Genomic DNA, 54,951 nt, shown 5'->3' on the forward strand with positions numbered 1-54,951 from the left:
GCGCTGGGCCGCTCGCCTTCGAGGCGATCCTCGGCGTCGGACGCGCGCGCGTTCGTGATGTCCACGGCCGTCATCCCGATGCCGGCCTCCTCGATCCGGCCCTCGTCGTCGAAGCGGAGTCGGGCCCCGACGCCGGCCATCGCGTAGTCGCCGGTCTTGCGCTTCAGCTTGTGGTAGGCGCTGCCCTCCCGCTCGTTCGGGATCGGCACCCGCGCCTCGGTGATGAGTTCGTTCTCCCCCAGGGAGGTGTCGTAGGGGAGCAAGAACAGCTCGTCCGCCGGGATCGTCCGCTCGCCGTCGGGCCCGCGGGCGACCACTTCGCCGTCGTGGGCGATGAGGACCGATCCCCAGTCGCCCTTGGGATCGGCCTGGGCGATCGAGCCGACGATCGTCCCGCGGTTCCTGATCTGGGGGTCGGCCACGAGCGGCGCCGCGTCGGCGAAACTGCCGTACTTCTCGGCGATGAGGTCCGACTCCTCGATGTCGGCGTGCCGCGCCAGGGCCCCCATCTTGAGGTAGCCGTCCTCCTCGCGGAGGTAGTCCAGCGAGTCGATGCCGTTGATGTCGACGACGGTGTCCGGGCGCGCGAGCCGGAATCGGAGCATCGGGACGAGGCTCTGGCCGCCCGCCAGGATGGTCGGGCTATCGAGGCTCTCCAGGAGGCTCACGGCCTTGTCGACCGTCGTGGGTTCGTGGTGCTCGAACTGGGCTGCTTTCATAGCATATTCCGGAGCCGGTCTGTGACGCCGCCGCCGGTCTCCTCGTCGACGTCTGACATCTGCTTCTCGATGCTTCCGAAGAAGTTGTTCACGATCTTGTTGGCCACGGGGTTGATCACCCGCGAGCCGAGCTGGGCGATGCGGCCGGAGATGTCGGCCTCGGTCCACCACTCGATCCGGGAGCCCTCGCCCTCTTCGAGCTCGTGGATCCGCATCCCCGAGTTCATACTGAAACTGCTCCCCGAGGCGTCGCCGCCGCCGGAGGCGAGCATCTCGAAGTTCTCGTCGTCGCGCTCGTCGATGGTGACGGTCGTCTCGAAGCGCGGCTTCACGCTCCCGACGCCGATCTGCATCAGCGCCGCGTACTTCTGGCCCGCGACGAAGGCTCGCTCGGCGACGACTTCCGGGTCCGCGTCCGGCAGCGTCTGGATGTCCTCTTCGGGCTCGTACTCGTCGAAGTTGAAGTCGTCGTCCATCGGTGTGATGTACTTACACCCCTTCAGGGAATCGCGGACCGCGATCGGGTCCGACAGAACGATCCAGGCTTTCTCGGGCGGTACACCGTCTAACTCGAATTCTCCTTCAAATTCCATAGTCCTGCTGTGTCGTTGGATTCGCACGGCGGTGGTCGCACGGCGTCATCTTTTAAGTACTACCACTATGTGCATACTATTAGCACGTACAATGATAACAAATAGGACCCCAATAAATGTTTGTGTCAGACGCGCCGAACCAACGCGTTCCGCGCGGTTGCGCATCCTTCGGAGCGAAACGACGACCGATTACGCGCCGGATGGCCGGACGGCGTCCGCCCGCGTGACCGCCGACAGACGGAACTGGCCCCGGGATCTATGAGCGGCGAGATGGACCACGACCACGACGACCTCTTGGCGGTCGAGGCGGGCGCCGCGCGGGCCCGCGCGCTCCGGGAGCGATGGCTCCCCCGCCTCGGCACCGAGACCGTCGCCCTGGATCGGATCGCCGGCCGGACCCTGGCCGAACCCATCGACGCGCCGACGGCCGTGCCCGCACGGAGCCACGCGACGATGGACGGCTTCGCCTTCGACGCCACCGACGACTATCCCCTCGACGTCGTCGACAGCGAGATCTACCCCGAGGACGACCCGCCCGCCATCGAGTCGGGCCAGGCCGTTCGGATCGCCACCGGCGCGCCGGTTCCGGCCTCGGCCAACGCGGTCCTCAAGCGCGAGGAGGCCCGGGTCGAGGAGGGAGCGCTGACCGGGACGGACCTCGACCCCGGCACGTACGTCTACGAGCGCGGGAGCAACGTCGCCGAGGGCGAGCGCCTGTTCGCGGCCGGCGAGCGGCTCGGCCCGAAGGACGCCATCCTCCTCGGCGACCTCGGCATCGATTCGGTGACCGTCCGCGCGCCGCTCTCCGTGGGACTGCTCGCGACCGGCACCGAGATCCACGAGGGCCGCCACCGCGACCTCGACTCGCCGATGCTCGCGGGGCTCGTCCGCTCGTGGGGCCACGACGCCGCCTACGAGGGCAGCGTCCCCGACGACTACGATCGGGTCGAATCGCGGATCGAAGCGCTGGCCGACGAACACGACGTCGTGATGACCACCGGCGGGACGAGCGTCGGCGACAAGGACTACGTGATCCGCGCGCTCGATTCCCTCGGCGACGTCCTGTTCCACCGCGTGCGACTCCGCCCGGGCAAACCCATCGCCGTCGCGGAGCTCCCCGACCACGACGCCGTCGCGTTCGCGATTCCGGGCAAGCCCGTCGGCGCCCACGCCGTCACGTCGCTCGTCGCGCGCCCGTTCTTCACCGGCGAGACGGAGCTCCCGACGGTCGAGGCACGGATGGCCCGCGGCGTCGACATCGCCACGCCCGGCTTCGTGTACGCGATTCCGGTGACGCTCGACGACGCGGACGCGGATACGGGCGCGGACGCCGAAGCACGGACGGCGATGCCGCTCGGCCACGCGGACTCGCCGCTTGGGGTCTACGACCGGACCTTCGACCCGAGCGTCCTCTCGTCGAGCACGCGCGCGACCCGCGCGGACGGCTTCGTCCTCACCGAGTCCGACGTCGAGCGCGGCGACTCCGTCGGCGTCGTCCCCTACCCGGTCGTCGAGCGATGAGCGGGGGCGACGGCGGCCTCCCGGTCGTCGAGCCGCCGTTCGCGGACGCCCCCGCGGACCCGGCCCCGCGAGTCGCGGGCGTCGTCCTCGCGGCGGGCACGAGCAGCCGCTTCGGCGACCGGAACAAACTGCTCGCGACCCGCGGGGGCGAGCCGCTCGTCCGTCGGGCGGCCCGGACGCTGCTCGCGACCCGCCTCGATCCGGTGGTCGCGGTCGTCGGCCACGAGGCCGACCGCGTCGCGGGCGCGCTCGACGGCCTCGACGTCGAGATCGTCCGCAACGACGCCTACGCGGAGGGGCAGGCGACCTCCGTCCGGGCGGGGATCGAGGCGCTCTCCGACCGCGGCGTCGACGCCGCGCTGATCGCGCTCGGGGATATGCCGTTCCTGGACCCCGAGACGATCGAGACGCTGCTGGACGCCTACGCCGCGGGCGTTGGCTCCGCGCTCGCGGCCGCCCACGCGGGCGACCGCGGGAATCCGGTGCTCTTCGATCGAACCCATTTCGCGGCGCTGTGTGCCGTCGACGGCGACGTCGGCGGGCGGGAGATCCTCCTGGAGGGCGAAGACAGCGCCTGCGTCGCGGTCGACGATCCGGGCGTCCGGCGGGACATAGACGAGCCCGGGGATCTGGAGTAAGCGCGTCCATCTGCTGTCGCGGTGTTTGGGTACCGAGTACGGTAGTGTACACCTTGAGTCGTGACAGCACCGTACGAGACTCCGTCGCGACTGTTGAACTCCGTCGACAGCAAGAGTAGATTATTTAGATACAATCATTCACTATTTTTAATATTCATTGGACAATAGTTCACCTATATCTCCAAAATACTTAATAGACAACAGTAATTGGGTGCTCACGTGTCCGATACGACCAAACGCGTCTCACGTCGTACAGTACTTCAAGGAACGACTGCCGCAGGGGTTCTTGCGCTTGCTGGCTGTTCCGGTGGGAGCGACAGCGGGAGCGATAGCGGCGGTAGCACCGAGACGACCGGATCGACCGCCACGACGATGTCCGGTGGGGACTCGGAGAGCAGCGGTCGCACGATCAAACAGGGGTATCTGCTCCCGTTGACCGGCGATCTCGGCTCGCTCGGGACAGCGATGCGGAACGCCGGCGTGATGGCCGCCCAACAGGTGAACGATGCGGACATCAGTCTCTCTGTCGACACACAGATCGAGGACACACAAACGACGGTCCCCGACGCGATCGACGGCGCGAACGCGCTCGTCAATTCCGGCTATCCGATGATGGTCGGATCTGCGACCTCGAACATCGAGATCGGAAACCGCGTGTTCGTCCCGCAGGGGATGCTCGCGTGCTCACCGTCGAACACGCTCCCGACCCTGAGTACGTTCGAGGACAACGACCTCTTCTTCCGGACGACGCCGGGCGACCAGTATCAGGGGTTCGCGATGGCACAGGCGGCCGCCGAGCGCCTCGACGGGATCGAGACCGCCGCGACGACGTATATCAACGACGACTACGGGCAACTGCTCTCGCAGTGGTTCACCGACCACTTCGAGCAGACGTTCGGGGGGACCGTCCAGAACCAGGTGGTCCACGATCCGGTACAGTCGTCGTACTCGTCCCGCCTCCAGACCGCGCTGGCCGACGATCCCGATCTCTTCGTCGTGATCACCTATCCGCAGAGCGGGGTTCAGCTCTTCCGCGACTACTACTCGGAGTTCGGGACGGACCGCCCGATTATGCTCACCGACGGGGCGAAGGACCCGACCCTCCCGCGGAAGGTCGGCAATCCGATGGAGAGCGCCGTCGGGACGATGCCGGCGGCCGCCGGCCCGACCTACGACACGTTCACCTCGATGTTCGAAGAGCAGTACGGTAACGCCGCCGTCGCGTTCACCGCGCAGACGTACGACGCCTCGGCGGTGACGCTCCTCGCCAACGCGGCCGCCGGCGAAAACAGCGGTCAGGCCGTCTCCGATCAGATGGCCGCCGTCGCCAATCCCGGCGGGACCGAGGTCAGTATCGAGAACCTCGCCGAAGGGGTACAGATGGCCGCCGACGGCGAGGAGGTACAGTACCTCGGTGCCGCGAGCGCCGTCGACTTCGACGAGAACGGCGACTTACAGTCCGGGTCCTACGAGATCTGGGAGTTCACCGAGGACAGCGAGACCGGCATCAACCGCCTCGACGTCGTCGACATCAGCCAGAGTCAGGCGTTGAGTCCCGGAAGCTCGTAGCGCGGCGGTCGCCGTTTTTGCGGAGGATGCGGTTTTTGATTCAGATTGGCAGAGCGAACAGCTCCGGGATCACCCGCCGAGGAAGTCCTGCCGCACCTGTTCGTCGTTCAGCAACGCGTCGCCGCTGTCCATATATCGGTTTTCGCCGTTGACGAGGACGTACCCGCGGTCGCACCGCCGCAGCGCCTCCTTCGCGTTCTGTTCGACCATCAGCACCGCTGTCCCCGACTCCGTGATTCGGTCGATCCGATCGAACATCTCGTCGACGAGATCGGGGGCGAGCCCCGCGGAGGGCTCATCGAGGAGGAGGAGATCGGGATCCAGCACCAACGCCCGGCCCATCGCCAGCATCTGCTGTTCGCCTCCGGAGAGATCGCCGGCGCGCTGTTCCGACCGCTCTCTGAGAATCGGGAATCTGTCGTACACCCGATCGAATGCCTCCTGTGGACGCGAGTCCCGGATATACGCTCCCATTTCGAGGTTCTCCTCGACAGATAGAGGGGCGAAGACATTGTCGTTCTGTGGGACGTACCCCATTCCCTCCCGGATGATCTGTTCGGGATCGTATCCGGAGATTTCGGTGCCGCCGTACTCGATGCGCCCACCCATATAGGTCGTCAGGCCGAACACCGACTTCATCATCGTCGACTTGCCGGCCCCGTTCGGACCGACAATCGTGACGTACTCCGCCTCGTCGACGTGGAGATCGACGTCTGAGAGGATCTGTAACTCCCCGTATCCGGCGTCGAGCGACGCCACTTCGAGGAGACTCACGCCACGTCACCCCCCAGGTAGGCCTCGACGACCCGCTCTTCGGACTTGATCTCCTCGGGGGTGCCGGTGACCAACGTCTCGCCCTGATGCATCACGATCACGCGCTCGCAGTGCTCCATAATGAGGTCCATATCGTGTTCGACGAGAAGGAACGTGTGTCCCTGTTCCCGGAGCGTCCCGATCCGTTCGAGCAGCCGTTCCTCCAGCGAGGGGTTGACTCCGGCGAACGGCTCGTCGAGCAGGAGGAGTTCCGGATCGAGCATCAGCGCCCGAGCCAGCTCAAGCAGCTTGCGCTGGCCCCCCGAGAGCGACCCCGCGTTTTCGAGCGCGAGGTGGTCGATGTCGAAGAACTCGAGCATCTCCCACGCGCGCTCGAAGATCTCCTCTTCCTGATGGCGGACGTCGTCTCTGGTCCCGGGGAACACGGCACGCCACGCCGCCTCGCCGGCTTGCCCTTCGGGTGCGACCATCAGGTTCTCCAGGACGGTCATATTCTTGAACTCCCGAGCCAACTGAAACGTCCGGACGAGCCCCCGCTGGGCCGTCTGATGGGACGGGAGCCCCGTTATCTCCTCGTCGACGAACGTGACGGTCCCCGAATCCGGGGACAAGACGCCGCTGATGACGTTGAACGTCGTCGACTTTCCGGCGCCGTTCGGGCCGATCAACCCCGTGATCGTTCCCGACGAAACCTCGAACGAGACTCCGTTCAGCGCGTCGATCCCGCCGAACGACTTCCGCAGCGAATCGACCGTCAAGAGCGTGTCCGCGTCGGAGTCACGGGTCGCTTCCACTGCAGAGGCTCCGGCGGACCGTTCGGCGGTCATTCGGCGTCACCCCCAGGTTCGTTCGATCCGGCGCGTCGGCTCCGAACCCGCTCTTCGAGATCGATGCTCGAAGCGATCTCCCGTCTCTCGCCGAGGAGCCCCTCCGGACGGGTCTTGAGGAGCCAGACCAGAAACACCCCGGTGAGGACGACCCGGAGCGCGCTCGTCTGATCCAGCGTGTAGAGGAGGATGGCCTGCGGGTCACCGGCCAACAGAGAGCCGACGGCGTTCGGGAACGTCGAGACCGTGCCCGACAGCGAGAGGTACTGTTCTACGAGCCGCCGGAGATAGCCCGGACCCAGGTAGATGAACCCCACGAACAGGATCGTACCGATGATCGATCCGGTGTTGGAGCCGGGCCCGCCTACGATCACCGCGATCCAGATGAAGAACGTGAGCTGCGGGACGAACAGCCCGGGCGCGATATACCCCTGACTCCCCTGCCAGACGATTCCCAGGAGTCCGAGCACCGCACAGCCGATGATGAACGCGCGGATCTTGAACGACGCCGTGTCTTTCGCGAGCGCCGCCGTCGCCTCCTCGTCGTCACGGATCCCCTTGAGGACGCGACCGAAAGGCGACTCCGCCAGCCGGACGATCAGCCAGAACACGATGCCGAGAAGCGCCGCTACCACGAGAACGAACGCCCAGCCGGGGACGAGCGCGCCGTCGATGCCGAGCCCCGAAACCGCGGTCACGAGCGGCTGCCCCGGGCCGCTGAAGAACTGGTCTACGGGGTTCGGGTACGTCCGAATTCCGCGGCCGCCGCCGGTTCCGATCGTCACCCCGAAGATCGTGAACTCCTGAAGCGCAGAGGCCTTCGCGGTGATCCTGATAATCTCCGCGAAGGCGAGCGTGACGATCGCGAAGTAGTCGTCGCGGAGCCGGAGCGACGGGAGCGCAGCGACGTATCCGACCGCCGTGGCCGCGAGAACGCCACCGACGATGGCGATCGGGAGAGGGAGTCCCAGTCCGGGGAGCGTCCCCGTCGGGTTCTGTCCCTGGATCGGACGGGTGAGAATCGTCGTGGTGTAGGCCCCCACCGCCATAAACCCGACAACGCCGATGTTGAACAGGCCGCTGTAGCCCCAGTGGAGGTTCACGACGAGCGCTCCGATGCTGTAGAGGACGATCAGAAACGTGAGTCGGCGGAGGGAGTTGAGTTGTCCGGAGAGATCGTATCCGAGAAGGACGCCCGCAACGAGGTAGAGCCCGTAGACCAGACCGAGGGTCGCGGCGATCTTCACGGCGTCGTTCTCCCAGTAGTCGCTCGCCAGCGCTGAGAGCGACTCGCCGAGGGAATCTGTCACGGTCGGGTCGCTCACGTCGCCTCACCTCCGAACAGTCCCTGCGGGCGCGTCAGGAGGATGAGGATCATAATCGCAAACCCCATCGCTTGGGTGAAGCTCGCCGGGATCCAGACGAGCGAGAGACGCGTGATCAGGCCGATCAGGACCCCGCCGGCGATCGCGCCGTACACCGATCCGATCCCGCCCATAATCACCCCGGCGAACACGAGCAACAGCAAGGTCCATCCGATCTGGTAGGTGATCGTTCCCTGCAAGAGTGCGATCATGAAGCCCGCCAGTCCGGCCAGTGCGCCCCCGACGATCCAGGTCGACCGGATGACCCGTTCGGACGGGATGCCGGAGACACGTGCGAGGTCGCGATTCGCGCCCATCGCCCGCATCGCCTTCCCGAACTTCGTCCGCGTCAGCATCAGGTGGACGCCGAACATCGTTACGATCGAGACCCCGATCAACAGCAGTGACGGGGCGCTGATGCTGACGGTGCCGCCGGGGAGCGCCAGATCGTACGTCCAGGCACTCACGGTCAGCCCGAACGACTGCTGTGTAAACGTGTAGACGGTCAGGTATCTGAGGGTGAACGCGACGCCGACGGAAGCGATGAGCAACGTGATCGCACCCGTGCCGCGCATCGACTTGTAGACGACGCGGTCGAGCACCACCGCGACCGCCGCCCCGGCGACCGCCGCGGCCAACAGCCCGCCGACGATGGCGAGCGGCGTGTTCGTCACGCTGATCCCCACGTCACCCGGATAGACGGTCCCGCCGACCCCGAGGAAGAAGAGCGATCCCGGATCCAACTGGCCGAGTCCGGCGATCAGATACGCCGACCCCCACCCCACGAACGCCGAGACAGTTATGTAGTCGCCGTGCGCGAAGTTCGCGAACTCCAGGAGGTCATACGTGAGAGAGAGTCCGACCCCGGCAAGTCCGACGATCACGCCGAACGTGAGCCCGTTCCAGAGGTAGCCCGCCAGCAGCGAGACGGTCAGGTCACCGACGAACAGCCGCCGGAGCAAATCGAGACCCACGACCCCGACGATCGCAGCAATCATCAGTGTACGTCTGTTTCGATTCTCGAACGATCGTTGTTGAAGTAGTTCAACGACTGTCGATAACACGTAGTATCCGTTATCGAATTGGCGTTATATATGTAACTATGTGTATTTTATAATCAATATCGAATCAGCCCGATCGGTCCCTCGCTGCCCCTCGTCAGAACGGCACCGAGAGGTACTCCGCCGGACAGGCGTTCCTGACGGTCACCAGGGGGTCGACGACCTGGCTGATCTCCAGTCCGCCGACGAGGCTCGAGAACGTGTACGCCTCCGTCGGCGTCATCCCGTGCTCTGCGGCGAGGAGATCGATGAGATCCTCGTTCGCGAGGGCGACGGCATCTTCCAGTGTTTCGGCGCTGGCGATCGTTTTCCACGCGTCCGGGGTTCGGATGAGCGGCCGTTCGATGGAGGTCTCGGGGTCATCGATCACCGACACCGTGACGTCGATGTCGGTGCCGATCTCCGAGCCGGTCCCGCACATCTCCCCGTCGGCCATCGCCGCCTTCGAATCGCCCATCGCCAGCAGACCGCCCTCCTGGAACACCGGGAAGTATGCGGTCGTTCCGCCCGTCATATCGGTCGTGTCGAGATTGCCACCGTGGTCGTGGGGCGTGAGCGTCGAAATCGTCTCGGACTCCGTGGCGACGCCGATCGTTCCGATCACGGGCTCGATGGGCACGTCGATCCCGTCGTACTCTATCGTCTCTGTCGACTCGTCTACCGGCGTGATGCGAGTGAACGGGTGCTGAATCTCGTCGTTGTCCTGGAGAAGTCCGAATCCCGGGGCCGTGACGACCCGACCCTGCGCCTCGTTCACGCGGACGTCCTCTATCTCCACCTTCAGAACGTCGCCGGGCTCTGCCCCCTCGACGGCGACGGGTCCGGTCGCGGCGTTGACCTCTTCCGGAATCGAATCGAGGAGGTCGTCGTCGGACTGTATCTCCTTGTTCAGACTGTCTATAGTTTCGAATGTGAGCGATTCTCCGTCTTCTGCTGTGTATATTGGATCAATATCCGGTGAAAATTCGTAAATATGGCCGTCTTTATACGATATTGTTGTCCGAACCATCAGTTAGGGAGTTAGGGTCCAATTACAAAAATCCCTGGGTGGGGGCGAGCGAGCAGGTGAGCGGTTTCGGCCCGTCGCCGTGCCTGTTCGATCGGTTCTGGTGCTCTCTCAGCTCTCGTCCGGTTCGTACTCTGAGACGACGATCTTCCCGTCTTCGACGTGCCACTCGACGCGGTCGCCGGCGCCGACGCCGAGGAAGTTCCGGACGGGCTTCGGGACTGTCGTCAGATTCTTCGCGGAGATCTTCGTGTCGGTGAGACTGCCCATGTCCGGGATAGACGAGTAGTATTTACATAGCTTACGCTATGTGCAGAAGTAGCGCGCCGCCGACGATGGCCTCACACCGACGACTTCCAGCGGTGGGCGCCGCCGTCGGAGGCGTTCTCGAAGTCCAGGTCGAACCGGTCGGAGTGCAGGAGGACCGGTCCGGGGAGGTACGTGTCGTCGTCGACGGCCCGCAGGACGCCCCGTTCGTCCATCGTCGAGAGGACGTCCCGGACGGTCCGCTCGCGGCCGGGAATGAGATTCGCCTCCCGGATGACGGCCTCGGTGTCCACGCGGCCTTCGAGCATCGCCAGCCTGATGGCCGCCACCCAGGTCGGCTCCCGCTTCAGTTCCCGGCACATCGCTTCGCTGTGCCGTACCGCTGGGACTCTCATAACCCTTCCGGGGCGTCGAAGCCGACAGTCCGTGCTGGTGCGCCGTGGTCGCTTCCCCTTCGCGCGGCGCTCTGCGCGCCCGCTGCGGCGGGCGCTCCCGCCGAAGGCCGCTCTGGGAGGACGCCGTACCTCTCATCTCTCCCACACGTATGTCCGATCTGATATTCACCGCTGATACTCGGGCCGCAAGGAATACATTTCACCCACCCCGGGACAGCGTATGGACGGGCTCTCGGACGGCACCGTTGGGAATTTCTCCGCGTTCGACGGCGGCACGAGCCGCAGCGACGCGGCCGCCCACGCGCAACTGTACGATATCGTTCTCGATATCTCGACGAGTCTGATGAGTGCCGAACCCGACGAGTTCGAGACGAAGATCCGGTGGAGCCTCGAGAGCGTCGGCGCGCAGGTCGGCGCCGACCGCGGTCAGGTCTTCCAGGTGCGGGGCGACGACTTCGAGTCGCTGGCGCAGTGGACCGACGACGAGGTCGACCCCACCGGGCTCCGACGGATCGAGTTCGGGGAGTTCGACTGGCTCGGCGAGCGGATGCGGCAGTTCGACAACGTCGCCGTCTCGCGCCTCGGCGACCTGCCGTCGGACGCCCCCATCCGGGACCGCCTCCGCGACGCCGACGTCGGTGCGGTCGTCTTCCTGCCGGTCGTCGACGACTGGTCCCTCGAGGGGTTCGTCCGCTTCGACGTCGAGCACGGCGACCGCCGGTGGTCGGACACGGAGATCGATCTGCTGCGGACCGTCGCGGACATGATCGGCCACTCGCTGGCCCGCGTGCGGCGGGAGACGCAGCTCCGCGACCAGAACGAGCGGCTGGAGACGTTCGCGAGCGTGCTCTCGCACGACCTCCGCAATCCGCTCAACGTGATGACGGGCTCGCTCGCGATCGAACAGTCCGAGGGCGGCTCCGAACACGTCGACCGGGCGCTCCGCGCGGCGAACCGGATGGAGACGCTCGTCGATCAGGTGCTGAACCTCGCGCGGCAGGGCCGCGACGTCGACGATCCCCAGCGGCTGTGGCTCGACGCCGTCGTCAGGCGGGCGTGGGAGACCGTCGAGACGTCGGCGGCCGACCTCCGGTTCGACGGCGAACTCGGGACCGTCTCCGGGGACCCCGAACGGCTGCGCGCGGCGTTCGAGAACCTCTTCCGCAACGCGATCGAGCACGCCGGCGACGACGTGACGGTCCGGATCGGCCGACTCGACGACGGCTTCTACCTCGCCGACGACGGGCCGGGGATCCCCGAAGACGAGCGCGGGTCGGTGTTCGACCGCGGCTTCACCACCGAGGGCGGGACCGGCCTCGGCCTCGCGATCGTCCGGAGCGTCGTCGAGGCCCACGGGTGGTCGATCGAGGCCGTAGAGGGCAACGACGGCGCCCGCTTCGAGATCAGCGACGTCGCGTTCGTCGGCTGAACACCGATCCGGCCGTCGCCGGCGCGGTCGTTTCGATCAGACGTCGCCCGATTCGTGTCCGACCGCGACATCCTCCCGTTCGGGCAGCGAGAGGTAGATCACCCCGGCGATCCCGGTCAGCCCCGCCAGCAGGAAGAACGCCGTGGTGTAGCGGTCGTAGTCGGCCATCGCTCCCACCGCCGTCGAGCCCAGCGACCCGACGACGAAGAGGGTCGTCCGGACCGCGCCCCAGGCGGTCCCCCGGACGTCCGTGGGGAGGAGCGAGACGATGTATGCGTTCGAGATCGGCCCGACCGACAGGCGCATCCCCAGAAAGAGGACGACCGCGACGAGCACCGCCAGGCTGTCGGCGTACGGGAGCGCCACGAGCGGGGGCACGCCCGCGAAGGCGACGGCCGCGAGCACCCGGCCGTGCCCGTAGCGGTCCGCGAGCGCGCCGCCGGCGGACTGGAACACCGCGGCGCTGAGGAACAGGAGCCCGAAGAGCGTCCCCGCGACGGCCTCCGAGAGGCCTTTCGCGGTCACCAGATACGTCGTCAGAAACGCGGTCAGCCCCTGGAAGGCGAACAGCATCAGCATCGTTCCGACGAGTGCGAGCCCGACGGTCCGGGACGCGACGGCGTCGCGGACGGCGCCGGCGTACGCGCGGATCCGTGCGCGCTTGCCGGCCGCGTCCGGTCCCGGATCCGGAGCGTCGTCCGTCTGCTCCGCGTCCCGCCTCGGGACGAACCGCCGGAGCGCCGCGCCGGCCAGCAGGAACCCCGGGACGGTGAGCGCGAGCGCGCCGCGCCAGCCGACGAGGCCGGAGGCGTAGGTCGCAACGGGCGGGAGGAGGGCGGCGCCGATGCTCCCCGCCGCGAGGACGATCCCGAACGCGGCACCGTCGTTGCCGGCGTAGATCCGCGAGAGGGCGGTCCCCCGCGGCGGGCCGTAGAGGCCGGACGCCAGGCCGTAGGCGCCGGTCGCGACGAGAAACACCGCGAAGGTGGGCGAGAGCGCGTACACCGCCATCGTGAGGCCGCCCGCCACGGCGCCCGTGACGAGCAGCGCCCGCTCGCCGACGCGATCGATCAGCACGCCGGCGGGGAACTGCATCACGGCGTAGGTGACCCACAGGAGCGTGATCGCCGCGCCCGCGACGGTCTCGGAGACGGGGAAATCGGCCCTGATCGCCGGGAGCAGCGCCGGGATGACAAACCGGAGGCCGAGCGCGAAGAACCACCCGCCGGCGACGGCCACGAGCGTCCAGCCGCGGCCCCCGCCGCGCAGCGCCGCCACTGTGTCGGTGACGCGAGCGAACGAGGAATCCGTGCGCGATACCACTGACTGGGTGTCGACGCACAGACCTCAAGACGCTGACGAAACCGTTCCGACGCGCGTTCGGCTCACCGGAGTCGATTGGGTCGATCCGGGCGGGGAGGTCGCATATTCAGTGCGCCAGATTGAGTACGGTGCGGCCGATAGCTCTTGACGTACTTCTCCGATGGCCGTCCGCGACTCCATCTGGCGGGTGCTCTCGCTGTTTCCGGCGGCGCTGGCCCGCGCCGGGCTCGTGAACCGCGAACAGGCGGAGTCGGCGTTCGACCTCGCGGTGCCGGTGATGGTGACCGGCGGGCTCCGGGTGCTCCTCCGGATCGCGGACTTCCTGATGGTCGGGCTCGCGCTCGGCGACGCCGCCATCGCCGGGCTGGAGCTGGGGTTTCAGTACTACTTCATCGGCTTCGGCCTCTCGCTTGCGGTCTCCTCGGGGACGATAAGCGTCGTCTCCCGGCTCCAGGGCGCAGACCGCCCGGAGCGTGCGAACCTCGCGGTCAAACAGTCGCTCTGGCTCGCGCTCGTCGTGTCGGTGCCGCTGACGGTCGGCGCGTGGGTCTACGCCGAGCCGCTCGTCGGGATCCTGACCGCGGACCCGGCGGCGGTCGACTACGGGGCGACCTACCTCTCGATCGTGATGCTGTCGATGGCGCCGCGGTTCTTCTCGATGGTCGCCGCGCGGGCGCTCGCGGGCAGCGCCGACACGCGCACCCCGATGTACGCGCGGCTGCTCACGCTGCCGATGAACGTCGTCCTCAACGCCGTGCTCATCTTCGGGCTCGGCCCGATCCCGTCGTTCGGCATCGCCGGCGCGGCGATCGGGACCGTCGCCGCGAACGCGCTCGCCGGCGCGCTCTTCTTCTGGCTGCTCGTCTCCGGGGAGTACGCCGTCACGCTCGACCTCGGCGGCCGCCAGCTCGACCTCGGGCTCGTCGTCGAGATCCTCCGCGTCGGGCTCCCGCTCGCGGGGATGCGCCTGGTCCAGACGCTCGCGCGCTTTCCGTTCCTGTTCATCCTCGGCGTGCTCGGGACGCCCGCGCTGGCGGCGTACGCCATCGCCCGCCGGGTGATGCTGCTGGCGCTGATGCCCGCCTGGGGCTACTCGACGGCGGCGTCGACGCTCGTCGGACAACACATCGGCGCCGGCGACGACGACCTGGCCGCGGCCTACGGCTGGCAGACCCTCCGGATCGCGCTCGCGACCCAGCTCCTGATCGGAGCGGTCATCGTCGTCGCCGCGCGCCCCATCGCGGTCGCGTTCGGCACCGACCACGTCGGGCTGACGGTGTCGTTCATCCGCCTGTTCGGCGTCGTCGTCGCCGGCTTCTCAATCTCGCGGACGATGCGCGGCGGGCTGCGCGGCGCCGGCGACACCCGCTGGCCGCTGTACGCGATGATCGCCGGCTCGTTCCTCGTGCGGCTCCCGATCGCCGCGCTCGCGCTCCCGGCCGGCTTCGCCGTCACGCTACTGGGCGTTTCCCTCCCTGTCGGACTCGGCCTCGGCTTTCCCGCCATCTACGTCGCGATCGTCGCGGACTTCTACGTGAAGGCCGCGGTGAACACCGGACGGTTCCGATCGGGGCGGTGGCGAGGCGTCGCCCGGGCGTCGGGACTGGGCGGCGACTGATCCGGCGATCCGAGACCGCTCCCACGGGGGGCGCTCGCTGGGTTTTTATCCGCCGGTGCTGCGAGTCGGCGTATGGCCACGTTCGAGACGATGCTGATGGTGACGACGCTGTCCGGCCTCGTGACCGGCGTCGGCGCGGTGCCGGTCCTCTTCGGCGCTCGCGTCAGCCACCGCGTGTACGACGCCGCGCTGGGACTCGCGGGCGGGATTATGATCGCGGCGTCCGTCTTCGGACTCATCATCCCGGGGACCGAACAGGGGTCCCTGTGGTCGGTGATGGTCGGGGTCTTCGTCGGCGGCTTCGGCCTGCTCGTCGGCAACCGCGTGATCCCTCACGTCCACACGGAGTACAAGCGCTGGCGCGGCCACGGCGGCGCCACAGACGAGGAGCCGACGCTCGACGACCGCGTCCGGCGGGCCATTCTGATCGGGGGCGCCATCACGCTCCACAACGCGCCCGAAGGCCTGGCGATGGGGGTCGCGTTCGCGTCCGGCCTCGAGGAGATCGCGTTCGTCCTGGCGATCGTGATCGGCCTCCAGAACGTCCCGGACGGCTTCGCGTTCGCCGTCCCGGTCAGCCAGGCGGGGATGCCCACCTGGCGGGTCTTCGCGTACACGACGCTTTCGGGCACCGTCCCGCAGGTCGTCGCCTCGGTCTTCGGGTTCGGTCTCGTCGCGATCGCGCAGGGGGTCTTCCCCGTCGCGGCCGGCTTCGCCGCCGGGGCGATGCTCGCGGTCGTCCTCCGGGAGATGGTCCCGTCGAGCCACGGTCACGGCTACGCCGACGCCGCGACCGCGGCCTTTCTGGTGGGATTCGTCTTCTTCGTCGTCGTCGACGCCGTTATCGGGGCGTGAATCGGTTATTCGGGACTGAAGAGGGTTGCCGGTCTGCTTGTAACCGTCTCGGAGTTGGCACTCCCTGAGTATGGCCGCGGAGTAGGAATGGACTCGCCGGGATTTGAACCCGGGGCCTCTCCCATGCCAAGGGAGTGATCTACCACTGATCTACGAGCCCGCGAACGCACTCTGAGGTATTCCGCTTTCGTTCTTAAGGGCTTCGACTTGCGGGACGACGGCGACGGGTCGGAATCCTTTTGTCGCCGTCGCGTCTGGTCTCCGACGGGAACAGCACGGCCGCAAATCTGACTCGCCGCGCGGTGCGGCTTGGGATTGCGGAAGTGCGGTGCGCTACGCGCATCAAACGTAGCAGTCGCGTCCAGATCTGCGACTGTCTTCTGCGGTCTGTGCCGTTCCAACCCACAACAATGGCACGAATGCACACTCGCCGCCGCGGCTCGTCCGGTTCGGACAAGCCGGTGGCAGACGACCCCCCGGAGTGGAGTGACGTCGATCCCGACGACATCGAAGCGCGCGTCGTCGAACTCGCAGAGCAGGGCCACGATCCCAGTCAGATCGGGCTCAAGCTCCGCGACGAAGGCGTCAAAGGCGTGCCGGTCCCCGACGTGAAGGTCGCGACCGGCAAGAAGGTCACCACGATCCTCGAAGAGCACGACGCCGAGCCCGAGCTCCCCGAGGACCTGCGGAACCTGATGGAGCGCGCGGTGCGGCTCCGCCGCCACGTGCGCGAGAATCAGCAGGACATGCAGAACAAGCGCGCCCTGCAGAACACCGAGTCGAAGATCCGTCGCCTGGTCGACTACTACCGCGGCGACGAACTCGACGAGGACTTCACCTACACCTTCGACACCGCCGTCAAACTCCTCGAAGAGTAGCGTAGATGGCCTCCCGATCCGACTCCACCGCGACGACGGACGCCCCCGCCGCCACCGACAGCGTCGCGTCAGTTCTCGCCGACGCGGACTTCGTCCGGCTCGTCGCCCGGGCCGACGGCGACGCGCTGGCGGCCGCCGGGCTGCTGGCGCGGGCGCTCCGCGACCTCGACGTGCCCTTCCAGGCGCGCGTCGACGCGCTCGGCGCCGACGCGCCGGCCACGGACGAGGGCGTCCTCCTCGCGGTCGGTGCGGATCGCTCCGACGCGGATCTCGCCGTGGCCCCGACCGGCGCCGACCCCGCGAGCGCGCAGGCGTTCGACATCGCGTCGACGCTCGTCGGCGACGCGCCCGACCCGGGACTCGCCCTCGCGGGCGTCGTCGCCGGCGGCGCACATCCCGGCTCGGTCGCCGGATCGCTCGTCGAACGGGCGGAGGCGTCGGGCGCGGTCGAACGCCGACCCGGCGTGGCCGTCCCGACCGACGACGTCGTCGACGGGCTGACGCACTCGACGCTGTGGCACGCGCCCGTCTCGGGCGACGCCGCGGCCGTCGCGGACCTGCTCGGCCCGCACGCAGACGACGCGGCAGCCGCGGACGACGACGAGCGGCGGCGGACCGTCGCCTCGCTCGTCGCCCTGGCGGTCGCCGGCGACGACGCGGGCACGTCCCGCGGCGCCGAGGCGGTCGAGCGGGCGCTTCGCCCCCACGCGACGCCCGAGGGGCCGCTGGCGACGGTCGGCGGATTCGCCGACGTCCTGAACGCCGTCGCCCGAGAACGCCCGGGCACGGGCGTCGCGCTGGCACTCGGCCACGGCGGCCGCGACGCCGCGCTCGACGCGTGGCGCGATCACGCCGAGGCCGTCCACGCGGCGCTCCGCGAGGCCCACACCGGTCGCTACGACGGCGTCTTCGCCGTCCGCGCGGACGTCGGTGGCGACGCCGACGGCCCCGGCGCGGACAGCCGGACCGCGGGCCGCCTGGCGACGCTCGCCCGACTCGCCCGCGACTTCCGCTCGCCGGAGCCGTTCGTCGTCGCGCTCGATGACGGCGTCGCGGCGCTGTCGGCGGTCGAGTCGGGTGCGAGCGACGCCGCCGACACGCTCGCCGCGGAGTTCGGCGCGGGCCCGACGCCGGCCTGGACCGGCACCGCGACCGACGCGGTCGTCCGCGTCGATCCGGACGCCGCCGACGCCGACGTCATCGCCGCGGTCAGGGACGCGACGCGCACCACGCGCGCGGATCGGACACCGGAATCGGAGGGATCGAGATGACGGAGGGAACAGACACGGAACCGAACGCGGACCCGGGGCGCGAGCGCGCGCTCCGAACCGCCCGCCTGCGGACGAGCCACGCCGACGCCGAGACGGTGGCGGCGGCGCTCCGTCCGGACAACACCGACTCGATGGAGATGGCCGTCGAGGGCGACGCCCTCGTGACGACGGTCTCCCGCGAGACGACCGGCGGGCTCCAGTCCACGGTGGACGACACCGTGGTCAATCTGACGGTGGCAGAGACCATCGTCGACACAGTTCAAAACTATGAGTGAACGATCAGTCTCGAAGCAGAGAAGCGGAAAGCGATGGTACACCCTCATCGCGCCGGAGCAGTTCGACCGGACCGAGATTGGCTCGACCTTCGCGGACGAGCCCGAGAAGGTCTACGGCCGAACCGTCGAGGTCACCCTCGGCGACATCACCGGCGATCAGGGTGAAAACAACACGAAGCTCACCTTCAAGGTGAACGACGTCTCCAGCGACGCGGCCTACACCGAGTTCATCAAGCACGAACTCGCCCGCGACTACGTCCGGAGCCTCGTCCGGCGCGGGGCCTCGAAGGTCGACGCCGCGATCACGGTGCTTACGACCGACGACTACCGCGTCCAGCTCCAGCCCGTCGCCTTCACGACGAAGAAGGCCGACCGGAGCCAAGAGCAGGCGATCCGCCGGGTGATGATCGACCTCGTCGAGGAGGCCGCCGCCGAGCGGACCTTCGCCGAGCTCGTCGACAGCGTCATCGAAGGCCGGCTCTCGTCGGCGATCTACGGCGAGGCCAAGACCATCTACCCGCTCCGCCGGGTGGAGGTCCAGAAGCTCACCCTCGAAGCGCGACCCGAAGAGGTCGCCGCCGAGGAAGAAGCCGCCGTCGACGTCGAAGAAGAAGACGTCGCGGTCGACGAGTAATCGGCTCCGCCGGAGACGAACTTTCGTTTTTGCGATCGAACGAGAACAGTCCGAGCCGCAGCCACGCGATCGGCTCTCGCTACTCCTCGACGACGACGGTCCCGACCATCCCGGCCTGCTCGTGCGGGATGCAGAAGTACTCGTACTCGCCGGCGACCTCGAAGGTGTGCGACCAGTTCTCGCCGCTGTCGATGACGCCGCCGAACTCCGAGGTGAAGGCCTCCCGCGCCTCCTCGGTGGTCCCGTAGTCGCCGCTGGCGAAGAACTCGGCGTCGTCGGGGATTCCCGAGTCGTAGGCCGTCACGGTGTGACCGCGCGAACTGGTGTTCCGCCAGACGACCGTCTCGCCCGTCGAGACCGTGATCTCGACGGGATCGAACGCGACGGCGGTCATCCCGACGTCGTAGTCGTCCGCGGCGCCGGCCCCGGAACAGCCGGCCAGCCCCGTCGCCGCCGCGCCGCCGACGCCCGCGAGGAAGCGCCGCCGGGACGGTGCAAACGCGCCCTCCGTCGCTCGCCTGTCGCTCATACCCGAGGTTCAGAAGCGGAGGGACAAATGCGGCGCGGTCCCGGGGCGAGTCGAGCGCCCTCCCGCTCCGACTCCGCCGCGGCCCGCGACGGATGTAAAGAGGTAAACCGATCCTCCGAGTCGGCCGAGGTATGAAGCCGCGGTTCGTCGGTCGGCTGGGCCTCGCCGACGCGGTCACGATCTCCAACGCCGCGCTCGGCTTCCTCGCGGCCGTCGCCACCACCGTCGACGTCGAACTCGCGGCGCGGCTCCTCCTGCTCGCCGCGATCGCGGACGCGCTGGACGGCGTCATAGCCCGTCGCCGCGGCGGGACCGCCGTCGGTCCCTACCTGGACTCGCTGGCCGACGTCGCCTCTTTCGGCGTCGCGCCCGCGCTGCTCGTCTCGATGGCCGTCGCCGACGCGTGGGGGCTCGCGACCGGGCGGGGGCTCGTCGCGGTCGCGGGCGCGGCGCTCTTCGTCGCCGCCGCGGTGACGCGACTCGGCCTCTACACCGCCTACGACAGCGACGCCCACGTGACTGAGGGCGTCCAGACGACGCTCGCGGCGACGATCCTCGGCGCGACGGTGCTGGCGGGGTTCACGAGCCCGATCGTCCTGGCGCCGCTCGTCTACCTGCTCGCCGGGCTGATGCTCGCGCCGATCACGTATCCCGATCTCCACGCCCAGGACGCGCTGGTGATGGGCATCGTCCAGGCCGCCGCGATCCTCCTCGGCGGTCGGATGGGCAAGCGCCTCGTCGGCTCGATCGGCGAGGGCTTCGCCTACGGGCTGTTGTTCCTGGCGCTCGCGTACTTGTTCTTGGGCCCGAGATTCTACTGGCGACGCGACTGAGTCGAGGACGCGGCCCGCGCGCCGCGGACCGGTCTCCCACGCTTGCCGCCGCTCACATCCCCATATCCTCTGCGGCCTCGGGGACGGGGAGGTCGTGGGGCGAGACGCCGAGCAGCTCCGCGGCGTGATCGAGCGCCATATCGAAGCCGTAGTACCGCTCCAGTTCGTCGCCGTCGGCGGTCGGCCGGACTTTCAGCATCGCGTAGCCCTCGCGGTTCTGTGCGACCGCCGCGGTCTGTCCGTCCCGCTCGAAGACCAGCAGGCGCTCTGTCTCGGTCTCGCGGTAGCGCGCGGTGATTCCGTCGGCCGTCGTCTCGCGTTCCGCCATACCCGCGATTGGGAAGCCGGACAGTCGAACCTACCGGTTCCGCCGGACCGAAACGCACGTGTGAGTCGAGCGCGAGGTACCGCCGATGTCGCGATGGCTCCAGAGCGGGCGGCGGCGGGACCTGTGTGCGCTGCTCTACGAGGCCGGAACGCTCCGCGGACAGAAACTCAAGACGTCGCTCGAACGACACTACGACACCAGGCTCGACCCCCAGTCGTTCTACGGGAGCCTCGACGCGCTCGTCGACCGGGGGCTCGTCGCGGTCGAGACCGAGGGGATCCACGACGTCTATCGACTGACCGAGGCGGGGATCGACGGTGTCGAGTCCCATCACCGGTGGCTCACGGCACGCGTCGAGGGCGGCTCGGGAACCGAAGCCGACGGGGATACGGAGTGAGCGCGGGGGCCGAACTGCCGAATCGCCCCACGAAGTTTTTTATGCCGCCCTCCGTAGGCCCTCACACTCCGAATGTCTCAGCAGGAAGAACGTCCCCGAGTCGACCAAGCCGACCTCCGGTGGTGCCACGAGTCGGTCCAGGGGGTTTCTCGCACGTTCGCGCTCACGGTAGACGTGCTCGACGAGCCGATGTCCTCGTACATCTGCCTCGGGTACCTCGTCTGTCGGATCGCGGACACCGTCGAAGACGCGTCGCACATCCCGCCCGAAGACCAAGTATCGCTGCTCGACACCTACGACGCGGTCCTCGACCCCGAGGACGACACCGACCCGGAGGCGTTCGCCGCCGCCGTGGAACCGCACCTCCCCGACGACGGGGAGCTGACCGAAGACTGGGCGGTCGTCCGCGACTCCCCGCGGGTGCTCCGGACGTTCGGGAGCCTCCCCGAGGACGTCCAGGAGGCGATCGTGCCACCGGCCAGGGAGCTGGTCCAGGGGATGGCCGAGTTCGTGGAACGCTACGAGGACGAAGGCGGCCTCCGGATCCAGACGAAAAGCGAACTGGAGGAGTACTGCTACTACGCCGCCGGGACCGTCGGCAACCTCATCACGAACCTCGTGACGCGCGGGGACGTCGCCGCCGAGCGCCGCCGCCGGCTCTACGACACCGCCGAGGAGTTCGGTCTGCTCCTCCAGCTCGTCAACATCTCGAAGGACGTCTACGACGACTACACCGCCGAGAACAACGTCTACCTCCCGGCGGAGTGGCTCCGCGACGAGGGCGTCCCCCAAGACGAGGTCGTCGACGAGGACCACCGCGCCAGCGCGGCGTCGGTCGTCCGCCGGACCGCCGAGTTCGCGGGCTCGTTCCTCGACGACGCACAGACGTACCTGGAGACGGTCCCGCTCCGCGACGGCAACACGCTCGAAGCGTGGGCGATTCCGTTCCTGCTGGCGGTCGGCACGCTCCGCGAGCTGCTCGCTCAGCCCGAAGACGCCCTCTCTGCGACCGGCGTCAAGATCTCCCGCCAGGAGGTGCTCGCCGTCGTGAGCGAGATGAGCGGCGCGGGCGGCGAGAGCCGGGAGTCCCTGGGCCAGCTCCGCGAGTCGATCGCGTCGACGCCGTACCACCGGACGCCGTCGAGCGCCGACTGACGTCGGGACGCGGCGCCGAGCGATCGCGACGCACCACCGGCCGTTTTGGGAGGCTTTTTAGTCGTCGGATCGAAAGGCACGCCTATGGGTACCGAAGAAGCACACGACGACCACGGACACCACCTCCCCGCGGTCGAGGACTGGCCCCGCGGGTTCGGTGAGGCGAGCTGGTGGCCGTTCGTCACCGCCGCAGGCGCAGGGGGGATCTACATCGCGGCCGCGCTGTACATCCTCGGCCGCGGTGACGGTGCGATCGTCGGCCCGATGGTCGGCCCGGCGGCCCTCGTCGCCACGATCGGACTCTTCCTCGTCGGACTGTACGGCTGGACGTACCACGCCTTCGTCGTCAAGTTCTGGGACCGCGAGGCCGACGCCCAGAGCGCGAACAAGCTCCGCTGGGGGATGCTCGCGTTCCTCGGCTCCGAACTGGCGACCTTCGGCGGCCTGTTCGGCTACTACTTCTGGATCCGCGCGGGCAACTGGGAGTCCATCTTCGTCGGGGTCCCCGAGCTGACGGGCTCGCTCGTCCTGATCAACACGGCGATCCTGATCGTTTCGTCGGTCACGCTGCACTACGCGCACCTGGCGATCCGGAAGAACGACCGCGGGAAGTTCATCGGCGGCCTCGCCGCGACGCTGCTCTTGGGGATCGTGTTCATCGGCGGCCAGGTCTACGAGTACTACGAGTTCATCATCCACGAGGAGTTCACGATCGCCTCCGGGTTCTTCGGCTCGGCCTTCTACGGCCTCACCGGCCTCCACGGCCTGCACGTCAGCCTCGGCGCGGTCCTCCTGGGGATCGTCTTCGTCCGCGCGCTCTTGGGGCAGTACTCCGCCGAGCGCCACGTCTCTGTGAGCACGGCGTCGATGTACTGGCACTTCGTCGACGTCGTCTGGATCTTCCTCGTCGTCGTCCTCTACGTCGGCGCGGAAGTCGGGGCCTGAGGCGACCGCGGCCTCGCGTTTCCCCACCGCCGTGACTCACAGCCGAACGGATTTCTCGTCGTCGCAACGCGCCGAGCGCGCCGCCCGGCTCTCCGGGCCGCTCGGCGCCGTTCTCACCGTCGGCGCGATTGCGGCGGCGATCGCGCTCTCGCCGGAGTTCTCCTGGACGGCGAGCGCGCTCTCCGATCTGGGCGTCGCCGCCGACCCGACGGTCCGGCTCCTGTTCAACGGCGGCCTGATCGCGGGCGGCGTCGTCGCCGTCGCGTACGGGCGGGCACTCGGGCGGCACTCGACGGCGGTCGCGGTCGGGTACGTCCTCGCGATCGTCGCGATGGCGCTCGTCGGGGCGTTTCCGTCCGACACGCCCCTGCACTTTCCGGTCGCGGTCGCCTTCTTCCTCCTCGCGACGGCGACGGTGGTGATCGACGGCTGGCGACGCCGGACGACCGCGGCGGGCCGCGTCGCGCTCGCGCTGGCCGCGGGGCACGCCCTCGGGTGGCTCCTGTGGGGATTCGAGGTCCGGCCGGGGCCGGGGCTGGCGCTGCCGGAGCTCGGCGGCGTCGTGATGTTCGGGCTCTGGGTCCTCGCGCTGGCGCCGCCGGTCCGCGGTCCGGGAGCGTAGCCGCGAAACCGGACCAGTTTTGCCGTCGCTCGCGCGAGTGTGGCGTATGGCAGACAGCGAGGAGTCCGACGACCCGACGGTCCCGATCGTCTGTGAGGCCTGCGGCACGACCTCGCGCGTGCCGCTCTCGGAGCTCCGGGAGTCGCTGGACACGCACAACGAACACCGCCACGACGGCGAGGAGATCGCCCAGGTCGACCCCGTCATCGCCGACGAGCTCGCGAACGCCGTCGCCGACGACCTCGGGCTGTTCGAGTCCGACGAGTAGGCGAGACGCCGCGCTCGGGGGGCGTGGGTGACGAGTGGTCGACGGCGCGATGACCAGTCGGCCGCCGACCGCCGCCGAACAAATCAGGCGCTGACAGCGCCACCCGCCCCTTCGCTGGGCCCGCTCAAAAGCGCACCGCCCGCGACGGCGGAGCGACGCCGACTCCGCCCTTTCACGCGGTTTTTACGCGCGGCCGTCCTGACGGCGGTATGCTCACCTTCATCGGTCTCGGCCTCTACGACGAGCGCTCGATCACCGTCGAGGGCCGGGAGGCGCTCGCCGACGCCGACCGCGCCGTCGCGGAGTTCTACACGAGTCACCTCGTCGGCGCGACCGTCGACGACCTCTCGGCGTACCACGACATCGACATCGAGGTCCGCGAGCGCGCGGGCGTCGAACAGCACCCCGAGGACGTCCTCGACGCCGCCGAGGACGGACACGTCGCCTTCCTCACCGCGGGCGACACGATGATCTCGACGACCCACGTCGACCTGCGACTGCGGGCGATCGAGCGCGGCATCGACACCCGCGTGATCCACGGCGTGACCGCACAGACGGCCGCCAGCGGCCTGACGGGGCTCCAGAACTACCGCTTCGGGAAGGCCGTCACGCTCCCGTTCCCCTACGCCCACGGCGCCGAGGGGGTGCCACAGAGCGTGCTCGACTCGATCGAGCGGAACCGCGAGCAGGGGCTCCACACCCTCGTCTATCTCGACATCAAGGCCGAACGCGACGAGTATATGACCGCCGACGTCGCCGCCGGGATGTTCGCCGACGACTGGGACGACGTCCTCGGCGTCGCCGTCGCCCGCGCCGGCAGTCCGGAGCCGACCGTCGCGGCCGACCGCCTCTCGGCGCTTGCCGAACGCGACTTCGGCGACCCGCTGCACCTGCTCGTGATCCCGGGCGATCTCCACCATGTCGAGTCCGACGCGCTGGCGACGCTCGGCGGCGCGCCCGCGGACGCGCTGGCCGAAAACGAAGTCTGACGGCGTCAGCGAGGCTTCGGCACTCGGTCGCGGGGCTTCCGTTCTGCGGTCGGGTGCGATAGGTGCGTCTCGTCGAATCCTGACGTCAGTTTGAGCCCGTAGCCGACGAGTCGGTCGGCGCCGATGTGGCCGGCCCACACCAGCGCGCCGAGCAGCAGGATCCGCGCGTCGAGACCGTATCCGACCGCGCCCAGCGCGACCGGGAGCGTGTAGGTGTGTCCGAGGTTGTAGACGACACTTCCGATCCGTTCGTCGACGAGGTATCCGAGCATCGAGAGGTCGGGGGCGAGCGCGAGCACGGCGAGGAGCCACCAGGGGCCGTCGAGGAGATAGTACCCGTACAGCGCTGCCGCGAGCGTGGCGCCGCCCTCGATCCGGAGAATCGTCCGCGGAGTCATACTGCTCGGAGGGCGCCGACGGATATGACCTCGCCGGTAGTCGGGCGGACGCTCAGGCGCCCGGCCGATTCAGCCCGAGTTCGGATTCGAGGTCGTACTCGTCGCCGGTCACGAGGAAGAGCACGTCCTCGATCACGGTCAGCAGCTCGGGGAGCTCCCGGACGACGAGGTAGGTGATCCCGACGAGGACGACCACCGCGAGCAGCTGGCTGATGATCCGATCCGAGATGAAAAACGAGACCATGTACGGGTCCGACGAGCCGAAGAGCAGGAGGACCTCGTCGACGAACCACTGCATGTACTGCTTGCCGAAGGCGATCGTGATGAACGTCGTCCGCAGCAGATTCAGGGCGTAGATGATCGGGACGGCGACCGCCATCGCGCGCAGTTTCCGGCGCAGCGGCGCCTTCACCGCGGCGATCAGCCCGGCGAAGATGGCGATGCTCCCCAGCCCGGTACACGCGAGCACGACCGAGACCGTCAGGCGGTGCTCGCCGTCGAAAAAGAGGAACGTGTTCAGATACCCCTGCTCGCCGACGATCATCTCGGGGTGGTATCCGAACGCGTTCACGAGGTAGCCGGTCTGGGCGGCGACGGTCTCCATCAGGATCCCGCGCGGAGCCGGCACCCCGACGCCGAACAGCGAGAACGCGGGGATCGTCTCGAACGGGAGGTAGATCAGGCCCATCGCGGCGACCGCGCGGGAGAGCACGAACAGCGAGTCGCGGCCGTTCCACAGCAGATAGGCCGTATACAGCGACGCCGGCACGGCCGCGACCGCGAGGATCCCTTCGACGTAGCTCTTGTGGACGAACGCGAAGTGCGGCACCAACTGGAGCCAAAAGCCCGCGAAGCCGACCCACGCGGCGGCGGTGAGATACCGCGCGACCCGCTCGCTTCTGTCTTCGGAGAGCGCTCCGACGGCGAACGTCAGGATCACGACCCACGCGAGCGCGTCGGAGAGCAGCCCCGGCATAGGCGTGAGAAGGAGAGTGACGAATAAATCCCTTGCCGTTCCGTGCGCCCGCGGCGCGACACCGGATCGGTCGCGTCGCGGGCGCTCTACCCGCTTACGACTCGGGGTTCAGGATCTCGATCTCGTGGCCGTCCTGGTCTCTGGTGAACGCGTAGCGGTCCTCACACGACGCGGGATCGCGGTAGTCGTCGGCCTCGCGCTCCATCAGGGTCTCCCAGTAGTCGTGGAGGTCGTCGGCGCGTACACAGAGGTGGCCCCAGGCGTCGCCCATCGTGTACGAGCGGCCGTCGTAGTTGTAGGTGAGCTCGACGGTCATCGCGGCGTCGGAGGCGCCTCGCGGCTTCATGAAGTAGTTCGCGAAGGTGTCGGACTCCCAGCGGCCGTCGGGGACGTACTCGAACTTCCGCGCCCAGAAGCCGAGCGCCTCGTCGGCGTCCTCGACGCGGATCATCGTGTGATCGAGGCTCCAGGTGGGCAGGTCGGCGTCGCGCTGGACGATCTCGACCTCGTGGCCGTCGGGGTCCTTCACGAAGGCGTAGCGGCCGCCGCAGGACTCGGGGTCGCGGTAGTCCTCGACGCCCTCGTCCAGCAGCTGCTCGTAGTGTTCTTCGAGTTCGCCCTCGGGGACGCGGACGGCGATGTGGCCCCAGGCGTCGCCCATCTCGTAGGTGCGGTCGTCGTGGTTGTAGGTGAGTTCGAGCATCGCCCCCTCGTCGTGCATCTCCTCGGGGCCGAGATAGACGTTCGTGAAGGTGTCCGCCTCCCAGCGGCCCTTCTCCTCGTAGTCCAGATGCGTCGTGTACCAGTCGAGCGACTCCTCGAGATCTTCGACCCGCATCATCACGTGATCGAGTACGCCGGACATACCCGAATCATCGCACGCGGTGGTGAAAAAGGGTGCTGAACGCGCTCGCCGCGCGCCCGTTCCCGTACCGATCGGATCCCCCGCGACCTCCACTTTGATACGGGTGCGCACAGACCGCCGAGTATGGATTCCCTCGTCGTGGTGCTTCCGTCGCTGGTCGCTGTCGTGGTCCTCCTGGCGCTCAGCGCCTTCTTCTCCAGCAGCGAGTCCGCGATCTTCTCGCTCCCGGACGACTGGATTCGGACGGCGGCGGCCGACGGATCGGCCGACGGCCGCACGCTCCAGCGGCTCCGCTCGGACCCGCACCGGCTCCTGGTGACGATCCTCGTCGGCAACAACGTCGTCAACATCGCGATCACGAGCATCGTCACCCTGCTCGTGGCGCGCTTCGTCCCGCCCGGCGCCACCGTCGTCGTGGCGACCGTGGCCGTGAGCGTGCTCGTCTTGGTCCTCGGCGAGATCGTTCCCAAGTCCTACGGCTTCGGGCACGCCCGGTCGTGGTCGCTCCGGGTGGCGCGCCCGCTCTCGGTGGTCGAGCGCCTGCTCGCGCCGCTGGTGTTCCTGTTCGACGCCGGGACGCGGCGGCTGACCGCGCTCGTCGGCGGCGACGTCCACATCGAGGAGCCGTACCTCGACGACGACGGATAGCGGCGCTCTGTCGCTACCGACCGACGGACTGGCGGAGCACGGGCCAGTAGCCCCACCACGCGACGGCGAGGAACGCGACCGACGCGACCGGCCACGCGGTCCGTCCGGGCTGGACCGAAAAGCCCCACGCGAGGCGGAACTGTGCGACCGCGCCGACGACGAGTAGCCCCGCCGTCACCCGCGGATCCTCGCGCCCCGTCCGCCAGCCGACGGCGGCGCTCGCGAGCGCGGCGGCGTAGCACAGCGTCGACAGCGGCCACGCGAGGATGTACGCCGGCAGTCCGCGCGTGTACACGAAGAGGAAGTCGAACAGCGTCGTCACCGACGGCGGGTTCGTGTTCACGAGCCCCCACGCGAAGAGGAAGGTGGCGTCGCCGACGGCGAAGACCTGGACGGACCAGGGGATCGCCAACAGAGCCCCGAGAACGGACATCCGCGCGAGCGCCGACGGAGCGGACGGACGCGACACGGTTCGCTACTTCCGGGCGACGACGCGCATCACGTCTTCGTCCTGCAGTTCGTGGTCGCGGCCGACCTGCTGCTCGTCGTGCTTGGCGCTCGGCCCCGTCACGCGGGCGAAGCGGAAGCGCTCGTCGAGCGTGCCGCCGAGCTTCCGGAGCGCGTCGTCGACGGTGTTTTCGCCCTCCTGGAGGACGAGCGGCTCCTCGTAGTCGACGCCGCGGCCCGGCTTGTCCATGTACACTCGGATCAGGCCGAGCGCCTCCCACATCTCCTCTTTGAGCGCGTCGAGGCCCTTCTCGGCCTCGGCGCTGATGAACGTCGCCGCCTCGGGATCGACGCCGACCTCCCGGAGGTTCTCCTCGACGGTGGGGAGGTACTCGCGGTCGATGAGGTCGGCCTTGTTGACGGCGACGATCGAGGGGAGGTACACGCGGTTGTCCATGATGCCGTCGATGAGTTCGTCGATCGTGACGTCGCCGCGGACGGTCACGTCGGCGTTGACGTAGCCGTGCTCGCGCAGGACGCTCTTTATCGTATCCTCGTCCAGGGAGACGTCGTCGGAGGTCGTCACGTGCAGTCCGCCCTTGCCGCGCTTGGAGATGGTGACGTTCGGCGGCGACGTGTCGAGTCTGATCTTGTTGTCGTACAACTCGCGCTGGAGCCGCTCGTAGCGCTCGATCTCGAAGACCGACAGCAGGAACACCACGAGGTCGGCCGTCCGGACGACAGAGAGGACTTCCTTGCCGCCCCCGCGCCCGCCCGCGGCGCCCTCGATCAGCCCCGGGACGTCGAGGATCTGGATGTTCGCGCCGTTGTACTTCAGCATCCCGGGGTTGACGTCGAGGGTCGTGAACTCGTACTCGCCGACCTCGCTGTCGGCGTTCGTGAGCGCGTTGATCAGCGTCGACTTGCCGACGCTGGGGAACCCGACGAGAGCGACGGTCGCGTCGCCGGTCTTCTCGACCGCATAGCCGTGGCCGCCGCCGGCGGAGGACTGGTTTTCGAGTTTCTCCTTCTTCTCCGCGAGTTTCGCCTTCAGCCGCCCGATGTGCTCTTCGGTGGCCTTGTTGTAGGGCGTGTTCGCGATCTCCTCGCGGAGATCCTCGATCTCTTCTTCCAGTCCCATCGGTTCTCCCTCGTCCATCTGCGTCGAAAAAGGTGTTCTTTCCGGCCCGTCTCCGGGCCGGTCGGCAGAATCGAAGCGCTTTGTATCGTTCGGCTCCTTCCTCCGGCAATGAGCACCGACCCGGGTCTGTCGGAGCAGTATCGGATGGCGAGCCCCTGGCCGCTCTTCATCGCGCTTGGGATCCCCATCGCGGAGCTCGGAATCCTCTTCGGGCTGTTTCCGCTCGCGGTGGGCGGACTCCTGCTCTTCGGCGGGAGCGTCGCCGGGATGAGCACAGAAACGGGGTACGCGCGGTCCCCGTGGCGCGCGCTGGTCGGCGTCGCCGTCCCGCTGGCGGCGCTCGGCGTCGCCTTCGTCTTCACGCCGATCGATCTACCCAGCCGGGGGACCGCGATCGTCGCCGCGGCGGTCATCCTCGTCGCGGCGGGCGGCGCCGGCGCGCTGTTCAGCCAGGGACAGGAGCCGACCTACTGACTGGGACAGGAACCGATCTACTGACGGCGGGATTCTCACCGGACCGGCCCTGACGCCGTCGGCGCCGAACCAACAACCTATTTGATTCTCCACCGAAACGGTCGCCTATGGCGAACAAGATCTTCGATCGGGACACGTTGCTCGACCTCACCGTCAACGTGGTTCCCCTGTTCATCATCGCGTTCTTCGTCGTCGCGTTCGCGGTGATCTCACCGTTCGGCATCGACCCGATGGCGTCGGCCATCCAGTTCGGGCTGCTCGCCATCCCGTTCGTCCTGCTGGCGATCCTGACGTACTTCGCCGGCCGCGCCGTCGCGGGGAGCGAACAGTCCGGCGACGTCTATCTCCCGGGCCAGGCCGGCGTCCGCGGCGCCGAACCGCTCGAAGGCTACGGCCACGACGAATCCGACTCCGAGGTCGAAGCCGAAGCGGCGGCCGGTGCGGTCGAAGGCGAGACCGACGCCGACGCGGGCGACGATGCCGAGGCGACCGAGACTGACGCCGCGAGCGCGGAAGACACCGAGGCGGACGAGGGCGACGACGGCGCGGACGCCGACGCCGCAGACACCGACGACGGCGACGACTCCTCGAAAGCGAACTGAGCCGCTTCCGCCGGCGTTCGATACGCGTTCTTCTCTCGGCGGATTCTCGTTCGTCACGTTCGATTCCCCCGCTGTGCCTCCTGTCGGTCGTTTTATCGGAGCTGAGACGGCTGCGCCGTCCCGAACCTTTCATTACCTTTCGTTCCTCAGACTCCCCTATGCAGGTCAACGGACAGCTCGCACTGACGGTCCTTATGGGGCTCTTCCTCGTGGCCGTCGCCGCGTGGCTCGCGCGGATCGAAAACTGGCGTTCGTACAGCCCGATCGCGGGCGGCGGCGCCTTCGGGCAAGGGGAAGGATACGTTTCCGAGGAGAAACCGTCCGGTGTCATCCGCTGGCTCACCACAGTGGACCACAAGGACATCGGCATCCTGTACGGCACGTACGGGCTCATCGCGTTCGTGGTCGGCGGCCTGATGGTCGTCGTGATGCGGATCGAGCTGATCGATCCCGGGATGACGCTCATCTCGAATCAGTTCTACAACTCGATGCTGACGAGTCACGGTATCACGATGCTGTTCCTGTTCGGGACGCCGATCATCGCGGCGTTCGCGAACTATCTGGTGCCGCTCCTGATCGGCGCGGACGACATGGCGTTCCCGCGGATCAACGCGATCGCGTTCTGGCTCCTGCCGCCGGCGGCGCTTCTCATCTGGGCCGGCTTCTTCCCGATTCCGGAGGTCATTCCGGCGCAGACCGCCTGGACGATGTACACCCCGCTGTCTGCGGGCGTCGGTGCCGGCAATCAGGCCAACGCCGGCGTCGATCTGATGCTCTTGGGGCTTCACCTGTCAGGCGTCTCCGCGACGATGGGTGCGATCAACTTCATCGCGACCATCTTCACCGAACGCGGCGACGACGTCTCGTGGGCGAACCTGGACATCTTCTCGTGGACGATCCTCACCCAGTCGGGGCTGATCCTGTTCGCCTTCCCGCTTCTGGGTAGCGCGCTCGTGATGCTGCTGTTCGACCGCAACTTCGGGACGACGTTCTTCGCCGGCGGCGACGGGGCGATCCTCTGGCAGCACCTGTTCTGGTTCTTCGGCCATCCCGAGGTCTACATTCTGGTGCTTCCCCCGATGGGGATCGTCAGCTACGTCCTCCCGCGCTTTGCGGGACGGCGCCTCTTCGGGTTCAAGTTCGTCGTCTACTCGACGCTCGCGATCGGCGTCCTCTCCTTCGGCGTGTGGGCGCACCACATGTTCGCGACCGGCATCGACCCGCGGCTCCGGGCGTCCTTTATGGCGGTCTCGCTCGCCATCGCGATACCGAGCGCGGTGAAGACATTCAACTGGATCACGACGATGTGGAACGGTCGCGTGCGGCTGACGACGCCGATGCTGTTCTGTATCGGCTTCGTCTCGAACTTCATCATCGGCGGCGTCACCGGCGTCTTCCTGGCGTCGATCCCCGTCGACCTGATCCTGCACGACACCTACTACGTCGTCGGGCACTTCCACTACATCGTGATGGGCGCGATCGCCTTCGCCGGGTTCGCGGGCCTGTACTACTGGTTCCCGCTCTACACCGGCCGGATGTACCAGAAGACGCTCGGCAAGGCGCACTTCTGGCTGTCGATGGTCGGGACGAACATCACGTTCTTCGCGATGATCCTGCTCGGCTACGGCGGGATGCCGCGGCGGTACGCGACGTACCTCCCGCAGTTCGCGACGCTCCATCAGGTCGCGACGCTCGGCGCGCTCATCTTGCTCGTCGGCCAGATCATCTTCGTGTGGAACTTCGTCCAGTCGTGGCTCGAAGGCCCGCAGATCGAGGACGGCGACCCGTGGAACCTCCGGGACGCGGGCCTCTACACCGCCGAGTGGGACTGGTACGACCAGAAGCTTCAGACGGCCATCGCCGACGGCGGCGAGGAAGAACAAGCGCTGCCCGACGGCGGCGAAGCGGTCGACGCGTCCGCTGAGGACGACTGAGGTCGCCGTCGGATCCGATTTTTTCGTTTCTCTTCGTTTCAGTTCCGCCGATTCTGTCACGGCCTGCGGTCGATCGTCGAGAGCGGTCAGACCGCGAGGATGATTCCCGTCGCGAACATCAGCACCACGACGGCCGCCAGGATGAGTCCGAGGAGGTCTCTGTCGCTCATACGCCGAATTCGACCCAGTCGGGCAAAGGTGCGTCGGTCCGGAGCAGGTGACCCGTCCCGAGTCCGTGCCGGTCCGTCCGCTTCGCCGCGCCGAGTGGCGCGCCGTCCGCGCGGCCGATAATCACTATTATCGGCCTGCGCGACGCACCTCCGGTGTGACCGAACGGGACCCCGACGCGGAGAGGGACGTGCGAGTCGGCGACGACCCGACGGCGGGAGCGGCCCGCACGGACGCCCGCGAGGGATCGCGGTTCGTCATCCAACTGTACGTCGCGCTCGTCGCGGTCGCGGCGACCGCCGGACTGCTCACGGGGGCGTTCGTCGATGGGCTCTCGGCGCCGCGGTTCCTCTTTCTGGTTCCGCTGCCGCCGACGCCGCTCGGTTTCGCCGTCTACGGCGGGCTCACCGTCGCGCTCGTCCTCGGGATCCCGCTCGCGCTGGTGCGCTACGTCTCGCAGAACATCGACGACGTCGAGGGACAATAGCAGCGCAGCCGCTCGCGGAGGGCTGACAGCCGACGACGCTCGGCTACTCGCGTCGGTGTCGTCGGACACCCGCGGGCCGACGCGAGCGGGGCTTACCTCACGGGGACGCTGGCCGCGGCTTCGGGGATAAACGCTCGTCCTCGGAATCCCGCTCGCGCTGGCCACGTTTTTATTCCGGGCGGGCGTAGCGTCCCGACGATGGACGTAGACGATCACGCCGAGGAGCTCGCCTCCGCCCTCGGTGTCGACAAAGCGGAGGTCAAAGACGACTTGGAGAACCTCGTGTCGTACAGCGTACCGATCGACGAGGCCAAACAGAGCATCCGCCGCAAGTACGGCGGCGGCGACGGGGGCGACGCGACTCCCTCGACGAAGGACGTCGCGGACGTCACGCCCGAGGACGGCAACGTCACCGTGACCGTCCGGGTGCTCTCTGTCGGCCGTCGGTCGATCCGCTACCAGGGCGAAGAGCAGGTCATCCGCGAGGGCGAGTTCGCGGACGCGACCGGGAAGATCTCCTACACCGCCTGGGAGGACTTCGGCTTCGAGCCCGGCGACTCGATCACCGTCGGCAACGCCGGCGTCCGCGAGTGGGAGGGCGAGCCCGAACTCAACGTCGGGCAGTCCTCGACGGTCGCCATCGAGACCGAGCCCGTGGAGGTCCCCTACGAGATCGGCGGCGACACCGACCTCGTGGACCTCCGGTCGGGCCACCGCGGCCGAAACGTCGAAGTCCGGGTGCTGGAGGCCGAAGAGCGCGTCATCGACGGCCGCGACGGCGAGACCACGATCCGCTCGGGCGTCGTCGCCGACGAGACCGGGCGGCTCCCGTTCACGGACTGGGAGGCCAGATCGGAGCTCCGCGAGGGCCACGACTTCCGGCTCGAAGAGGTGTACGTCCGGGAGTTCCGCGGCGTGCCGCAGGTGAACCTCTCGGAGTACACGACCGTGACCCCGCTGGCGCGCGAGATCGAGGTCGACGACGAGGCCCCGCGGATGGGCATCGCCGAGGCCGTCGGCTCCGGGGGCCTCTTCGACGTCGAACTCGTCGGGAACGTGCTCGAAGTCCGCGACGGTTCGGGGCTCATCGAGCGCTGTCCCGAATGCGGTCGGGTGCTCCAGAACGGCCAGTGCCGCACCCACGGCGCGGTCGACGGCGAGGACGATATGCGCGTGAAGGCGATCGTCGACGACGGGACCGGTACCGTGACGGCGATCTTGGACCGCGAACTCACAGAGGAACTGTATGGCGGCACCCTCGAAGACGCGATGGAGGCCGCCCGCGACGCGATGAGCAAGGAGGTCGTCGCCGACGAGATCCGCGAGCGCGTCGTCGGTCACGAGTACCGCGTCCGCGGCAATCTCTCGGTCGACGACTACGGCGCGAACGTCGAGGCCAGCGAGTTCGAGCGCGCGGGCGACGACCCGGCCGCGCGTGCGACCGAGATCCTGACGGAGGTGCGGCCGTGAGCGACGCGCCGCAGGGTCGCGAGGTGGCCCGTCGGGTCTTCGCCGCCGAGTTCGACGACGCGACGCTGTCTTATTCGGAAAGCGACGAGGAGCGCGCGCCGAACTACGTCGTCACCCCCACCGGGGCGCGGATCAATCGCCTGTTCGCCGTCGGCGCGCTGACCGAGGTCGAGTCGGTCAACGACGACATCGTCCGCGGGCGGATCGCGGACCCGACGGGCGTGTTCGTCAGCTACGCCGGCCAGTACCAGCCCGACGCGATGGGCTTTCTCGAACGCGCGGAGCCGCCGTGCTTCGTCTCGCTGACCGGCAAGGCCCGCACCTACCAGCCGGACGACTCCGATCGGATCTTCACGTCGGTCCGCCCCGAGAGCCTCAACGAGGTCGACGCCGACACCCGCGACCGCTGGGTCGTCGCCGCCGCCGAGGCGACGCTCGAACGCGTCGCGACGACCGCCGCGGCGCTCGATCTCGACGTCTGCGGCGACGACCTCCGAGCCGCGCTCGAATCCCGCGGCGTCGACGCGGCGCTCGCTCAGGGCGTCGCGCTCGCGATCGATCACTACGAGCCGACCGAACACTATCTCGAAGCGGTCCGCACGATGGCGATCCAGGGGCTCGAACTCGTCGCCGGCGAGCGCGAGGCCGTCGACGGGCTCGCGGTCGATCCCGACGAGGCCGGCCCCGACGAACTCGGCCCGCTCCCCGACGTCGCCGCGGCCTCCGCCGCGCCCGCCGACGCGACAGCGACCGCCGGTACGGGAACGGAAGGAGCCGGAGCCGCCGACGAGGCCGCCGAAGCGACCGGATCGACTGCATCGACCGCATCGGAGCCGTCCTCCCAGTCCGCGGCGGACGAATCCGAGCCGACGGTCGAGACCTCCGAGTCGCCGACGGCGGACGAATCCGAGGCACAGCCCGCGGCCGAGACCGCCGCCGCCGACGTGTCCGATCAGTCTGCACCCGCTGAAGTCGACTCCGAGGGCTCCGCGTCCGCGGACGCCGAATCGACGGCGACGGAGGACCCGTCGCCGAGCGACTCGGTCGACGGACCGGGCGATTTCGACGGAGCGGACGAAGGCGACGAACCGGACGCGCCCGCGGAATCGGCCGCCGACGAGACAACCGGATCCGACGAACTGGGCGACTTCGGCGTCGACGCCGGCGGGGCGGATCCGGACGATATCGAAACCGGAATCGACGAGGGCGAGATGTACGAACTCGACCCCGAGGAGCGCGCCGAGATCGAGGCCGAGTACGGCACCGAGTTCGCGACGGGCAACGAAGTCAGCGAGCCGGGCGAGGCCGACATCGACGTCCCGGACGTCGACGAACTGGAGGCCGAGGCCGGAGAGTCGGACGAGGCCGACGCGACCCCGTCCGAGCCGGCGGCCCCCGAGCCGACTGCGGAGTCGTCGCCGGCCGAGGAGACCGCCGACGCAGACGTCGAATCGGCTGACGTCGCTGGCGAAGGCGCCGGCGACGGGACAGCAACGGAGGACGACCCCGAGCCGGCGGTCGACGACTCAGCCGACGACTTGGCTGCGGACGCAGCGGACGTCGACCTCGAAGACGCCGCGGTCGCCGTGATGGAGAACCTCGACGACGGCGACGGCGCCGACCGGGAGGCGGTGATCGCGGCCGTCGTCGAGGAGTACGGCGCCGACCCCGACGACGTCGAGGACGCGATCCAGGAGGCGCTGATGAGCGGCCAGTGCTACGAGCCCAACGAGGGCACGCTGAAGGCGATCTGAGGGGGAGTGATGGACGGCGGCGATTCCCCGTCGGTGAGCGGTTCGGGTTCCCTCGTCGAGCCGATCCCCGGCGAACCCGCGGCGCGCGCGCGCCTCGATGGCGAGACGGCGCTCGTCGTTTCCGACTACCACGCCGGAATCGAGGTCGGCCTCCGCTACGAGCGCGGCGTCGAACTCGACAGCAACGCCGACCTCCGACGCATCCGGCTCCTCGGCCTGCTCGATCGCGTCGACCCGGATCGCGTGGTCGTCCTCGGCGACCTCGGCCACCGGATCGGATCGGCCGACGGCGCCGAGTCCGAGGAGCTCGCCGACCTGTTCGACGCCCTCGGCGACCGGCCGGTCACGCTCGTCCGCGGGAACCACGACGCGGGGCTCGAATCCGAACTCGCCGACGTCGGCGGCGAGCGCGTCACCGTGACAGGCCCGGAGGGCGTCAGACTGGGCCGCGTCGGGTTCGTCCACGGCCACACCTGGCCGTCGCGGGAGGTCGTCGAGAGCGACGTCGTCTGCGTCGGCCACGAACACCCGGCCGTCAGACTCGAAGACGAGGTCGGCGGCGGCCGCAAGGAGCGCGCGTGGCTCCGCGGGCCGCTCCGACCCGAGCCCTTCGCCGAACACCTCGGCGTCGCCGTCGACGAGTTCGACTGGCGCGGTCCCGAACTGATCGTCTTCCCGGCGTTCAACGACCGCTCGGGCGGCACCTGGGTCAACGTCGAGGGCCAGGGGTTCCTCTCGCCGTTCCTCCCCCGCGCGCTCGTCGCCGCCGACGCCGACGTGTATCTCCTCGACGGCACGCGGCTGGGGCCGTACCGGACGGTCTGAGCCGAGCGGCGAACGCCGGACTCGTAGTGACTACTCTCAGGCGACGCCGACGAGCAGTCCGAGCGCGTAGAGGACCGCGCCCGCGACGGCCGCGATCGCGACGAGGTTCCACTCCTCGGGACCGCCCGCGCGCTCGGGTCGGCGCAGGGCGTAGCCGGCGCTCGCGACGACGAGGACGCCGCCGACGGCGACGCCGATCGCGCCCGGGCCGCCGGATCGGATCGAATCTGCGACCGAGACGACAGAGAGGACGCCGTAGGCCAGGAGGGCCGCCCAGAACGCCGTTCGGGGCTTCACGTCCGGGCTTCGGTCCTCCGGCACGAAATACTTCCCGGCGAGGTCGCGCCCGCGGGGCACACCCGAGGGCGCCTCCCTTTTCCGTTTCGAGCGGGAATCGGCGGTATGCGAACCTCGACTAAGGTGATCGCGGCGGGCGTGCTACTGTTCGCGGTTCCGCTTCCGGGGACCTTCATCGGCGGCGCGCTCGTCGCGGCCGCGGGCGGCGGCATTCGGCTCTTCCTCGAGTAGGGTGCCGCGGTCCGGCCGCGTTCGGCCGCGCTCGGCGATCGGAACGTGGTGCTTAATCCGCTCGCGCCGGTAGTGGGACCGATGTCGGACGGTACGTCCGCCCGCGGGATGGACGCGTTCACGGCCCTCGGCGAGCCCCTCCGGACGGCCCTGTCCGAGCGCGGCTTCGCGACGCCGACCGAGCCGCAGCGCCGCGCGATTCCCCCGCTCGCGGCCGGACGCAACGCCCTCGTGATCGCGCCCACCGGAACGGGCAAGACGGAGACGGCGATGCTCCCCGTCTTCGATGCGATCGTCCGCGCGGACGGCGAGGCGCGCGAGGGCATCTCCGCGCTGTACGTCACGCCGCTTCGCGCGCTGAACCGCGATATGCGCCAGCGGCTGGAGTGGTGGGGCCAGGAGCTGGACGTCGAGATCGACGTCCGCCACGGCGACACCACCCAGTACCAGCGGCAAAAGCAGGCCGACGACCCGCCGGACGTCCTCGTGACCACGCCGGAGACGCTCCAGGCGATGCTCACGGGCAAGAAGCTCCGGCGCGCGCTCTCGGACGTCAGCCACGTCGTCGTCGACGAGGTCCACGAGCTCGCCTCCGCGAAGCGCGGCGCACAGCTGACCGTCGCCTTGGAGCGGCTCCGCGCGCTCGCGGGCTCGTTCCAGCGCATCGGGCTCTCGGCGACCGTCGGCTCGCCCGAGGAAGTGGGAAAGTTCCTCACCGGCGATCGGGACTTCGAGATCGTCGAGGTCGACGTCGGCAGCGAGGTCTCCTTCACCGTCACGCACCCCGAGGTGACCGCCGAGGACGAGACACTGGCCGGCGAGCTCGCGACCGACGCCGAGATCGCGAGCCACGTCCGCGCGATCCGGGATCTCGTCCGCGACCACGAGTCGACGCTGGTCTTCGTCAACACGCGTCAGACCGCGGAGGCGCTCGGATCCCGATTCAAGGCGCTCGGCGAGCCGATCGAGGTCCACCACGGCTCGCTCGCGAAGGACGTCCGGATCGACGTCGAGGACCGCTTCAAGTCGGGCGAGCTGGACGCGCTCGTCTGCACGTCCTCGATGGAGCTCGGGATCGACGTCGGCCGCGTGGACCACGTCGTCCAGTACGGGAGTCCCCGCGAGGTCGCCCGCCTGCTCCAGCGCGTCGGCCGTGCGGGCCACCGCCGCGACGAGGTCTCCCGCGGCACGATCGTCACCGCCGAGCCCGACGACACGCTCGAAGCGCTGGCGATCGCCCGCCGCGCCGAGGTCGGGGAAGTCGAGCCCGCGCGCATCCACCACGCCAGCCTCGACACCGTCGCCAATCAGATCGTCGGGGTCGTGATGGACGAGGGCGAGGTGTCGGCGCGGCGCGCCTACGAACTGGTGACTGCGGCCTACCCCTTCTCGGACTTGGCCGAGGAAACCTTCCGCGAGGTCGTCCGCGAGCTTTCGAAGAACCGCCTACTGTGGCTCGACGAGGAGGCCGACCGCTTAGAGAAGTCCGGCGGCACCTGGCAGTACTTCTACGCCAATCTCTCGATGATCCCCGACGAGGAGACCTACGAAGTCCACGACATCTCCTCGCGCGGCCAGATCGGCACCCTCGACGAGCGCTTCGTCGTCAATTTCGCCGAGCCCGGCGCGGCGTTCATCCAGCGCGGCGAGATGTGGCGCATCAACGACATCGACGACGAGGAGGCCCGGGTGAACGTCACGCCCATCGAGGACCCGAGCGGCGAGGTTCCCTCCTGGACCGGCTCGGAGATCCCGGTCCCCGCCCACGTCGCCAACGAGGTCGGCGAGATCCGCGCCGTCGCCGCCGACCAGTTCGCCCGCGGCGCCTCCCGCGAGGCCGTCGCCCGCGACCTCCGGGCCAGGTACCCGACCGATCCCGACACGCTGGCGACGGCGCTGGAGCCGATCGAGCGCCAGGTCGAGGCCGACCTCCCGGTCCCGACCGTCGAGCGGGTCGTCGCGGAGGGGCAGGGCCGCACGGTCGTCGTGAACAGCTGTTACGGCCACCGCGTCAACGAGACGCTCGGTCGCCTGCTCGCGGCGCTCGTCGGCCAGCGCACCGGCTCCTCCGTCGGAATGGAGGTCAGCCCCTACCGGATCGAACTCGAAGTCCCCACTCGGGCTTCGGTTCGGGACGTCGTCGAGGTCTTAGAGACCACCGAACCGGGACACGTCGAGGCCGTCCTCGAACTGGCGCTGAAGAACTCCGACGCGCTGAAGTTCACGCTCGCGCAGGTCGCCGCGAAGTTCGGCGCGCTCAAGCGCTACCAGGGCCGCGAGCGCTTCGGCGCCGACCGCCTGCTCGCCGCGCTTGAGGACACGCCCGTCTACGACGAGGCCGTACGGGAAGTGTTCCACGTCGACCTCGCCGTCGAGGAGACAGCCGATCTCCTGGCCGGGATGCAAGGGGACTCGGTCGCCCTCGAAACCGCCAGAGAGCGCACGCCGATCGGGACCGGCGGCCGCTCCAGCGGGCGCGAACTCCTCGTCCCCGAGAACGCCGACGCGAGCGTGATCCAGGCGGTGAAAGAGCGGATCCAGAACGACCGCGTTCGGCTCTTCTGTCTGCACTGCGCCGACTGGGAGCGCGAGACGAAAGTGCGTCGCGTCCGCGACCAGCCGGAGTGTCCCGAGTGCGGCGCGACCCGAATCGCCTGTCTCAACCCCTGGGACGAGGAGACGCCGAAGGCCGTCCGCGCGGACGACGCCGACCGCGACGACGAGGCGGAGCGGCTGGTCGAGCGCGCCTACCGCTCGGCGAGTCTGGTTCAGAGCCACGGCAAGCAGGCCGTGATCGCGCTGGCGGCGCGCGGCGTCGGGCCGCAGACGGCCGCGCGGATCATCAGTAAGCTCCGCGAGGACGAGGCCAACTTCTATCGGGACATCCTCGAACAGGAGCGGCAGTACGCCCGGACGCAATCGTTCTGGGACTGAGTCGGTCTCTCGTCGAAGCCGCGTCGTCAGTCGTCAGCGGTGTAGGCCCCGCTCCGATGCTCGATGCGATGCACTTCGAGCATCGTTCTGTCCCGGTCGAGCGTACACGCCAATCGGTACTGACCGATCCGGAGTTTGGAGAAGGGCCCGCCGGTCAGCGGTTCCAGAAACTCGTCGGGATCGCGCCACTTCGAGTCGACGATCTCGTCCAGCTTCGAGACGATCCGGTCCTGGATGTGTGGGTCGAGGGCGACGAACTGATCGCCGGCCTGCCGGCTGAACTCCCACGACCAGTTCTCACTCCCCATCGCCCTCGTGGTCCATCAGCTCCAGGATCTCCGCTCGGGAGAACGACTCGGACTCTCCGGTCCGCCGCTCGTGTTCGACCGTCGCGATCTGCTTCCACCCTTCCCGGGAGAAGCCCGGATGCTTCACCGCGTCGCGCGCGACGTACCGGAGGAATTCGCTCCGGGAGTTGAACCCCTCTTCCTTCCAGGTTTCGTCGATGTCTTCGAGGAAAGATCTGCTGAGACGGAGATTGATCTGCACCATCTCGGGATCGTCGCTGTTGGTGGTATCGGTCCCGGACATATACAAATGCTTTACAGACGTCTATACTAATTCCTGCCGGTGGCACGGACGGTTCGTATCCCCGACCTATCCTGACGGCCCGACGCTCCCCATCGCCGCCTCGAAGTGCGCCCGCGTGAGCAGCACCTCGTCGGCGTGGTCGTTCGCGGCCTCGCCCTCGTAGGCGCTCGCGACGTCCTCGATCGCCCGCATCGACGCCTCGCGAACCACGGCGGCGACGTCGGCGCCGGAGTAGCCCTCCAGGTCCCGCGCGAGGGCATCGCGGTCGACGTCGCCGGCCAGCGGCTTGCCGTCGAGGTGGACGTCGACGATCTCCCGGCGGGCCGCGCGGTCGGGCGCGGGCACCTCGACGTGTGACTCCAGGCGGCCGGGACGCAAGAGCGCGGGGTCGAGCGCCGCCTTCCGGTTCGTCGCCGCGAGGACGACCAAGCCCGGGTGGTCGGCGACGCGGTCGAGTTCGGTGAGCAGTTGGGAGACGACGCGCTCGCCGACGCCGGAGTCGCCGCCCGCGGCGTCCCGGTCGGTCGCGACGGCGTCGATCTCGTCGAAGAAGACGATCGCGGGCGCGGCCTGGCGGGCCCGCTCGAACACCTCTCGGACGGCCTTCTCGGACTCGCCGACGTAGCGATCGAGCAGTTCCGGGCCGGCGACCTGCACGAAGTTGACGCCGCTCTCGCCGGCGATGGCGCGCGCCAGGAGCGTCTTTCCGGTCCCGGGCGGGCCGTACAGGAGCACGCCCGTCGGCGGATCGGTCCTCGCGGCCTCGAACAGCGGGCCGTAGGTCAGCGGCCAGGTGACGGCGCGTTCGAGCGTCCGCTTGGCCTCGTTGAGCCCGCCCACGTCGTCGAACGTCGTCGTCGGCGACTCCGCGACGTACTCGCGCATCGCCGAGGGCTCGACCGCGGCCATCGCGGCCTCGACGTCCGCGCGGGTCACCTCCAGCTCCGTGATCGGCGCGTCGACGTCCGCCCGGCGGCCGCGCCGGAGCGCCGTCATCGCGGCCTCGGTCGCCAGCGACTCCAGGTCCGCGCCGACGAAGCCGTGAGTCCGGCTCGCCAGCCGCTCGATGTCGACGTCCTCGGCCAAGGGCATCCGGCGGGTGTGGACCTCCAGAATCTCTCTGCGTCCCTGCTCGTTCGGCACGCCGATTTCGATCTCGCGGTCGAAGCGACCGCCGCGCCGGAGGGCGGGATCGAGCGTGTCGACGCGGTTGGTCGCGCCGATCACGACCACGTCGCCGCGGGCGTCTAGGCCGTCCATGAGCGAGAGGAGTTGGCCGACGACGCGGTTCTCGACGTCGCCGCCGTCGTCGCGCTTGCCCGCGATGGAGTCGATCTCGTCGAAGAAGACGATCGCGGGGGCGTTCTCCCGCGCCGTCTGGAACTTCTCGCGGAGCTTCTCCTCGGATTCGCCCTTGTACTTCGACATGATCTCGGGCCCGGAGACGTCGACGAAGGTAGCGTCGACCTCGTTGGCGACGGCCTTCGCGATCAGCGTCTTGCCGGTGCCCGGCGGCCCGTGCAAGAGGACGCCCTTCGGCGGGTCGATGCCGAGGTGGGCGAAGACCTCCGGCTCCGAGAGGGGCAGTTCGATCATCTCTCGCACGAGGTCGAGTTCCTCGTCGAGGCCGCCGATGTCCTCGTAGGTCACCGTCGGCGCGGTCCCCGACGGGCTCGCGTCGGCGGTGCCGTCCGGGGCGGAGCCGTCCTCGCCACCGCCGCGGTCGCCGCCCGCGACGGCCGAGACGACTCGGCTCAGCGTTCCTTCGCGTTCGAGCCGAAGCTTCGTCGAGTCCGCGACGCGAACCATCCCGTCGGGCGCCGTCTCGCTCACGACGAACGGCGACGCGCTCAGCGACTCGAAGCGGATCTGGCCGCCGGGCTGGATCGGCCGGTCCCTGATCGCCCGCTTTATCAGTTCGACCGCGCGGTCTTCGTCCTCGAAGGCGACGTCGTCCGGCATCGACAGCGTCACCGACCGGGCGGTCTCGACGTCGACTTTTCGTACTCTGACGGTCTCGCCGATCTTCGCGCCGGCGTTCGTCCGTGTGTCGGCGTCGACGAGCACGACGTCGTCGGGGACGTCGCCGCCCGCCGGCCACACTTTCGCGACCGTCTCGCGCTCGCCCTCGACGACGACGGTGTCGCCGCTGAGCACGCTCAGTCGTCGCCGCGCCGGCTCGGGAAGGCGCGCGATCCCCCGGCCGGCGTCTCGCTTTTCGGCCCCGCGAACGGTGAGTTCGAGGCCGTCGTCCGCGCTCATACTCGCCCTTCGGCGGGCCCGCTCTTTTGTCTTGCCCGGGAGGGAGTACCCGCCGGACGCGCGCTCGACGCACCGGGGGAAGGGTTTTGGCGTGTGACCTCGTGACACCCGATATGGTGTCGACCGTCGAACGTGACGGCCAGACGTGGTACGAGTGCGACGAGTGCGGCCTGTTGCTCGAAGACGAGTCCGACGCGAAGACCCACGAAGAGAACTGTACCGCCGAGGAGCCCTCGTACCTCCAGTGAGCGCTCGGGAGGGCTTCGGTCCCCGCCCGAGGTAGCGCACGCTCGCGCGTTGCTGTCCTCGCGTCCGTCCGCGGTCACTCCAGCAGGAGCCACCCGGCGACCGCGACCGCGCCGGTGACGATCACGGCGACGACGAGCGACAGCACCACCTCGCCGACCGCGGCGATCACCGCGAGCCCGACGAGCACGGCCACCACCGCGAGGCCGAGGAAGGCGAGCGTCTCGGGCGAGTCGGCGTCCACCCGCGCGAGGAGCTCCGGCACCGAGTCGTCGAAGAACGTCGTCCCGCGCTGCGATCGCCGCGCTCGGGAGGTCCGTCGCGTGCGACTCCTCCGATCGCCGCCCCGAGTGAGTCTGGAGCTACTCGGGGTGGCGGACGCGGTCCCGCGCTGTTGGGTTTCCTCGGCGTCCGATTGCGTCGCCGCGTCGTCGACGTCGCTCGCGTCGGGATTCGCGATGGTGAGTTCGATCGCCGCGGTCTCGGCGCCGTAGCCGGAAACGATCTCCAGGCGGCCGCTGGCGGGCGTTCGGTCCGGGACGACGCCGATCGGGATCCGGCTGGTCTCGCCGCCCTCGACGTAGTGGTTCGCCTCGTTGAGCCGCGCGGTCCCCGAGAGGTCGTCGTCGAGGTGGAGATGCACGTGGACCGGACCGCCGGCGTTGTGGAGGACGACGTGGAACGGGCCGCGGACGGTCGCCTCGTCGGGCGCGTCGATCGCGTGGACTGCCCCCTCGTTGAGTTCCACCCGGAGCGACTCTGACACGAAGTGACAGACGTAGCGAACGACTAAAAGCGTTCAGGTGGGCGCGGGTGGACGGCGGGCAGAAGACGGGTGTCGCTATCGTAGCGTTTGCAAGTCTTCCTTCACTCGATCGCACGCCGTCGTGCGATCGGATGTGTAATCAGTTGCAGACGCTACGATAGTCAGTCGTCGTCGCGCATGTCCGGCGGCAGGAGGTTCGGAATCCCGTCTTCGATCGGGTAGACCTCGCCGGTGACGGTGCCGATGAGGCGCCCCTCGATGATCTCCTCGCCATCGCGCTCGTCGACTTCCAGTTCGAGGTCGCTCTTGTCGAGGGGGTCACAGAGGATGTCCATCAGTGACTCTTTCATCGCTCGGTAGGAGGCGAGCGGCCGTGAAAAGGCTACGGGTTCGGTGGGGTGTCGCTCCGGGAGTTTATGTACCACGACGGGACCACCGACGGCGTGATCTGAGAGACGCCCCGCGTCGGGCCGCGGTCGCTCGGCACGCCGACGCGGGGAGCGGTTCGAGAGTTCGGACCGCGCGGGTGCCGACTGTTCGCCCCTCGGGAGCTACTGCTCGAAGGGATTCGCCAGTTCGATCGTCTGCGCGCGGTCGGGGCCGACGCCGACGGCGTAGATCGGGGCGCCGACCTCCTCGGAGAGGTACTCCAGATACGTCTGGGCGTTCTCCGGGATGGCGTCGTAGCCCTCGGCGGCGACGGCCGACCAGTCGACCTCCGGCCACGGCTCGAACTCGCGGAGGTTGGGCTCACAGCGGCCCCAGCGCTCGGTCGTCGCGGGCATCGTCAGCAGCTCTTCGCCGTCGAGGTCGTAGGAGTGGCCCACCTTCACCTCGTCGAGGCCGGCGAGGACGTCGATGTGGTTCACCGCGAGGCCGGTGAAGCCGTTCGCGCGGGCGGCGTGGCGGAGCATCGGGACGTCCAGCCAGCCGATGCGCCGCGGCCGGCCGGTGACGGTGCCGAACTCGCCGCCCTTCTCGCGTATGTAGTCGGCCAGTTCCTCGTCGTCGCCGGTCAGTTCGGTCGGGAGCGGGCCGGTGCCGACCCGCGAGAGGTACGCCTTCACGATGCCGACGACCTCGCCGCGGCCGACGACGGTCGGGCCGACGCCCGTTCCGGTAGCGGCGCCGCCGGCGGTCGGGTTCGAGGAGGTGACGTAGGGGTAGATCCCGTGGTCGATGTCGATCGAGGTGCCCTGTGCGCCCTCGAAGAGGACGTCGTCACCGGCGTCGACGTGGGAGCCGAGGAACTCCCCCGCGTTGACGGTCATCGACTCCTCGCGGAGGCGCTCGCCGATCTCCACGTACTCCTCGTAGACGGCGTCGATATCGAACGCCTCGCCGGTGTCGACGCCGAAGACGTCCTCGGCGAGCGCGCGCTTCTGCGGGATGACGTACTCCAGCCGGTCCCGGAGCACCTCGGGGTCGAGCAGGTCGCCGACGCGGATGCCGCGGCGGCCGGCCTTGTCCTCGTAGGTCGGGCCGATGCCGCGGCCGGTCGTCCCCGCGTCGAGGTCGGAGTCGGACTTCGCTTCCTCTTCGATCCCGTCGAGGACGCGGTGATACGGCATAATGACGTGCGCGCGGCGAGCCACGCGGACGTCGGGGTCGAGGCCGCGCTCGCGCAGTTCGTCGATCTCCGAGAACAGCGTCTTGGGGTTGACGACACAGCCGTTGCCGAGGACGCCCACCTTGTCGCGGATGGCGCCGCTCGGCACCAGCGAGAGCTTGTACTCGTCGCCGTCCTGGACGACGGTGTGGCCGGCGTTGTCGCCGCCCTGATACCGGGCGACCACGTCGGCGTCGCCTCCCCACAGGTCGACGAGGGCGCCCTTGCCCTCGTCGCCCAACTGGGAGCCGACAATCGTGACGGTCATACGTGCCGCTACTTCGCCCCCCGTGAAACGGGTTACGGTCCGCCGCGCGGGGGCCTCGGCTCCGCACGCGCCCTTCAGACGTCGCGTTCGACCCGTCTCGACGTCCCGGGTGCCGGTCGGCGTTGCCGGAGCCCTCGCCCTTTCGCCGGTCGACGTCGTAGATCGACGACAGATGCACGTACTACTGCTCGGCGCCAGCGGGCGGATCGGACGGCGGGTCGCGACGGAACTGCTCGACCGGGACCACGCCGTGACGGGCGTCTCCCGGAGCGGAACGGTCCCCGAGATCGAGGATCCGGACTTCGTCGCGGTCGCAGGCGACGCGACCGATCCGGACCAGATCGCACGACTCGCGACCGGTCACGACGCCGTCGCTTCCGCGCTTGGTCCCGGCGACGACGAATCGCCCGAACTGCTCGCGGAGATGATCGAGGCCGTCATCGAGGCGATTCGCCGCGCCTCGGTCGATCGGCTCGTCTGGACGGGCGGCGCCGGCGGCCTGTACGTCGGTCCCGACACCCGCCTCGTCGAGACCGACGACTTCCCCGAAGAGTGGGTCCCCATCGCCCGCGCGGCCATCGACGCCTACGAGATTCTCGCGGCGGCCGAGGACCTCCGGTGGACCTACCTCGCGCCCGCGGCGCTCATCGAACCCGGCGAACGGACCGGGGAGTACCGGACCGCCGAGGGCGAACTCGTCACCGACGAGGAGGGCGACAGCTACATCTCGATGGAGGACTTCGCGATCGCGCTGGTCGACGAACTCGAAGACCCCCAGGGGATCCACACGTACCTCGGCACCGGCTACTGATACTGTCGGAGGGAACTACCCGAATCCGGTGTGCCACTGACGCGAAGTCCGGACGACATCCGGGACCGCTCGGTCGGATCTCGGCCGTACTTCGGACGGCGAACGCTCGCTGCGACTGCTGCCGAGCCACGGGCGTCGAAGGTCCCGAAACCGTCGGATTCCCCCGTCACACGAGCATTAACCGAAGATTAATTACCCGCGCTAGCGTACGTCAGGCCGGACGCTGTTTCCTGGTTCGTCGGACGGAGGGCAAGGTTTAAATCCCGACCAGACAAGTTAACAGATGACATGATAGACCGACTGGAAAAGGAAGTGGATATGCTAGAACGCCACTTGCAGGTCCTGAGAATGGTCATCGAGAGCGAACCCATCGGCATCGTGAAGATGTCGAACGAGACCGGCTACCCCCACCACAAGGTGCGCTATTCGCTGCGCGTCCTCGAAGAGGAGAACCTCATCGAGCCGTCGAGCCAGGGTGCCATCACGACTGAGCAGACCGCGGACTTCGTGGACGAACTCGACGAGAAACTGGACCACATCGTCGAGAAGCTCGACGAGATGAAGATCGAAGAGACCGTCGAAGTCGAGAACTGAACGCTTCGGCCGGAATCTCGGAGACGTCTCGTCTCTTTTTCTACAGATCCGGAACGTTCAGGTGGAACTCCCCGTTCCGCGCTTCCACCAGACAGAGGTGATAGCCGCGTTTTCGCGAGAGCTTGACGTACGAGAGCTTGTTCGACCGCGAGAGCAGTCCCCCGCCGGTCGCTTCGGCGACCGTCTCCAGCGCGCCGGGCTCGTAGAAGGACTCGGTGACGTAGAACCCCGCTGCCAGCGACTCGTCGCTCTCGGCGAGGGTTCCCGTGTTCTCCACGAGCGAGCCCACCATCGCCTCGGTCGTCGCGTTCCGCGAGGCGTTGATGTCGGCCACGAACAGCGGATCGCCCATCTTGTCCCGGAAGATGACGTCGAAGGCGCGCTCTTCGGCGCCGTCCTCGCCCGCGATGTCGACGGTCCCGGAGAGTTCGATCCGGTCGATGTCCGGAATCGCGTCGAAGACGCCCCCGAGCTTCGATCGGTTCCCGGTCTCGCCGATCTCATAGAGGAGGTCGGAGACGACCCACTCGGCGAACGAGTACTCCGTGCTGTCGTGGAGGAACTCCTCGTAGGGACGGTCCGCGACGATCAGGTCGTCCGTCTCGAAGGTGGTGTGGTGTTCGAGGCGGAGGTTCGCGCTCACGTCCTCGCGGGAGGCCTTGCCGTCGTGCGCGTGTTCGAGCGTCGCCTCGCCCTTCCTGTCGTACCGGACGAAGAGGTTCGTGCCCGCGAGCGCCCGGTCGGGGGCCATCGTCTCCGTCTCGGCGGCGTCCGCACCCCCGCCCCCGCTCGCGTTCGCCTCCTGGGATTCGAGCTCGGCTTCGAGGCGCTCGACCTCCGACTCCAGCCGCTCGCGCTCGGCTTCGAGTTCGTCGATCCGCTCGCGCTGCTTCTCGCGGGCCGCCTCCAGCTCCTCGACGCGCTCGCGGTACTCGTCGCGCTCCTCGGCGAGGTCGTCGCGCTCGGACTCCAGCGATTCGAGCCGCTCGCGCGCCCGGGAGAGCCGCTTCCGGAGGCGGTCCGGGTCCTGGCCGTCGATCTCGTTCCGGTCCTGGCCGCGCCGGCGTTCGCGTCTGGCCGCCGCTCGGTCGCGAGCCTCGCGGGCGCGTCGTTGTCGCGTCGAGGTCCGTTCTGGCGTCTGTGATTGCGATTTGGACTGGGCGTCGCCCTCTCGGACGCTCGCCTCGCCGTTCGATCGCCCGGGATCGAGGGAGGGAATCGTGCGCGCCTCGCGCCAGCGCTCCTCGTCGGAGAAGACGCCGTCGCGCTCTGAATCACTCGCCGGTGACGGATCGGCCGCCTGTGCCTCCGCTCCGGCGGCGGTCTCGGCCGTTCCGCCGCCCGGTCGGTCGGAGCCGTCGACGGATCGGGGGTCGGATTCTGTTGGCGCCGCCCGCTGGTCGTCCACGGCTGTCGCCTCGGCGGCGTTCGTTTCGGTAGTCGTGTCCGTCGGCGTCGACGACGGCTCGCGAGCGTCGGCCGCGACGTCCGCTTCGGCGTCCGAATTGGCGTCCGCATCGGCGACGTCGGCCGTCGCGTCGGCCTCTGCGGCCGTCGTGGGAGTGTCGGAATCAGCCGGCTCGGCGCTCGCGGCGGCGTCTGCGGGATCGTTGACGGCCGCTGTGTCGGTCCCGCGGTTCGCGGCCGCCGGCGCGTTCGGTGGTTCGTCCGCGTCGTCGCCGACCGATTCGGCCGTCCCGCTACCGTCCTCGCCTGCGACCGCTCCGTCGTCCGGTTTCGGGTCGGCGTCGGTGGCGTCGACAGCCGATCCGTCGTCTTCGCGGGCCTCGTCGCCGTCGTCGATCGCCGCGTCGCGATCGGCCATCGGCTCCGTCTCGGCGGCGTCTTCGTCGGCGTCTCCGTCCGCGGCGTCTTCGTCGCTCGTGTCCGATTCAGCCGTCTCGTCGCCGGCCGCATCGCCGCCGTCCGGGAGTTCGGGGATGTCGACCAGCTCGATGTCGACGTCTTTGACCTCGTAGATCCCGACCTCGTCTGCGGCCTTCTCGAAGGCCTCATCGCCCGTGACGAGCCGCTGGGAGCTGCCGACGAAGGCGGCGCTCATCGACTTCCCGCCGTGGTAGACGACGTAGTAGTCCCCCGAGAGCACGTTCTCGGAGAGCTCGATGTAGCCGGTGAAGCCGCCGCTTTCGAGCGTCTTGTCGGCGTCCGAAAGCGGCGTCTCGTTCGTGTAGTACTTCGCGCGCGTCTCGCCGCCGCGTTCCTGCATCGCGAAGAGGAGCGGCAGGCTCGGGTCGGCCGCGCGGTACGCGGTGAGTGATGCGTCCTCGAAGTCCCCGATTTCCCCCTTGAAAACCCCGACGACGCGGCCGTTCAGGAAGAACGCCCACGTCGTCCCGGCGGAGACGGCTCCGCTGAACTCCGAATCCGAAAGCTGGTGGAGCCCCTCGTATCCGTCCGGCGCGGCGACCGTCTCCCACTCGGTCACCACGTCGATAGTGCGACTGTTCATCCGTGTGTGTATCACGGAATCCGGATCAAATACTTTCCGGAGCGTCAGACGCCGGCTCCGGCGAACTTTTCCCGCCGCGCACCGAGCGACCGGTATGGCAGACGGCTCGGCCTGGTCTTCGACCGAGGCCCGGCGGCGGCTCGGGATCTATCTCGCGGTCGCGCTCGGCGCGGTCGGTTTCTACACTATCCTCTACCGCTGGACCCTCGCGACCTTCGAGGGGATCTCCGTCGGGTGGATCGAGGCGATGCACGTCGTCGTCGAGACGTTCACGACCACCGGCTACGGCGAGGACGCCGGGCTCTGGAACGCGCCGCCGACGTTCCTGCTCTCGATGGCGATGCAGTTCACCGGCGTCGCGCTCATCTTCACGACGCTGCCGCTCTTCGTCGTGCCCCTGGTCGAGCGCGCGCTCGAACGCGACCCGCCCACGGAGTCGTCGCTCACCGACCACGTGATCGTCACGCCGCTGACCGCCCACGGCGAGATCCTCATCAACGAACTCCGCTCGAAGGACATCCCGCACCTGGTGATCGAACCCGACCGCGAGCGGGCCAGGGAGCTCCGCAACGACTACGAGATCGTCCACGGCGACCCCGAGTCGGTCGCGGACCTGCGCGCCGCCAACGCCGACGAGGCTGTCGCGCTCGTCGCCGACAGCGACGACCGGACGAACGCCAGCGTGATCCTGACCGCAGAGCAGTTAGACGCCGACGTCCGGCTCGTGAGCCTCGTCGAAGAGCCCGAAGTGGCGGACTACCACCGCTACGCCGGCGCCGACGACGTCGTCTCGCCGCGGCAGCTCCTCGGCGAGAGCCTCGCGCGGAAGGCCGCCTCGCCGATCAACCCCGAGAGCGAGGAGGCCGTGCTGATCGGCGACGACTTCGAGGTCGCGGAGGTGCTGATCCACCCCGACAGCGAACTCGAAGGCCGGACGATCGCCGACGGCGAGATCGGCCGGCGGACCGGCGCGGACATCATCGGCATCTGGTCGCGCGGGGAGTTCGTCACGCCGCCGTCGCCCGCGACCGTGCTCGACGAGCGCACGACGCTTCTCGTCACCGGCCACGAGGATCAGGTGGCGCGGCTCCGCGAACTCGCCCGCTCGGAGGCGCGCCGGCACCGCCGCGGCCGGGTCGTCGTCGCGGGCTACGGCGAGGTCGGATCGACCGCCGCCGACGCGCTCGCCGACGCCGGCGTCCCCCACGTCGTCCTCGACTCGGAGGAGAAGCCGGGCGTCGACATCGTCGGCGACGTCACCGATTACGAGGCCTTAGAGCGCGCGGGCGTCGCGGACGCCGAGAGCGTCCTGATCGCGCTCGACGACGACACCACCGCCATCTTCGCGACGCTCGTCGTCGAGCGCCTCGCGCCGGGCGCGGAGATCATCGTCCGGGCGAACGACGCCGCGAGCGTCAAGAAGATCTACCGCGCGGGCGCCGAGTACGTCCTGGCGCTCTCGACGGTCAGCGGGCGGATGCTGGCGTCGAACCTCACCGACGAGGAGGTGATCGCACCGCAGTCCCAGATCGAGATCGTCCGCGTCGACGCGCCGCGGCTTGTCGGGACGTCGCTCGCGGAGGCGGACGTGCGGGCGCGGACCGGCTCGACCGTCCTCGCCGTCGAGCGCGACGACGAACTCCGCACGGACGTCGGCCCCGACTTCCGGATCCGATCGGGGGACACGCTCGTCGTCGCCGGCACCGACGAGGCCGTCAACGCGTTCAACGAGCGGTACGGTTAGGCCGACTCGACGGCCGACCGCGTTCATCGTGATTACTCTCCCTGTTTCCCGCCGAACGCCACCCACGGTGACGGCGCTCGGCGGGAAGAGACGAGAGTAATCACTATTAGTCCCCGTGCCCGCCCAGTTCGAGGATCGCCCGCGAGACAACGTCGATGCCGACGCCGATGCTCGCCTCGTCGACGTCGAACGTCGGCGTGTGGTGGCCGCCGGGGTGGTCGGTGCCGATCCCGACGTAGGCCGCCTCGCCGCCGTGTTCCTGGACCGCGCGCATCAGGTACGTCGCGTCCTCGCTGCCGCCGAGGTGGTCGGCATCGAGCACCGAGACGACGCCCTCGGTCTCGCTCGCCGCCCGGCTCACGACGTCCCGGAGTTCCGGGTCGCTCACGGCGGAGGGCGCGCGGCCGGCCTGCGTACGTTCGACCTCGCAGCCGTGCATCTCGGCGGCCGATTCGAGGACGCGCTCGGCGCGCTCGTCCATATACTCCATCAGGTCGGTGGTCTCGCCGCGGACCTCGCACTCGATGCGGACCCGCTCGGCGACGATGTTCGTCGCCGTCCCGCCCTCGACGACGCCGACGTTCACGCGAGTCGCGCCGTCGCCGTGCCGCGGGATCCCGTAGAGGTTCTCGATCGCCGTCGCGGCCGCCTGCATCGCGTTTCTGCCCTCCTCGGGGCGCGCGCCGGCGTGGGCCGACGCGCCGCGGAACTCGGCCTCGAACTGCGAGACCGCGAGGAAGCCGTCGATGCCCGCGACGACCTCGCCGGAGGGGTGATCGAGGCCGACGTGGACCGCGAACAGGTAGTCCACGTCGTCGAGGCGGCCCGAGTTCGCCATCGGCTCGCCGCCGACGATCCGCTCTTCGCCGGGCTGGAAGAACACCTTCAGCGTCCCCGCGAAGTCGCTTTCGAGGATCCGATCGAGGACGCCGAGCCCGATCGCCGTGTGGGCGTCGTGGCCGCAGGCGTGCATATACCCCTCGCGCTCAGAGCGGAAGCCGCCGGCCGCGGGCGCGTGGTCGTCCGATTCGGACTCGGTGATGGGGAGGGCGTCGATGTCGACCCGGAGGGCGACCGTCGGCCCGTCGCCGCGTTCGGCGACCGCGAGCGCGCCCGTGTAGCCGCCCTTCAGCCGATCGAGGATGTCCTCGCGGGCGCCGGCCTCGCGGGCGCGGTCCAGCCAGGCGTCGAGTTCGTCGTCGTCGGGAACGCCCGCTCTGGAGCCCTCGTCGAGGACCTCCCTGCCGACATACAGGGAGTCGAGGTCGCGGGTCTCCAGTTCGTCGACGATGCGCGCGGTCGTGTAGAACTCCCGCCAGGCGGGCTCGGGGTGTCGGTGCAGGTCCCGACGGAGTTCGACGAGGTCGTCGGTGGTCACACCCCCGATACTCCCCGGAGGGGCAAGTACCCGACGGGTCCGGCGGTCACGCGTCGCTCGGATCCGACCTCGGACGCGCCGGTAGCACCCGGCGAACCGGACCTATTCGGTGTGAATACATATCAATAGAATGTTCGTTCGGGGCCCAAGTGGGCACCATCCCTTTCTCCGGCCCGGTCGGTCGCGAAGAATTCCACGACGGCAGGTGAAACTGGGATGTCCAAGCTAAAAATGTCGATCTTCCGAACGTAATAATATTTTGGTGGATGAATACTGACTTATTTGTAGGTCTCCGGTGTAGTGCGGCCCGTGGTAGTATGAGTGACAGCGAAGACACTGAGATCAACGAGGAGATCGCCGAGGCCGAACTGGCCTCGGAGTCGGCGCCCGAGATCACGTTCCGTGGCGGGAAGTTCGTCAGCGCGTTCCCGCTGGCGTTCTTCGTGGTCTGGGCGATCGTCCAGAGCGGCCTGCTCCGGATCGGCGACACGACGGGGCTCGTCGCCGGGATGCTGGTCGCGCTCATCATCGGGATGTTCCTCGTGAAGGGATCGTGGCAGAGCTACGCGAACACCATCTTCGAGGGGATGACCCGCCGGGTCGCCGCCACCGCGGTCGTCGCGTGGCTGTGGGCCGGGATGTTCGCCGAGACCATCCAGGTCGGCGGCTTCGTCGAGGGCCTCGTCTGGGCCGCGAACGCGGCCAACGTCGGCGCCGGGCTGTTCCCGGCGGTGACGTTCATCCTCGCGGGCCTGCTCGCGACCGGCATCGGGACCGGATACGGGACGACCGTCGCGTTCACGACGCTGTTCTTCCCGGCCGGCGTCCTGCTCGGCGCGAACCCGGTACTGCTGTTCGGCGCGATCCTCTCCGGCGCCGTCTTCGGTGACAACCTCGCGCCCGTCAGCGACACCACCATCGTGAGCGCGGTGACGCAGGACTCCGACATCGGCGGCGTCGTCGCCTCGCGGTTCAAGTACGCGATCGTCGCGGCGTTCGTCGCCCTCGTCGGCTACCTCCTCGCGGGGCCCGCGATGGGCGGCCTCGACGTCTCGGCGCAGGCCCAGGAGATTTTCATCCAGAACTCCGAGCCCGCCGGCCTGCTCCACCTGGTCTCGATGCTGATCGTCATCGGCACCGCGGTCGCCGGCCGGCACATCATCGAGGCGATCTCGTGGGGCATCGTCGCGGCCGTCGTCTTCAACCTCGTGTTCGGCCTCGCGTCGGTCCCCGAGATGGTGGCGTTCCGAGCCCCCGAGTCGCTCGGTATCGCCCAGTCGCTGGCGTGGCTCCCCTTCGTCGAGCTGGTCACCGCCGGCCAGACCGGCGTGGGCGGCAGCCTCTACACCGGCGCGCAGGGCTTTTTCCCGCTCATCGTGCTCGTCCTGCTCATCGTCGCCGGGGCCCAGGTGATGATCCGTGGCGGCGGCTTCCAGGCGCTGCAGGACTGGCTGCTCGACTCCGTCGCCACGAGCGTC

General features: G+C 68.8%; 57 protein-coding genes, 1 tRNA gene and 1 pseudogene (2 of these 59 running past the window's edge). 32 read left to right on the top strand and 27 right to left on the bottom strand.

Annotated features, from left to right (window positions below):
• Both OS889_RS06625 and OS889_RS06630 read right to left on the bottom strand, forming a co-directional pair.
• Positions 1-719, bottom strand: partial view of an FAD binding domain-containing protein gene (locus tag OS889_RS06625; protein WP_372388389.1) — the 5' portion only. Its footprint begins 169 nt before the window's first position; only the first 719 of its 888 coding nucleotides appear in the window; it begins with the start codon at positions 717-719; its stop codon lies beyond the left edge, outside the window.
• Complete coding sequence (locus OS889_RS06630; protein WP_372388391.1) at positions 716-1,195, bottom strand: SRPBCC family protein; 480 nt, start codon at positions 1,193-1,195, stop codon at positions 716-718. The genes OS889_RS06625 and OS889_RS06630 overlap by 4 nt, the downstream gene beginning before the upstream one ends.
• A gap of 375 nt (positions 1,196-1,570) precedes the next feature.
• Between OS889_RS06630 and OS889_RS06635 the strand changes: the two genes are divergently transcribed.
• The 3 genes from OS889_RS06635 to OS889_RS06645 all read left to right on the top strand — a co-directional run bounded on the left by OS889_RS06635 (position 1,571) and on the right by OS889_RS06645 (position 5,040).
• Positions 1,571-2,833, top strand: coding sequence for a molybdopterin molybdotransferase MoeA (locus OS889_RS06635; protein ID WP_372388393.1), 1,263 nt, complete (start codon positions 1,571-1,573; stop codon positions 2,831-2,833).
• Positions 2,830-3,471 (top strand): nucleotidyltransferase family protein, encoded by a 642-nt coding sequence (locus tag OS889_RS06640; protein WP_372388394.1) that lies wholly within the window; start codon positions 2,830-2,832, stop codon positions 3,469-3,471. Before OS889_RS06635 ends, OS889_RS06640 begins: the two co-directional genes overlap by 4 nt.
• A 372-nt stretch (positions 3,472-3,843) precedes the next feature.
• Entirely contained in the window at positions 3,844-5,040 is a 1,197-nt protein-coding gene (locus OS889_RS06645; RefSeq protein ID WP_372388396.1) for an ABC transporter substrate-binding protein, read from the top strand.
• A gap of 69 nt (positions 5,041-5,109) precedes the next feature.
• On the opposite strand, the gene OS889_RS06650 is transcribed toward OS889_RS06645, so the two are convergent.
• The 7 genes from OS889_RS06650 to OS889_RS06680 all read right to left on the bottom strand — a co-directional run bounded on the left by OS889_RS06650 (position 5,110) and on the right by OS889_RS06680 (position 10,701).
• Entirely contained in the window at positions 5,110-5,814 is a 705-nt protein-coding gene (locus OS889_RS06650; protein WP_372388397.1) for an ABC transporter ATP-binding protein, read from the bottom strand.
• A complete protein-coding gene (locus OS889_RS06655; RefSeq protein ID WP_372388399.1) occupies positions 5,811-6,641 on the bottom strand; it encodes an ABC transporter ATP-binding protein in 831 nt (276 codons plus the stop codon). The genes OS889_RS06650 and OS889_RS06655 overlap by 4 nt, the downstream gene beginning before the upstream one ends.
• Positions 6,638-7,966 (bottom strand): branched-chain amino acid ABC transporter permease, encoded by a 1,329-nt coding sequence (locus tag OS889_RS06660; RefSeq protein WP_372388400.1) that lies wholly within the window; start codon positions 7,964-7,966, stop codon positions 6,638-6,640. The genes OS889_RS06655 and OS889_RS06660 overlap by 4 nt, the downstream gene beginning before the upstream one ends.
• Positions 7,963-9,003 carry a branched-chain amino acid ABC transporter permease gene (locus tag OS889_RS06665; protein WP_372388402.1) on the bottom strand — a complete coding sequence of 347 codons (1,041 nt, stop codon included), beginning with the start codon at positions 9,001-9,003 and terminating at the stop codon, positions 7,963-7,965. The genes OS889_RS06660 and OS889_RS06665 overlap by 4 nt, the downstream gene beginning before the upstream one ends.
• Before the next feature lie 160 nt (positions 9,004-9,163).
• Positions 9,164-10,075: an acetamidase/formamidase family protein gene (locus OS889_RS06670; RefSeq protein ID WP_372388404.1), complete on the bottom strand. Its 912-nt coding sequence runs from the start codon at positions 10,073-10,075 to the stop codon at positions 9,164-9,166.
• A 108-nt stretch (positions 10,076-10,183) separates the two neighbouring features.
• Entirely contained in the window at positions 10,184-10,342 is a 159-nt protein-coding gene (locus OS889_RS06675) for an AbrB/MazE/SpoVT family DNA-binding domain-containing protein (RefSeq protein WP_372388406.1), read from the bottom strand.
• 71 nt (positions 10,343-10,413) lie between these two features.
• Positions 10,414-10,701 carry a hypothetical protein gene (locus OS889_RS06680; RefSeq protein WP_372388407.1) on the bottom strand — a complete coding sequence of 96 codons (288 nt, stop codon included), beginning with the start codon at positions 10,699-10,701 and terminating at the stop codon, positions 10,414-10,416.
• Positions 10,702-10,954: 253 nt separating this feature from the next.
• Between OS889_RS06680 and OS889_RS06685 the strand changes: the two genes are divergently transcribed.
• Entirely contained in the window at positions 10,955-12,163 is a 1,209-nt protein-coding gene (locus OS889_RS06685) for a sensor histidine kinase (protein ID WP_372388409.1), read from the top strand.
• Positions 12,164-12,199: 36 nt separating this feature from the next.
• Here OS889_RS06685 and OS889_RS06690 read toward each other — a convergent pair whose 3' ends face one another.
• Positions 12,200-13,486: an MFS transporter gene (locus OS889_RS06690; RefSeq protein WP_372388411.1), complete on the bottom strand. Its 1,287-nt coding sequence runs from the start codon at positions 13,484-13,486 to the stop codon at positions 12,200-12,202.
• A 160-nt stretch (positions 13,487-13,646) separates the two neighbouring features.
• On the opposite strand from OS889_RS06690, the gene OS889_RS06695 reads away from it, so the two are divergent.
• Together OS889_RS06695 and OS889_RS06700 are read left to right on the top strand one after the other, a co-directional pair.
• The gene (locus OS889_RS06695; protein ID WP_372388412.1) at positions 13,647-15,104 is read left to right on the top strand and encodes an MATE family efflux transporter; all 1,458 of its coding nucleotides are present in this window, start codon (positions 13,647-13,649) and stop codon (positions 15,102-15,104) included.
• 72 nt (positions 15,105-15,176) lie between these two features.
• Positions 15,177-15,959: a ZIP family metal transporter gene (locus tag OS889_RS06700; protein WP_372388415.1), complete on the top strand. Its 783-nt coding sequence runs from the start codon at positions 15,177-15,179 to the stop codon at positions 15,957-15,959.
• Positions 15,960-16,047: 88 nt separating this feature from the next.
• Here the strand turns inward: OS889_RS06700 and OS889_RS06705 are convergent.
• Positions 16,048-16,119 (bottom strand) — tRNA-Ala (locus OS889_RS06705).
• 250 nt (positions 16,120-16,369) lie between these two features.
• Between OS889_RS06705 and OS889_RS06710 the strand changes: the two genes are divergently transcribed.
• Genes OS889_RS06710 through OS889_RS06725 form a run of 4 tightly spaced genes read left to right on the top strand, consistent with a single transcriptional unit; the run spans position 16,370 to position 19,017 of the window.
• Positions 16,370-16,837, top strand: a complete 468-nt coding sequence (locus tag OS889_RS06710) for a 30S ribosomal protein S15 (RefSeq protein WP_372388417.1) — start codon at positions 16,370-16,372, stop codon at positions 16,835-16,837.
• A gap of 5 nt (positions 16,838-16,842) precedes the next feature.
• Complete coding sequence (locus tag OS889_RS06715; RefSeq protein ID WP_372388419.1) at positions 16,843-18,108, top strand: hypothetical protein; 1,266 nt, start codon at positions 16,843-16,845, stop codon at positions 18,106-18,108.
• Positions 18,105-18,383, top strand: a complete 279-nt coding sequence (locus OS889_RS06720; protein ID WP_372388421.1) for a KEOPS complex subunit Pcc1 — start codon at positions 18,105-18,107, stop codon at positions 18,381-18,383. The genes OS889_RS06715 and OS889_RS06720 overlap by 4 nt, the downstream gene beginning before the upstream one ends.
• Complete coding sequence (locus OS889_RS06725; RefSeq protein ID WP_372388423.1) at positions 18,376-19,017, top strand: 30S ribosomal protein S3ae; 642 nt, start codon at positions 18,376-18,378, stop codon at positions 19,015-19,017. Before OS889_RS06720 ends, OS889_RS06725 begins: the two co-directional genes overlap by 8 nt.
• 79 nt (positions 19,018-19,096) lie before the next feature.
• Here OS889_RS06725 and OS889_RS06730 read toward each other — a convergent pair whose 3' ends face one another.
• Positions 19,097-19,546 carry a plastocyanin/azurin family copper-binding protein gene (locus OS889_RS06730; protein WP_372388425.1) on the bottom strand — a complete coding sequence of 150 codons (450 nt, stop codon included), beginning with the start codon at positions 19,544-19,546 and terminating at the stop codon, positions 19,097-19,099.
• 131 nt (positions 19,547-19,677) lie between these two features.
• Between OS889_RS06730 and OS889_RS06735 the strand changes: the two genes are divergently transcribed.
• Positions 19,678-20,379 (top strand): protein sorting system archaetidylserine synthase, encoded by a 702-nt coding sequence (locus OS889_RS06735; protein ID WP_372388426.1) that lies wholly within the window; start codon positions 19,678-19,680, stop codon positions 20,377-20,379.
• A 52-nt stretch (positions 20,380-20,431) separates the two neighbouring features.
• On the opposite strand, the gene OS889_RS06740 is transcribed toward OS889_RS06735, so the two are convergent.
• Positions 20,432-20,707: a DUF7111 family protein gene (locus OS889_RS06740; RefSeq protein ID WP_372388428.1), complete on the bottom strand. Its 276-nt coding sequence runs from the start codon at positions 20,705-20,707 to the stop codon at positions 20,432-20,434.
• Positions 20,708-20,792: 85 nt separating this feature from the next.
• On the opposite strand from OS889_RS06740, the gene OS889_RS06745 reads away from it, so the two are divergent.
• From OS889_RS06745 to dph5, 6 genes are all read left to right on the top strand, one after another.
• Complete coding sequence (locus tag OS889_RS06745; protein WP_372388430.1) at positions 20,793-21,104, top strand: DNA-binding protein; 312 nt, start codon at positions 20,793-20,795, stop codon at positions 21,102-21,104.
• A 72-nt stretch (positions 21,105-21,176) separates the two neighbouring features.
• Entirely contained in the window at positions 21,177-22,259 is a 1,083-nt protein-coding gene (locus OS889_RS06750; protein WP_372388432.1) for a phytoene/squalene synthase family protein, read from the top strand.
• Positions 22,260-22,343: 84 nt separating this feature from the next.
• Positions 22,344-23,204, top strand: a complete 861-nt coding sequence (locus OS889_RS06755; RefSeq protein WP_372388434.1) for a cytochrome c oxidase subunit 3 — start codon at positions 22,344-22,346, stop codon at positions 23,202-23,204.
• Positions 23,205-23,235: 31 nt separating this feature from the next.
• Positions 23,236-23,826, top strand: a complete 591-nt coding sequence (locus tag OS889_RS06760) for a DUF998 domain-containing protein (RefSeq protein ID WP_372388436.1) — start codon at positions 23,236-23,238, stop codon at positions 23,824-23,826.
• A 46-nt stretch (positions 23,827-23,872) separates the two neighbouring features.
• Positions 23,873-24,094: a DUF8149 family protein gene (locus tag OS889_RS06765; RefSeq protein ID WP_372388438.1), complete on the top strand. Its 222-nt coding sequence runs from the start codon at positions 23,873-23,875 to the stop codon at positions 24,092-24,094.
• A gap of 209 nt (positions 24,095-24,303) precedes the next feature.
• On the top strand, positions 24,304-25,083 hold the full coding sequence (gene dph5 / locus OS889_RS06770) for a diphthine synthase (protein WP_372388440.1): 780 nt from the start codon (positions 24,304-24,306) through the stop codon (positions 25,081-25,083).
• A gap of 5 nt (positions 25,084-25,088) precedes the next feature.
• Here the strand turns inward: dph5 and OS889_RS06775 are convergent, their stop codons facing one another.
• The 3 genes from OS889_RS06775 to OS889_RS06785 all read right to left on the bottom strand — a co-directional run bounded on the left by OS889_RS06775 (position 25,089) and on the right by OS889_RS06785 (position 27,322).
• A complete protein-coding gene (locus OS889_RS06775) occupies positions 25,089-25,481 on the bottom strand; it encodes a DUF4260 domain-containing protein (RefSeq protein WP_372388441.1) in 393 nt (130 codons plus the stop codon).
• Positions 25,482-25,533: 52 nt separating this feature from the next.
• Positions 25,534-26,457: an archaeosortase A gene (gene artA, locus OS889_RS06780; RefSeq protein WP_372388443.1), complete on the bottom strand. Its 924-nt coding sequence runs from the start codon at positions 26,455-26,457 to the stop codon at positions 25,534-25,536.
• A gap of 94 nt (positions 26,458-26,551) precedes the next feature.
• Positions 26,552-27,322 (bottom strand): VOC family protein, encoded by a 771-nt coding sequence (locus tag OS889_RS06785; protein WP_372388445.1) that lies wholly within the window; start codon positions 27,320-27,322, stop codon positions 26,552-26,554.
• A 123-nt stretch (positions 27,323-27,445) separates the two neighbouring features.
• On the opposite strand from OS889_RS06785, the gene OS889_RS06790 reads away from it, so the two are divergent.
• Positions 27,446-27,970: a DUF21 domain-containing protein gene (locus OS889_RS06790; protein WP_372388447.1), complete on the top strand. Its 525-nt coding sequence runs from the start codon at positions 27,446-27,448 to the stop codon at positions 27,968-27,970.
• 13 nt (positions 27,971-27,983) lie between these two features.
• On the opposite strand, the gene OS889_RS06795 is transcribed toward OS889_RS06790, so the two are convergent.
• Together OS889_RS06795 and OS889_RS06800 are read right to left on the bottom strand one after the other, a co-directional pair.
• Entirely contained in the window at positions 27,984-28,439 is a 456-nt protein-coding gene (locus OS889_RS06795; protein ID WP_504923075.1) for a TIGR04206 family protein, read from the bottom strand.
• Between the two features lie 6 nt (positions 28,440-28,445).
• Complete coding sequence (locus OS889_RS06800; RefSeq protein WP_372388451.1) at positions 28,446-29,558, bottom strand: OBG GTPase family GTP-binding protein; 1,113 nt, start codon at positions 29,556-29,558, stop codon at positions 28,446-28,448.
• Between the two features lie 108 nt (positions 29,559-29,666).
• Between OS889_RS06800 and OS889_RS06805 the strand changes: the two genes are divergently transcribed.
• From OS889_RS06805 to OS889_RS06835, 7 genes and pseudogenes are all read left to right on the top strand, one after another.
• Positions 29,667-30,032, top strand: a complete 366-nt coding sequence (locus OS889_RS06805) for a DUF7541 family protein (protein ID WP_372388452.1) — start codon at positions 29,667-29,669, stop codon at positions 30,030-30,032.
• 107 nt (positions 30,033-30,139) lie between these two features.
• A pseudogene (locus OS889_RS06810) lies at positions 30,140-30,502 on the top strand (DUF6684 family protein); the annotation flags it as partial.
• 326 nt (positions 30,503-30,828) lie between these two features.
• Positions 30,829-32,568, top strand: a complete 1,740-nt coding sequence (locus tag OS889_RS06815) for a cbb3-type cytochrome c oxidase subunit I (RefSeq protein WP_372391576.1) — start codon at positions 30,829-30,831, stop codon at positions 32,566-32,568.
• A gap of 358 nt (positions 32,569-32,926) precedes the next feature.
• Entirely contained in the window at positions 32,927-33,223 is a 297-nt protein-coding gene (locus tag OS889_RS06820) for a DUF7520 family protein (RefSeq protein ID WP_372391577.1), read from the top strand.
• A gap of 198 nt (positions 33,224-33,421) precedes the next feature.
• A complete protein-coding gene (locus OS889_RS06825; protein ID WP_372388453.1) occupies positions 33,422-34,693 on the top strand; it encodes a Single-stranded DNA binding protein in 1,272 nt (423 codons plus the stop codon).
• Positions 34,690-36,447 (top strand): hypothetical protein, encoded by a 1,758-nt coding sequence (locus OS889_RS06830; RefSeq protein ID WP_372388455.1) that lies wholly within the window; start codon positions 34,690-34,692, stop codon positions 36,445-36,447. Before OS889_RS06825 ends, OS889_RS06830 begins: the two co-directional genes overlap by 4 nt.
• Before the next feature lie 9 nt (positions 36,448-36,456).
• Positions 36,457-37,272, top strand: a complete 816-nt coding sequence (locus OS889_RS06835) for a metallophosphoesterase (RefSeq protein ID WP_372388457.1) — start codon at positions 36,457-36,459, stop codon at positions 37,270-37,272.
• A gap of 36 nt (positions 37,273-37,308) precedes the next feature.
• Here OS889_RS06835 and OS889_RS06840 read toward each other — a convergent pair whose 3' ends face one another.
• Positions 37,309-37,569 (bottom strand): hypothetical protein, encoded by a 261-nt coding sequence (locus OS889_RS06840; protein ID WP_372388459.1) that lies wholly within the window; start codon positions 37,567-37,569, stop codon positions 37,309-37,311.
• 105 nt (positions 37,570-37,674) lie between these two features.
• On the opposite strand from OS889_RS06840, the gene OS889_RS06845 reads away from it, so the two are divergent.
• Both OS889_RS06845 and OS889_RS06850 read left to right on the top strand, forming a co-directional pair.
• The gene (locus OS889_RS06845; RefSeq protein WP_372388460.1) at positions 37,675-37,800 is read left to right on the top strand and encodes a hypothetical protein; all 126 of its coding nucleotides are present in this window, start codon (positions 37,675-37,677) and stop codon (positions 37,798-37,800) included.
• Positions 37,801-37,881: 81 nt separating this feature from the next.
• Positions 37,882-40,734 carry a DEAD/DEAH box helicase gene (locus OS889_RS06850; protein WP_372388462.1) on the top strand — a complete coding sequence of 951 codons (2,853 nt, stop codon included), beginning with the start codon at positions 37,882-37,884 and terminating at the stop codon, positions 40,732-40,734.
• Positions 40,735-40,760: 26 nt separating this feature from the next.
• Here the strand turns inward: OS889_RS06850 and OS889_RS06855 are convergent, their stop codons facing one another.
• From OS889_RS06855 to OS889_RS06865, 3 genes are all read right to left on the bottom strand, one after another.
• On the bottom strand, positions 40,761-41,042 hold the full coding sequence (locus tag OS889_RS06855) for a type II toxin-antitoxin system RelE family toxin (RefSeq protein ID WP_372388464.1): 282 nt from the start codon (positions 41,040-41,042) through the stop codon (positions 40,761-40,763).
• Positions 41,032-41,325 (bottom strand): ribbon-helix-helix domain-containing protein, encoded by a 294-nt coding sequence (locus OS889_RS06860; protein WP_372388466.1) that lies wholly within the window; start codon positions 41,323-41,325, stop codon positions 41,032-41,034. The genes OS889_RS06855 and OS889_RS06860 overlap by 11 nt, the downstream gene beginning before the upstream one ends.
• Positions 41,326-41,391: 66 nt before the next feature.
• Positions 41,392-43,587 carry an AAA family ATPase gene (locus tag OS889_RS06865; protein WP_372388468.1) on the bottom strand — a complete coding sequence of 732 codons (2,196 nt, stop codon included), beginning with the start codon at positions 43,585-43,587 and terminating at the stop codon, positions 41,392-41,394.
• Positions 43,588-43,700: 113 nt separating this feature from the next.
• On the opposite strand from OS889_RS06865, the gene OS889_RS06870 reads away from it, so the two are divergent.
• Positions 43,701-43,835: a DUF7128 family protein gene (locus tag OS889_RS06870; protein ID WP_372388469.1), complete on the top strand. Its 135-nt coding sequence runs from the start codon at positions 43,701-43,703 to the stop codon at positions 43,833-43,835.
• A 74-nt stretch (positions 43,836-43,909) separates the two neighbouring features.
• On the opposite strand, the gene OS889_RS06875 is transcribed toward OS889_RS06870, so the two are convergent.
• The 3 genes from OS889_RS06875 to OS889_RS06885 form a co-directional block, all read right to left on the bottom strand.
• Positions 43,910-44,599: a DUF7524 family protein gene (locus OS889_RS06875; RefSeq protein ID WP_372388470.1), complete on the bottom strand. Its 690-nt coding sequence runs from the start codon at positions 44,597-44,599 to the stop codon at positions 43,910-43,912.
• A gap of 161 nt (positions 44,600-44,760) precedes the next feature.
• Positions 44,761-44,949 (bottom strand): methytransferase partner Trm112, encoded by a 189-nt coding sequence (locus tag OS889_RS06880; protein WP_313689546.1) that lies wholly within the window; start codon positions 44,947-44,949, stop codon positions 44,761-44,763.
• A 201-nt stretch (positions 44,950-45,150) separates the two neighbouring features.
• Positions 45,151-46,476, bottom strand: a complete 1,326-nt coding sequence (locus OS889_RS06885; RefSeq protein ID WP_372388471.1) for an adenylosuccinate synthase — start codon at positions 46,474-46,476, stop codon at positions 45,151-45,153.
• A gap of 172 nt (positions 46,477-46,648) precedes the next feature.
• On the opposite strand from OS889_RS06885, the gene OS889_RS06890 reads away from it, so the two are divergent.
• Together OS889_RS06890 and OS889_RS06895 are read left to right on the top strand one after the other, a co-directional pair.
• On the top strand, positions 46,649-47,287 hold the full coding sequence (locus tag OS889_RS06890) for an NAD(P)-dependent oxidoreductase (RefSeq protein ID WP_372388473.1): 639 nt from the start codon (positions 46,649-46,651) through the stop codon (positions 47,285-47,287).
• Positions 47,288-47,575: 288 nt separating this feature from the next.
• Positions 47,576-47,881: a hypothetical protein gene (locus OS889_RS06895; protein WP_372388475.1), complete on the top strand. Its 306-nt coding sequence runs from the start codon at positions 47,576-47,578 to the stop codon at positions 47,879-47,881.
• Between the two features lie 40 nt (positions 47,882-47,921).
• Here OS889_RS06895 and OS889_RS06900 read toward each other — a convergent pair whose 3' ends face one another.
• A complete protein-coding gene (locus OS889_RS06900) occupies positions 47,922-50,351 on the bottom strand; it encodes a DUF7527 domain-containing protein (protein ID WP_372388477.1) in 2,430 nt (809 codons plus the stop codon).
• A gap of 94 nt (positions 50,352-50,445) precedes the next feature.
• Between OS889_RS06900 and OS889_RS06905 the strand changes: the two genes are divergently transcribed.
• Complete coding sequence (locus OS889_RS06905) at positions 50,446-52,095, top strand: potassium channel family protein (RefSeq protein WP_372388478.1); 1,650 nt, start codon at positions 50,446-50,448, stop codon at positions 52,093-52,095.
• 106 nt (positions 52,096-52,201) lie between these two features.
• Here OS889_RS06905 and OS889_RS06910 read toward each other — a convergent pair whose 3' ends face one another.
• Positions 52,202-53,473, bottom strand: a complete 1,272-nt coding sequence (locus OS889_RS06910) for an amidohydrolase (protein ID WP_372388480.1) — start codon at positions 53,471-53,473, stop codon at positions 52,202-52,204.
• Positions 53,474-53,790: 317 nt separating this feature from the next.
• Here OS889_RS06910 and OS889_RS06915 point away from each other — a divergent pair, with 317 nt between their 5' ends.
• Positions 53,791-54,951, top strand: partial view of a Na+/H+ antiporter NhaC family protein gene (locus OS889_RS06915; protein WP_372388482.1) — the 5' portion only. The gene runs 402 nt beyond the window's last position; the window shows 1,161 of its 1,563 coding nt (coding positions 1-1,161); the start codon lies at positions 53,791-53,793; its stop codon lies beyond the right edge, outside the window.

Source organism: Halobellus sp. MBLA0158, from assembly GCF_041477585.1.
Classification (GTDB): Archaea; Halobacteriota; Halobacteria; order Halobacteriales; family Haloferacaceae; genus Haloquadratum; species Haloquadratum rubicundus.

What these genes read in the sequence shown, in the direction of transcription:
- OS889_RS06630 (WP_372388391.1), bottom strand. Translation starts at nt 1,195, where the DNA reads ATGGACGACGACTTCAACTTCGACGAGTACGAGCCCGAAGAGGACATC.
- OS889_RS06635 (WP_372388393.1), top strand. Translation starts at nt 1,571, where the DNA reads ATGAGCGGCGAGATGGACCACGACCACGACGACCTCTTGGCGGTCGAG.
- OS889_RS06640 (WP_372388394.1), top strand. Translation starts at nt 2,830, where the DNA reads ATGAGCGGGGGCGACGGCGGCCTCCCGGTCGTCGAGCCGCCGTTCGCG.
- OS889_RS06645 (WP_372388396.1), top strand. Translation starts at nt 3,844, where the DNA reads ATGTCCGGTGGGGACTCGGAGAGCAGCGGTCGCACGATCAAACAGGGG.
- OS889_RS06655 (WP_372388399.1), bottom strand. Translation starts at nt 6,641, where the DNA reads ATGACCGCCGAACGGTCCGCCGGAGCCTCTGCAGTGGAAGCGACCCGT.
- OS889_RS06665 (WP_372388402.1), bottom strand. Translation starts at nt 9,003, where the DNA reads ATGATTGCTGCGATCGTCGGGGTCGTGGGTCTCGATTTGCTCCGGCGG.
- OS889_RS06670 (WP_372388404.1), bottom strand. Translation starts at nt 10,075, where the DNA reads ATGGTTCGGACAACAATATCGTATAAAGACGGCCATATTTACGAATTT.
- OS889_RS06675 (WP_372388406.1), bottom strand. Translation starts at nt 10,342, where the DNA reads ATGGGCAGTCTCACCGACACGAAGATCTCCGCGAAGAATCTGACGACA.
- OS889_RS06680 (WP_372388407.1), bottom strand. Translation starts at nt 10,701, where the DNA reads ATGTGCCGGGAACTGAAGCGGGAGCCGACCTGGGTGGCGGCCATCAGG.
- OS889_RS06685 (WP_372388409.1), top strand. Translation starts at nt 10,955, where the DNA reads ATGGACGGGCTCTCGGACGGCACCGTTGGGAATTTCTCCGCGTTCGAC.
- OS889_RS06695 (WP_372388412.1), top strand. Translation starts at nt 13,647, where the DNA reads ATGGCCGTCCGCGACTCCATCTGGCGGGTGCTCTCGCTGTTTCCGGCG.
- OS889_RS06700 (WP_372388415.1), top strand. Translation starts at nt 15,177, where the DNA reads ATGGCCACGTTCGAGACGATGCTGATGGTGACGACGCTGTCCGGCCTC.
- OS889_RS06710 (WP_372388417.1), top strand. Translation starts at nt 16,370, where the DNA reads ATGGCACGAATGCACACTCGCCGCCGCGGCTCGTCCGGTTCGGACAAG.
- OS889_RS06715 (WP_372388419.1), top strand. Translation starts at nt 16,843, where the DNA reads ATGGCCTCCCGATCCGACTCCACCGCGACGACGGACGCCCCCGCCGCC.
- OS889_RS06720 (WP_372388421.1), top strand. Translation starts at nt 18,105, where the DNA reads ATGACGGAGGGAACAGACACGGAACCGAACGCGGACCCGGGGCGCGAG.
- OS889_RS06725 (WP_372388423.1), top strand. Translation starts at nt 18,376, where the DNA reads ATGAGTGAACGATCAGTCTCGAAGCAGAGAAGCGGAAAGCGATGGTAC.
- OS889_RS06730 (WP_372388425.1), bottom strand. Translation starts at nt 19,546, where the DNA reads ATGAGCGACAGGCGAGCGACGGAGGGCGCGTTTGCACCGTCCCGGCGG.
- OS889_RS06735 (WP_372388426.1), top strand. Translation starts at nt 19,678, where the DNA reads ATGAAGCCGCGGTTCGTCGGTCGGCTGGGCCTCGCCGACGCGGTCACG.
- OS889_RS06740 (WP_372388428.1), bottom strand. Translation starts at nt 20,707, where the DNA reads ATGGCGGAACGCGAGACGACGGCCGACGGAATCACCGCGCGCTACCGC.
- OS889_RS06745 (WP_372388430.1), top strand. Translation starts at nt 20,793, where the DNA reads ATGTCGCGATGGCTCCAGAGCGGGCGGCGGCGGGACCTGTGTGCGCTG.
- OS889_RS06750 (WP_372388432.1), top strand. Translation starts at nt 21,177, where the DNA reads ATGTCTCAGCAGGAAGAACGTCCCCGAGTCGACCAAGCCGACCTCCGG.
- OS889_RS06755 (WP_372388434.1), top strand. Translation starts at nt 22,344, where the DNA reads ATGGGTACCGAAGAAGCACACGACGACCACGGACACCACCTCCCCGCG.
- OS889_RS06765 (WP_372388438.1), top strand. Translation starts at nt 23,873, where the DNA reads ATGGCAGACAGCGAGGAGTCCGACGACCCGACGGTCCCGATCGTCTGT.
- dph5 (WP_372388440.1), top strand. Translation starts at nt 24,304, where the DNA reads ATGCTCACCTTCATCGGTCTCGGCCTCTACGACGAGCGCTCGATCACC.
- OS889_RS06775 (WP_372388441.1), bottom strand. Translation starts at nt 25,481, where the DNA reads ATGACTCCGCGGACGATTCTCCGGATCGAGGGCGGCGCCACGCTCGCG.
- artA (WP_372388443.1), bottom strand. Translation starts at nt 26,457, where the DNA reads ATGCCGGGGCTGCTCTCCGACGCGCTCGCGTGGGTCGTGATCCTGACG.
- OS889_RS06785 (WP_372388445.1), bottom strand. Translation starts at nt 27,322, where the DNA reads ATGTCCGGCGTACTCGATCACGTGATGATGCGGGTCGAAGATCTCGAG.
- OS889_RS06790 (WP_372388447.1), top strand. Translation starts at nt 27,446, where the DNA reads ATGGATTCCCTCGTCGTGGTGCTTCCGTCGCTGGTCGCTGTCGTGGTC.
- OS889_RS06800 (WP_372388451.1), bottom strand. Translation starts at nt 29,558, where the DNA reads ATGGGACTGGAAGAAGAGATCGAGGATCTCCGCGAGGAGATCGCGAAC.
- OS889_RS06805 (WP_372388452.1), top strand. Translation starts at nt 29,667, where the DNA reads ATGAGCACCGACCCGGGTCTGTCGGAGCAGTATCGGATGGCGAGCCCC.
- OS889_RS06815 (WP_372391576.1), top strand. Translation starts at nt 30,829, where the DNA reads ATGGGGCTCTTCCTCGTGGCCGTCGCCGCGTGGCTCGCGCGGATCGAA.
- OS889_RS06825 (WP_372388453.1), top strand. Translation starts at nt 33,422, where the DNA reads ATGGACGTAGACGATCACGCCGAGGAGCTCGCCTCCGCCCTCGGTGTC.
- OS889_RS06835 (WP_372388457.1), top strand. Translation starts at nt 36,457, where the DNA reads ATGGACGGCGGCGATTCCCCGTCGGTGAGCGGTTCGGGTTCCCTCGTC.
- OS889_RS06845 (WP_372388460.1), top strand. Translation starts at nt 37,675, where the DNA reads ATGCGAACCTCGACTAAGGTGATCGCGGCGGGCGTGCTACTGTTCGCG.
- OS889_RS06850 (WP_372388462.1), top strand. Translation starts at nt 37,882, where the DNA reads ATGTCGGACGGTACGTCCGCCCGCGGGATGGACGCGTTCACGGCCCTC.
- OS889_RS06855 (WP_372388464.1), bottom strand. Translation starts at nt 41,042, where the DNA reads ATGGGGAGTGAGAACTGGTCGTGGGAGTTCAGCCGGCAGGCCGGCGAT.
- OS889_RS06860 (WP_372388466.1), bottom strand. Translation starts at nt 41,325, where the DNA reads ATGTCCGGGACCGATACCACCAACAGCGACGATCCCGAGATGGTGCAG.
- OS889_RS06865 (WP_372388468.1), bottom strand. Translation starts at nt 43,587, where the DNA reads ATGAGCGCGGACGACGGCCTCGAACTCACCGTTCGCGGGGCCGAAAAG.
- OS889_RS06870 (WP_372388469.1), top strand. Translation starts at nt 43,701, where the DNA reads ATGGTGTCGACCGTCGAACGTGACGGCCAGACGTGGTACGAGTGCGAC.
- OS889_RS06880 (WP_313689546.1), bottom strand. Translation starts at nt 44,949, where the DNA reads ATGAAAGAGTCACTGATGGACATCCTCTGTGACCCCCTCGACAAGAGC.
- OS889_RS06885 (WP_372388471.1), bottom strand. Translation starts at nt 46,476, where the DNA reads ATGACCGTCACGATTGTCGGCTCCCAGTTGGGCGACGAGGGCAAGGGC.
- OS889_RS06890 (WP_372388473.1), top strand. Translation starts at nt 46,649, where the DNA reads ATGCACGTACTACTGCTCGGCGCCAGCGGGCGGATCGGACGGCGGGTC.
- OS889_RS06895 (WP_372388475.1), top strand. Translation starts at nt 47,576, where the DNA reads ATGATAGACCGACTGGAAAAGGAAGTGGATATGCTAGAACGCCACTTG.
- OS889_RS06900 (WP_372388477.1), bottom strand. Translation starts at nt 50,351, where the DNA reads ATGAACAGTCGCACTATCGACGTGGTGACCGAGTGGGAGACGGTCGCC.
- OS889_RS06905 (WP_372388478.1), top strand. Translation starts at nt 50,446, where the DNA reads ATGGCAGACGGCTCGGCCTGGTCTTCGACCGAGGCCCGGCGGCGGCTC.